This is a genomic window from Hungatella sp. L36 (assembly GCF_014288035.1).
The window spans coordinates 115,343-173,013 of record NZ_JACOPC010000008.1; the positions used below are offsets into that span (position 1 = coordinate 115,343).

The window sequence follows — 57,671 nt, forward strand, 5'->3', positions numbered from 1 at the left end:
GGTGCGCGGATCGATATACTTGCACGGATACGTGGTTTCCCGCTCAATCACCGGCATCCGTTTATTCGATTCAAAATAGTACCAGAAAAAACCGCGTCTCAGCCTCACCGCAAATCCTTCGAACTGAGGCAGTATCTCCTCCAGCGCACGCTGAAGCGTTCCCGGAACCACCTCTTCCTTTAGTGTTGCCGAAATCCTGTATACATTACTCAGATGTTCATTGGCAATGACCGGAAATATCTTCGCCGTATTATCAAGACGTCTCCATCTCTCCCCCTGTGGACTCTTCTTCATCGTTGAACCCCTATCCTTTCCAACTGTCAAACTTTCCTGAAATGTCAAAGGTAAATAGCCGTTACAGTTCACAGACCTGTCGATCTTTGCTTCCCGGTCTGCCCCGGCTGGCTTATGCGTGGTTTCCAGTTCAAGTTTCGGGGATAAGCACTTCTAAACGTGCAGAATTTTTCTAAAAACCAGGGAAAATTCCCAAACTCGCTGCGCTCAGACAGGTGGGAATTTCCCCTGAACGAAAAATCCTGCGCGTTAAGAATTGCTAATCCCCTGCAAAGTCACTGGAAACCACGCATAAGCCAGCCGGGGCAGACCGGGAAGCAAAGATCGACAGGGCTGTGAACTGTAACATATGGCTCTGTTTTTAAAACTCCAGAAGCATATCATACCAGACGGCTCCGCCGTGTACCGACCCGGATATCCCCAGACTGCGGTAGCCGAATTTCTCATAGTAGTGGATCAGACGGTCCTTGCAGGTCAGAATCATGCCCTTTTTTCCCCGCGCCTTCGCCGTTTGAATCAAGTGATTCATCAGATCGGCCGCGACGCCCTGCCTCCGGTATTCCGGAATCACGTCCAGCCCGAAAATGCTCTGATACATCCCGTCCGCCCGGTGGAGTCCGCTGTCCTCAAACATCTCATCCCGTATGGTTCTCTCATCCGTTACACAGCCGTTAATAAAGCCAATGATTTTCCCGCTCTCATTCTCTGCCACAAGAAAGCTTTCCGGAAATGTTTCGATCCGCTTCCGAAAAGACTCTCCCGTCGCGGCCTCTGCCGCCGGAAAGCATAAAGCTTCCACCTCTGTGACCTGATCCAGATCCTCTGCTTTCACGTTTCTGATTGTATATACCATCTCTCTGACCTCTTCTCATCCTTCACATTCCGCCGCCACACCCTCCCGGCGGATGAAAGAAAAGGCGGAATCTGCGGCGTCAGACCTGCAGATATCCTCCTCTTCCATCGTTTCTTCCATCATCTCTTCTTTACTGGGCGCGGAAATAGTATCCGACGCCCCATTTCGTATGAACATATTTGGGATCGCTGGGGCTTGGCTCGATCTTCTCACGGAGACGCCTTACATGGACGTCCACGGTTCTGACATCGCCGGAATCCATGGCCTTGTTGCCCCACACGTACGTAAGCAGCTGTTCCCGGCTGTAGACCTTGTTCGGATTACAGGCCAGAAGCTCCAGCAGATCGAACTCCTTGGCTGTTAAATTAATCTCTTTTTCACCAATAAAGACGCGGCGGCTGTCGCGGTCCAGCTTTAAATCACCGGAAGTCACCACATTGGACTCGGCCCGGCCTTCCCGTCTGCTTTTCTTCGTATTTCTCCGCATAATCGCCTTGATTCTGGCCTTTACCTCCAGAATATTAAACGGTTTCGTTATATAGTCATCGGCGCCGTACTCCAGCCCCAGAATCTTATCCATGTCGTTGCCCTTTGCCGTCAGCATGATGATCGGCATCTCGGAGAACTCCCGGATGGCCTGGCAGACCTCATAACCGTCAAACTTCGGCAGCATCACATCGAGGAGCACCACATCATATTCCTTCTGCTTCGCTAAATTAATGGCTTCCTCTCCGTCATAGGCGCAGTCCACTTCCATGTTGTCCTGCTCCAGACTGAACCGGATTCCCTTCACAATCAGTTTCTCATCATCCACTACTAAAATACGTGCCATGTCACACCTCTATCTTCCACTCACACTGTTATGTCATCTTTGATCTTTTCAAATGCCGCATCCTTGATACCGGATATCTTCTTGATATCCTCAATCTTCTGAAACCCGCCATGGCTCTCCCGGTAAGCGATGATATCGTCGGCCTTTGCTTCTCCGATCCCCTTTAAGGTCATCAGCTCTTCCCTGGCGGCCGTGTTCAAATTCACTTTCACTTTTTCTTTTGCCGTACTGCCGCCCGCGGTCTTCCCCTCCGGCATGATCACACCGGCGCCTGAGCTGCCCGCTCCATGATTCCCGCCTTCGGAATCAAGCCCGTAGCGTTCCGCCCCATCGAGCGATTCGCCATCCGGAACCACGATCTTCATACCGTCACAGACAACCTGAGCCATATTCAGATACTGCGCCGCCGCACGCTCCGTGAATCCGCCAGCGCGCTCCACTACCTGGAAAATCCTGCTCCCCTCTTCCATCTCATAAACACCCGGAAGCACAACTTCTCCGCAGATATGTACGTAACAGACAGAAACCGCCGTCTCTTCTAAAACCGGGATCTCCGTCTCATCTGATTCCTTCGCGTTCCCATAAGGATCAGAATCCCCCGCCTCCCCATTTCCTTCCGGCGCATCTTCCGCCCGACTCGTCCCCGCATCACCCGGGGCATTCATAACCGGCAGTTCCCCGGATTCCCATCCGTCCTGCCTTCCATCACAGCTGTAGCATACGCCTGCAGCCAACACGCATATGAGTATTACAGCCATTTTTACTGCCTGATATCTATATTTCATGATATCCCTCCTTTTTTCTCAGGGAAAGGATACCATCTTCAGCCTATGTTACTATTCTACAAAAAGATACCAGTAAATACAAGCACTATTTCCAAGTTTCAGGGAAAGGTTACTGTTCACAGCCGAAAAAACGTCGGACCTCCGGAGGCACAGGCTGGAACGGGATCTCCATGTTCCCCGCTCCTCCCCTGCTTTCGGATACCCAACGTTTTTTTTCATATTCCATCTAATTAAATATGATAATACCAATCACCGCCACAACAGCGCCAAGCAGTTTCTTCCATTCAAATCCGACCTTTTCCACTCCGAACAGACCGAACAGTTCGATTCCGTATGCCACGATAATCTGGGAAATGACGATGATGAGAGCCGCCTTTGCAGGTCCCAGCGAGCCCATACTACGCACTACGGTATATGTGATAAAGGCGCCGATAATTCCGCCCAGAAGCATGTACTTCGGTTCCACCTGCAGGATTCCCGAAATATTTTCTCTCCCTGAAAAATACCAGATGACAATACAGGTGATAAACGCTGTCAGCTGCACCCACCCGGCTGACACCCAGATGCTGGTCTGCTTCGTGACCCCTGTATTCAAAACTCCCTGGATGCTCATCAGCGCTCCTGAAATCAATGCTATGATAAAGCCTGTCATAGAATAACCTCCAAATCTGTCATACATTTCTAATCTTTCCTTTATCATGCGCAGAATTGGAACTTCTATTCATACACACATGATCTTGACAGCAGGCAGTTTTTGCGATATACTCACACACGTAAAATAAAACAGAAAAAGACACGCTAGGGGAGCCAATTGGCTGAGAATGGAATTTTTTACATGACCCTCACTACTTGAACCGGACAATGCCGGCGTAAGGAAGCAGTATGATTCATACTTCATCAAAAGTAGTCCCCTCCTGTGTGTAAACAAAGGAGGATTTTTTTATGTCATTTTTCTTAACCTACGCGGCAGACAGCGAAGAGTATCTGCTGAAGCCCGCCGGCTATGGCCTGCTCATCATTTTACTGGCCGCACTGTTATTCGTCATCTATAAGCTGGGAAAAGTATCCCTTAAGACGCAGAAGATGCAGACGAAACAGCTTGTTACCTGTTCCGCAGCCATGGCTCTCGCAGTCGTGACTTCCTACATTAAGGTGGCTTCCCTGCCCTTCGGCGGCTCCATCACCTTATTTTCCATGATGTTTATCTGCCTGATCGGTTACATCTACGGGGCCAAAACCGGCCTGATCACCGGAATGGCCTACGGAATCCTGCAGTTCCTCATCGAACCGTATATCTTTGCTCCGCTTCAGGTGCTTCTCGACTACCCGATGGCCTTCGCCGGACTGGGACTGGCCGGGCTTTTCAGTTCGAAAAAGCATGGTCTGATCACTGGCTATCTCTTCGGTATCTTCAGCCGTTATATCTGCCATGTGCTCTCCGGCTACATATTTTTTGCCGCTTATGCACCGGAAGGTATGAACCCATTTTTATACACGCTGGGATATAATGCCACCTACATCGTGCCGGAAGCAATCGCAACCGTTGTCATTCTCAGCCTGCCGCCAGTGGCAAAGGCAATCGCGCAGGTGAAAAAGCAGGCGATCAGTTCTTAAACCGGTTCTATTTATATTATTAAAAAAAGAAGGTAAGAGGGCTGCGTCGTGCGGCGCAGTCCTCTTGCCTTCTTTTATCTCATCTTTTCTTACTATGCTAATTACTGCAGCTTCTCACTATGTTTCGAAATCACCTTCTTCATGATTTCTACATCAGCCTCCAGAGCTGATATTTTTGCTGATTCGCTTTCATAACGTATAGCAGCAGGAACATAGTTTTCTGCTAACAGCCTTAGCTGTGGTTTGATATCATTCTCTATGTCCAGTTTAATATTCTGAATGTCATTTTATATTTTCCATTCACCCTTTTCCCGCTGCCGCCATCACCAGATGCTTCGCAAGCACGGCCGTCGTTACCGCGCCGATACCTCCCGGAACTGGCGTCGCCATGGAAGCGGTTCCCTCCAGCGTCTCGAAATCCACATCTCCGCAGAGTTTTCCGTTCTCATCCACATTGATGCCCACATCGATCACAACCGCGTCTTTTCCCACGCTCTCTTTATCAAGCATCTTTGCCCGGCCCGCTGCCGCCACCAGAATTTCAGCGTTCCGGCAGGTCTCTTTTAGATTCACGGTCCGCGTGTGGCAGATGGTAACCGTGGCGTTTTCTTTCAACAGAAGCATGGACAGCGGTTTCCCGACGACCATGCTGCGGCCCACGATCACCGCCCGCTTTCCGCTGATCGGGATCTCAAAGGCTTTTAATGTCTCCACCACCGCCTCTGCGGTACATGGCGCATACCCCGAGCTGTCCCCGGCAAACACCTTTGCTATATTTTCCGGTGATATTCCGTCTAAATCCTTTTCCGGATCGATCATGCGCTCAATATCTCTCTCGTGGATCTGCTTCGGCAGCGGACGGAGCAGGAGAATCCCATCGACCTCCGGATCCTCGTTGATCTTCTGAAACTCCGCCTTAAACGCCTCATCATCAATGTCCGCAGGATAGGCATAGACTTCAGCGGAAAGGCCAAATGCCGCCATCTTCTTCACCGCCCCCCGCTCATACGACAAGTCGTCCGGACTCTCACCCACACGGACGATGGCAAGCTTCGGTATCCTGCCGCCGCACTGTTTCAGCATCTCTGCTGTCTGTTCCTTTATCTTTGCAGAAACCTCTGCACCCTTTAATGTAATCATCCGTTCAATCCTCTCATTTCACGCTCTGTCAGTCTGTATCTTCCTCTTCTGGAGGCACGTCTCAGCGCAGCGCGTTTTCCACCTTCTGATAGACCGCATCCGCCGCCGCTGTCCCGGAACGCATCATCTCGTCTGCCTGCCGGTTCAGTTCCTCTGCCTTCTCCCTGTCTTTCATGGATTTCGTATTGATCCATACGTTCATGACCGCGCCGGTTAAGGCCGTTCGGATAAACTGTACGCCCACGCCCACGTCGCTGACCGCCATCCGGCTCCCCTTTTCCGCCAGAATGTCCATGATAACCAGAGCCTTCTGCGCATCTTCCATCACGTGGAGCGGAACGAGACTTGCCGTCAGGAGATGGCCCTCCAGCACCTCGGCCTTTCGCTTTTTTTCCTCATCCGTAGTACCTGGCAGACCGTAGGCTGCCGCCAGAGGTGCGAACACCCGCGCATCCTCGTCGGCCAGATGAAGAAACTCTGCTTTCAGAGTTTCCAGCTGCTCTAAAAGCTCCTTCATCTCCTCTTCCACGTCCGCATATTTTTTCTTGCCAAGAGTCAGATTAATCACCATCTGCCCCAAAGATACCCCTGCTGCACCGCCCAGTGCAGCCGCACCGCCGCCGCCGGGAGTCGGTTTCTTCGATGATAATTCCGCCAGAAATTCTTCTGTCACCATTTCCTTTATCATAATTTCCTCCATTCGTGAGTGCTTCACCAAGTGTTTCCAGTATACCATAATCAGGAAATTCGTGAAAGGCTATTTTTCCATGCTCTCATTCAGAGACGTAATCCATGCTTCGATCGCCTCCGCCAGGATATACTGCTGCTGCAAAACGGCCATGCCCGTTTCCGGTATCCCCGGCGCATTTCCCTTTCGGTCAATATTCTCTTCCAGATACGCCTTCAGAATCTTCACATTGCTCTCGATCCGGTTTAAGCACTCCTGCTGTTTTTCCTGAGGCAGGCTGGTTAAATTTACGATTACCGCATTGAAATCCAGAAATATATGGATCGGGCCGGACGCAATCTCCAGCATGAGCTTTTCAAATTCCTGCTCTCCGGCTTCGGTCAGGGTATAGACCGCCTTCTCCGCCATTTTCCCCTCTTTCACCATGCTGCTCTGGATATAGCCCTTCTCTTCCAACTGAATTACTTTTTTATAGATGGAAGGCGTACTGATTTTCACCCACCGTGAGATGTTGCGGTATTCCACCAGCTTCTGAATATCATAGGCACTTAAGGATTCCTTCTTCAGAATTCCCAATACGATCAGATCTATTGTCGCCATCATGTCCTCCTTATTTCCGCTTGACATATACTATAAAATATAGTACTATGGCTTCACGGCCGTATTTACTATACTTTATAGTACTATATTTTACATTTTGTGTCAACAGAAGGGAGAATGAATCATGAATGAACGTAACAGTAAAATGGAACTGCTTGGCAGCGCGCCAATACCGAAAGCGCTTTTAGCAATGGGGCTTCCCACCATGATCGGCATGATGATCAATGCGCTTTACAATCTGGTGGACGCCTACTTTGTCGGAGGGCTGGGAACCAGCCAGATGGGGGCGATCTCTGTCGCATTTCCCCTGGGACAGGTTGTCGTGGGACTGGGCCTGCTATTTGGAAATGGCGCCGCCTCCTATATCTCCCGATTGCTTGGTCACGGGGAAACAGAGACTGCGGACCGGGTTGCCAGCACGGCGCTTTACAGCAACATCTCCGTCGGCGCAGTCATAATTATCTGCACCATCCTCTTTCTAAGACCGATCCTGCGGCTCCTGGGCGCCACGGAAAGCATTCTTCCCTATGCGGAAATCTACGCGGGTATTTACGTCGTCTCGTCCATCTTCAATATTTTCAATGTCACTATGAACAATATCGTAACCAGCGAGGGGGCTGCAAAAACCACGATGTGTGCGCTTCTGACAGGCGCTGTGTTAAATATGGTTCTGGATCCGGTTTTCATCTACGTCTTACACCTGGGAGTCGCCGGCGCCGCAATTGCCACAGCCATCTCCCAGATCGTTTCCACGGCAGTTTATCTCTGCTATGTGTTCAGAAAAAAGAGTGTCTTCAGCTTCAGCATAAAAAAATGCTGCTTCTCATCAGAAATTATGTCCGAAATCCTTAAAATCGGAATTCCCACACTGGTTTTCCAGCTGCTGACCAGCCTCTCTGTCGCCCTGATCAACTTAAAGGCAAGACCATACGGCGATTCCGTGATTGCCGGTATGGGAGCTGTAACGAGAATTATATCCATGGGAAGCCTGATGGTATTCGGCTTTCTGAAAGGCTTTCAGCCGATCGCCGGATACAGCTATGGGGCAAAAAAATATGACCGTCTCCATGAGGCGATCAAAACTTCTATAATATGGTCAACCATCTTCTGCGCGGTCTTCGGGTTGGGAATGGCGCTCTGTTCCACGGCCGTCATCTCCCAGTTCACGAAAGGCGATGTACAGATGATCGAGATCGGCCGGCGTTCGCTGACGGCAAACGGTATTTCTTTTCTGCTTTTCGGTTTCTATACCGTCTATTCTTCCCTGTTCCTCTCTCTGGGAAAAGCGAAAGAAGGCTTTATACTCGGTGCCTGCAGACAGGGAATTTGCTTTGTGCCTGTCATACTGCTTCTCCCATCCCTCTGGGGAATAAACGGCATTCTCTACGCCCAGCCGGCTGCAGATGTTATCTCCGCCATGATCACCGTGTTTATGGCGGTGCGGCTCCACAGGGAACTGAACGGAGCAAGGTCGTAGCTTTTGTATCTTTACACAGAACAGAATGCCGGGAAGCCACAGAATTATTGGATTCCAGTGCTGCCGGCATTCTGCCCGTTCAAAATTCCTTGTCCTGCATGTGCATCAGAACGCTATTCCTTCAAATATCTTTCTGCCAGATCATCAAACTCCATCCGGCATTTTACCTTTCCGCACTCCGCCGCCATGGGGCCGAATACTTCCAGAGTCATTTTCGCCCGCTCCTTCCATGTGGCCGGATCGACGAAATCGATGGTCCTCATATTGTGAAGCCGGTCGGCCAGTGCGATTAAGACCACCCGCTCATCACAGCTTACGTATTTTTCAAATGCCCTGTATTCCCTCAGAATCTCATTCATGGCCGGTGTGACAGCCGGGTCAGACAGATACATTTCCGGCTCATCCGCCATTTCCCAGATATCATGAAGCAGACCGGCACAGACCGTGTCCTCATCGGCTCCCATATCTGCCAGAATCAGTGCAGTGTTAAGGGGATGCGTCACATAGTCGTCACCCGAACGGCGTTTTTTCCCTTTATAGACCCGTTCGGCCAGCCCGTAAACGGCCTCCAGATGTTTTTTCTTATACTCCGTTCCGGCTTCGTCTAACACCTTAAAAAGCAGTGCATAAATTTCGTTTGGCAGTGCGTGAACCGGCGTTTCTCTCAGATAAAGTCCCATATTCTCCCAGTCTCCTTTCTCGAAAGCCTCTCCGACATGAAATGCACGGAGGAGTGCGGGAGAATACCCAAATTGTGCACGAAAGGCCCTGGTGAAGCCGCTGTGAGTCTCATAACCGTAATCCAGCGCGGTATCCAGGATTTTTCGCCCTTCCCGTATTTCCCTGGCCGCTCCGAACAGGCGCTGCTGTTTTACGTAGTCCATCAGGGTGACCCCCATCTCCGCCCGGAACATCCGGGAAAAATGGCAGGCCGAATACCCGAACTGTTCTGCCAGCCCCTGTACCGACAGCGGCTCCTTCGCATGCGACCGGATATATAATGCGCACTCCATAAGGATATCTTTCTGTCCCAACACTCTCACTTCCTTTTCTCGTTTCCCACGTGGTAGCTTTATTATACCCGATCACTCCGGCCGGCGCTGTTCCGCGATTGCTGTATTTTTTTCAGTCCCTGTTCCTATTCCATTGATTTCCTGTTCTTCTTCTGATATACTCATCTCGGTTTCAGGAAGTTCTGCCTGGAAACCAAAAAACAAAGAGAATGGGACACGATTACAATGATTAAGAATTACGTATCACAACTAAAATCTGAATTTCAAAACTACACTGGTGCCGACTGCATGAAAGATCTGATGGCCGGGCTGACGGTTGCGGCGGTTGCACTGCCTCTGGCGCTTGCGTTCGGCGTGAGCAGCGGATCCACAGCCGCAGCCGGCCTCGTTACCGCCATTATTGCAGGTCTCGTCATCGGCGCACTTTCCGGTGGATATTACCAGATATCCGGTCCTACGGGCGCCATGGCCGCCATTTTAATTTCCATAATTGCCCGATACGGAATGCAGGGCGTTTTCACTGCGACACTGATCGCCGGGATTCTGCTGGTTCTGTGTGGGATCTTTCATATCGGCAGGCTGACAAGCTTCATTCCTGCACCTGTTATCACTGGCTTTACCTCCGGTATTGCCGTCATCATCGCACTGGGACAGATCGACAACTTCTTTGGAGTTACCTCCGAGGGCTCCAGCGCTGTCGTAAAACTCTTAAGCTATGGACATCTGGGCTTCCCTGTCAATATACAGGCGGCGGGCCTGGGACTCTTCGTTGTCCTGTTCATGGTTTTCTTTCCTAAGAAATGGAACGCGGTGGTTCCCGCCTCTTTTTTGAGCATTATTCTTGCGACCATTCTGTCCGTATGCCTGAAGCTTGATATCCAAACTGTCGGCGCCATCCCGAAAACACTTTTTCTGGATACCCGGTTAGATTTAGCCGCCATTACGCCTGCAAATCTCAGCGGATTAATCGGACCAGCCGTCAGTATCGCCATGCTGGGAATGATCGAAAGTCTGCTGTGCGGAGCCAGCGCCGGCAAAATGGCAAATGTCAGGCTGAACAGCGACCAGGAGCTGGTAGCCCAGGGGATCGGCAATATCATCCTTCCGTTTTTCGGAGGAATCCCCGCCACAGCGGCCATCGCTCGTACCAGCGTCGCATTAAAATCCGGCGCCCGCACAAGGCTTACCGGTATCTTCCATGCGCTGGGACTCCTGGCCTTCATGTTTATCCTCGGACCCGTGATGGCAAAAATCCCGCTGTCCGCCCTCGCCGGCGTGCTGATGGTCACCGCTTTCCGCATGAACGACTGGCAGGAAATCAAATATATTTTCTCCCATCATTTCAAGGGAGCCGCCGCCAAATACATCATTACCATGGCTGCCACAATCGTATTTGACTTGACAACCGCAATCCTGATCGGCGTCGTCACCGCATTGGTTCTCCTCGTCAGCCGGCTGGCAAACATCGAGATAAATTATGAAAAGGTAGACATGGACCGGGTCCGCAGCACAGATGCAGCACTTGCAAAGGAATACGACAACGCAGTCGTCGCCTATCTGACCGGCGCTGTCATCTTTGCCAATACTCAGGCAATCGAAGAGATAGAGGCCTGTACAAAGGACTTTGACACAGTGCTGCTGTCCATGCGCGGCGTTTCCTATATGGATATCTCAGGAGCAATTGCATTTATGCACGTCCTGTCAGATTTACAGGCAAAGGGAAAACGCATTCTTTTATGCGGCGTTCCAGGCAGCACAATGGCGATGCTGAAACGCTCTGATATCTATGATATGATTGGTGAAGAGAACTTTTACTGGAGCGTGGAAAAAGCGATTTTACATAGGGAAGGCTTACATTGAGCCTTCCTTGTCTTTATGCTATCTGTTCTCTCTGATTACTCCTTCCATTTCTCCTACCGCAAATAATGGAAGGTTAAGTTCTTCTTTCGCTTCCAACGGCACAACGGTTTCTCCATTATCAACGAGAAAATCGATTTCACAGGAACCACGATCATTTGTATAGAAGGAATGGATACTTACCATAAAAATGAAACGTGATTGGCGAACACATACGTTTTGTGTCCGGTAATCACGTTTCATTTTCTTCTATTCCAACACAGCCGTCAGCCGCCTGACCATCTCATCCACATGCTCTCTCTCTATAATAAGCGGCGGTACAAATCGAATAATATTGCTTCCCGCGCTGATTAACACCAGTTTTTCTTCGAGAAGCGCCTTCTGTACGATGGGGCCGACAGGCATTTGGAACTCCAGCCCCTGCATCAGCCCTCTGCCTCGGTGTCCGGTAATGCAGTCAAACTGTGAGGCCAGTTCTTCCAGCTTCTCCCACAGATAGCCGCCCACTATATTCACATGCTCCACAATCCCGCGTTCTTCGAAAATACTTAACACCGCACTGGCAGCCGCTGTTACCAGCGGATTTCCGCCGTAGGTGGTGCCGTGATCTCCCGGAACCATGGCTGAAGCCGCTTTTCCGGAAGCCAGGAATGCGCCCACCGGAACGCCGTTTCCCAGCGCCTTGGCCACCGTCATGACATCCGGCTTCACACCGTACTGCTGCCATGCGAACATGGAACCGGTACGTCCCATCCCGCACTGGATCTCGTCAAGGATCAGCAGCATGTCATGTTCATCACACAGTGCACGAACTCCCTTTAAGAATCCCTCTTCCGCGGGATAAATGCCTCCCTCACCCTGAACAGTCTCCATAATAACCGCGCACGTATTCTCATGAATCAGTGCCTTCACGCTGTCCAGATCATTGAAATCTGCGAATCTGATCCCCGGGATCAGCGGCTTAAACGGCTCCTGGTAATGGTCATTTCCTGTAACAGACAAGGCACCCATGCTTCTTCCGTGGAAGGAATGGCGCATGGCAATGATCTCGTGGACACAGCCCTCTCCCCGCTTCTCTTCGGCCGCCTTATTGTAGGCGTGCCTTCTGGCAATTTTCAGAGCGCCCTCAATGGCTTCGGTCCCGCTGTTGGTAAAGAACACCTTATCCATGCCGGAAGCCGTCAGGAGCTTTTCTCCCGCTTCGATGGAAGGCACATTGTAAAATAAATTAGAGGTGTGCAGAAGCTTATCTACCTGGGCCTTCACCGCCTCATTGTACTGTTTATCGTTATATCCCAGTCCCATAACCGCGATGCCCGCTCCGAAATCGAGATATTCTTCCCCTTCCATATCGTAAAGAGACACCCCGTCCCCATGATCAAAAATGACCGGATACCGGTTATACGTCTTATAAAATTCCTGTTCCGCCTTTTGAATATATTCCTGTTTATTCGGCATGGTAATACCTCTCATCTCCCGAATTGATAATCGCAGTTCCGATTCCTTTATTTGTAAAGATCTCCAGCAGAAGACAGTGCGGAATCCGTCCATCCATAATATGTACTCTGGAAACTCCCTGCTTCATGGCATCGATACAGTTCTGAAGCTTTGGAAGCATTCCTCCTCCAAGTGTTCCGCTGCTCACAAAATTCAACGCCTCATCAATAGTCATTTCCGAAATTAAAGATTCCTTGTCCTCAAAATCTCTGTAAACGCCTTCCACATCCGTTAAAAATGCCAGCTTCTCCGCCTTCATGGCCGTTGCAATGGCGCAGGCCGCGTCGTCCGCATTGATATTGTACGTCTTAAATTCTTCGTCAAATCCCACCGGACAGATGATCGGCAGGAAATCCTTTTCCAGAAGGTCATAGATAATCTGCGGGTCCACTCCGGTGATATCGCCCACATAACCGATATCCTCGCCGTCCGCGTATCTCTTTTTACACTGCAGCATCATGCCGTCCTTGCCGCTGATGCCGACCGCCTTCACGCCCAGCTCATTCACCAGCTGCACCAGGCTCTTGTTCACCCGGTTAAGCACCATCTCAGCGATTTCCATGGTCGGTTCGTCCGTCACACGCAGACCGTTAATAAACTGCGGCTCCATTCCCACTTTACCGACCCATTTGCTGATTTCCTTGCCGCCGCCATGGACGATAATCGGTTTAAAACCTACCAGCTTTAACAGAACGACGTCCTGAATCACATGCTTCTTCAGCTCTTCATCCACCATGGCGCTGCCGCCGTATTTTACGACGATAATTTTCCTGTTAAAACGCTGAATATATGGAAGCGCCTCTATCAGGACTTCCGCCTTCTGCATGATGCTTTGATCTAGATCCATTTTTCTGCTCCTCCCAAATCGACTCCAAATTCTTTACCCAGATTTCCCATTCCTTCATTGATCTCTTCTCTTGAATACTGGTGTGCATCCAGAAATCCATCGCTGTATTCATTCAAATGAAGATAAAATGATGCCGCCATCTCAAAATACTCCGAGCTCTTGTCTTCCAGTTCATTGAGCAGGATATTCTCTGCCTCGTTGATCTGTCCTGCATCCGCCATGGTGATCAGCTTCTTGTACAGATTATCAATTACTGTAAATTCCTCATCTTCCGGCAGAACGTAGTTGATATCGTCTTTTCCGAGAATAAGGCGGGCCAGAACTCTCGCCATATCCTTTATCATCCGCATTACGTAATCATCTTTTACAGCCATCGTTCGCTCTCTTTTCTATATTTTATCGATGCCTTTCTCTGGCGTCCCTTTTCCCACATTTTTTTCGTAACCGCTGTCACCGGCAGATTACCGCTGGTCAGGAACGGTAATCCGCATTTATTTTCACATAGTCAAAGGTCAGGTCACAGCCCCACGCCGTAGCCGAACACGGTCCCATCTTGATATCGGCCGTAGCCGTCACTTCCGGTTCGGAGAGGATCTTTGTGGCCTCCTCCTCACTGTAGGGAAGTGCGACTCCATTTTCAATGATCTGGAGTTTTCCCGCTGCGCTCTCGAAATATAGATCTACCTGCTCCGGGTCGAACTGGGCTCCGGAGTAGCCCATGGCGCAGAGGATCCGGCCCCAGTTTGCATCATGGCCGAAGATAGCGGCCTTTGTCAGGCTGGAGGTGATAACCGATTTAGCCAGCGTCACCGCCTGTTCCTTCGTCTCCGCCCCCACAATTTTCACTTCGAACAGGGCCGTACATCCTTCTCCGTCGCCGGCCATCTTTTTGGCGAGCGTCTCATTGATGATGTTTAATGCCTTTACAAATGCCTCATAGTCTTCATTTTTCTCTGTAATCTCCGGATTCTCCGCCATTCCGTTGGCCAGCAGAAGCACGGTATCGTTGGTGGAGGTATCTCCGTCCACTGAGATCATGTTGTACGTGTCCTTGATATCCTCGCGGAGCGCCTCCGTCAGAAGCTCCTTCGATATTGCCAGATCCGTGGTCACAAAGCTCAGCATGGTGCACATATTCGGGTGGATCATACCGGAGCCCTTACACATACCGCCGATGGTCACCGTCTTTCCTCCCACCGAAAACTCCACGGCCACCTCTTTATTCACCGTATCGGTGGTCATAATCGCCTTCGATGCAGCGGTTCCGCCCTCCAGGGTATCGGAAAGCTTCGGAGCCATAGCTCTGATTCCAGCCGTAATCCGATCCATGGGAAGCTGCATGCCGATCACACCGGTAGAAGCCACGAGAACTGCATTTTCCGGTATTTGTAAAGTCTCCGCGGCCGCCTTCGCCGTCTCCAGACAGTATCCGTACCCTTCCGCTCCGGTACACGCATTGGCGATTCCCGCATTTACCACGATGGCCTGCGCATACGGGGAACCGGCTACGACCTCCTGATCCCATTTTACGGGAGCCGCCTTTACGATGTTCGTCGTAAAGGTTCCCGCCGCCTTACACGGCTTCTCACTGTATATCATTGCCATATCCATGCGGTCTTTATACTTGATTCCCGCAGCCGTCGATGCGGCCGAAAATCCCTTTGCAGCAGTTACGCCGCCGTCTATCTTCTTCATCTCTTAAATTCTCCTCTCCTTCGTCTTATGGTTACTCAATAAATCTGGTAATATTTTCTTCATTCAATGTGAAATCAAAGTAATTCAAGTCTTCCCGGAAGGTCCAGCCGACTTTTCTCCAGAATTTATTTCCGATTGTATTGGATTTAAATGCAATCAGGCTCACCTTGTTGATTCCTTCCGCCTTCAGCGCCTCCATGGCCGCCAGCGCCATCTGGTGTCCGATTCCGTGTTTTCTGTATTTCTCAGCTACACAGACATGGTACATACAGCCTCTCCGCCCGTCATGGCCGCAGAGGATCGCTCCGATCACCATTCCGTCCTCTTCCGCCACCACGCTGGTAGATGGATTTCTCTTTAAAAACTTCTCCACGCCTTCTCTGGAGTCATCTAACGTCCTGATTCCAAAGCCTTTGATTTCAGACCATAAATGCCAGACCTGGTCGTAGTCGTCTATCGTCATTGTCCTGATTATCATACGCTCTTCCCTTACTCTTTCCTCCCATATTCGTAACTCGTACTGCATTGCGGGTACTCCCATAACCGTTACGGAAACATGGGAACCAGCTTAAGCCCCTGATTCTCCGGAAGGCCAAACATGATGTTCATATTCTGAATCGCCTGTCCCGCGGCGCCCTTCACCAGATTATCCATGGCTCCCATCATGACCACACGGTTCGTTCTCGGATCAATCTTGAAGTTCACATCCACAAAGTTGCTTCCTTCCACCCATTTCGTCTGAGGCGCCTCGTCGCGGCCGAGCACTCTCACGAAATACTCGTTCTCGTAATATTTATCGTAAATGGCCTTTACCTCTTCATATGTAACACTCTTAAGCAGCGTCCCGTAAGCCGTCACGAGAATGCCCCGGTTCATGGGAACGAGATGCGGTGTAAAGCTGATGGTCACAGGCTTTCCTGCCGCCAGCGAAAGCTGTTCCTCGATCTCCGGCGTGTGGCGGTGAACGCCGACACCGTAGGCCTTGATGCTCTCATTGACCTCGCAGTACAGGTTATCGACCTTGGCCCCGCGCCCCGCGCCGGAGGTTCCCGACTTTGCGTCAATAATCACCGTATTCGGATCGATCAGTCCCTCCTTCACCAGCGGATAGACCGACAGGAAGGAGCAGGTGGGATAACAGCCCGGATTGGCAATCAGGCGGGCATCTTTGATCTTTTCCCTGTTGATTTCCGGAAGTCCGTATACCGCTTCCTGAATATATTCCGGCGTCTTATGTTCTATATTATACCATTCCTCATACACCGCCACATCCTTGATCCGGTAGTCGGCGCTTAAATCAATCACCTTAGCTTTTGATAATACCGCTTCATTCATAAGAGACGCACAGAATCCCTGGGGCGTGGCCGTGAAAATGACATCGGCCTGTTCTGCCAGCGCTTCCATATTATCATCCATACACGCATCATCTACAAACTGCACCATATTTTTAAATACCGACGCGTATTTCTGGTCCACATAGCTTTTGGATCCGTACCATGTAATTTCCACATCGTCTCTCTGCAAAAGCAGCCTTGCAAGCTCACCGCCTGCGTATCCGGTTGCCCCCATGATTCCTGCTTTAATCATAATCATTCTCCTCTTTTATCGGTATTACCGTATTGATTTTCCGGCTTTCCATATTACCCTGCCCTGATTCGTTCTGCCTTGATTATAGTAACTTTCCTCTCGAAATAAAAGTACCTTTTTCTGTTTTCTGCATTCTTTTTTATACAGCCTCACCCGATGATCTGTTTTCTCCGGTGATGATAGTTCATAATTATACATTGCAAATGCATATTATGCAAGTTTTTTTTGATATTTTTTATTTTATACTTGCATTTTCCATAATAATGGTGTATATTTATGAAGGTTCAGGAAGCCAGGAAAAAGATCCGTAAGGCTTTCAGGAAATGTTCACGATCTATATTCAGGAGGAATCTTAATATGAAAGAGAAAGTTATTTTAGCCTATTCAGGCGGACTCGACACAACTGCTATTATTCCGTGGTTAAAGGAAAATTTTGATTATGAAGTTGTCTGCTGCTGCATCGACTGCGGTCAGGGCAACGAGCTGGATGGCCTCGAGGAAAGAGCCAAATTATCCGGCGCATCCAAATTATACATAGAAGATTTAGTTGATGATTTCTGCGACAACTACATCGTTCCATGCGTTCAGGCCAATTCCATATATGAGAATAAATATTTACTGGGCACCTCCATGGCTCGTCCGGCCATCGCCAAGAGGCTGGTTGAAATCGCCCGCAAGGAAGGCGCTACCGCCATCTGCCACGGCGCTACCGGAAAAGGAAACGACCAGATCCGTTTCGAGCTGGGCATCAAGGCTCTGGCTCCTGATTTAAAGATTATCGCTCCATGGCGTATGACCGATGTATGGACCATGCAGTCCCGTGAAGACGAGATTGAATACTGCAGGCAGCACGGTATCGACCTTCCGTTCTCCGCAGACAACAGCTACAGCCGTGACAGGAACTTATGGCATATCAGCCATGAAGGCCTGGAACTGGAAGACCCGGCCAATGAACCGAATTACGATCATTTACTGGTTCTCGGCGTTTCTCCCGAGAAGGCTCCGAATGAAGGCGAATACGTTACCATGACCTTTGAAAAAGGGGTACCGGTCAGCGTAAACGGCGAAGCAATGAAGGTTTCCGATATCATCCGGAAATTAAATGAACTGGGCGGCAAGCACGGCATCGGCATCGTTGATATCGTAGAAAACCGTGTAGTAGGCATGAAGTCCCGCGGCGTCTATGAGACTCCTGGCGGAACAATCCTGATGGAAGCTCATCAGCAGCTGGAAGAGCTGGTGTTAGACCGCGCCACCATGGAAGTAAAGAAAGACATGGGCAACAAATTTGCACAGATCGTATATGAAGGAAAATGGTTCACTCCTCTCCGTGAGGCGATCCAGGCTTTCGTGGAATCCACGCAGCAGTACGTAACCGGCGAAGTGAAATTCAAGCTTTACAAGGGCAACATCATCAAAGCCGGCACCACAAGCCCATACTCCTTATACAGCGAGTCCCTCGCTTCCTTCACCACCGGCGACTTATATGATCATCACGACGCCGACGGCTTCATCACCTTATTTGGCCTCCCATTAAAGGTCCGCGCCATGAAGATGCAGGAGCTGGAAAAGAAAAACAGTAAATAACAAAACAGGGATTCCGAAGGGGGCTGTTCGCCCATAGTCCCCCCCCTCGGAATCCCTGAACCTTTCCCTCCCTGCCGTTCGCGCTCCCTTTTCCTCAATCCCCCGCGCAAAGTCCGCGTATCTCCCTCCACAAAACCATCATTATCTTCCCAATGCCCTCTTAATTACCTTCATCTGTCTTTTCGTATAATGGTATCCATCTTCCATGCAGCTCTCCATATATTCAAATGTCAGAAGCCCCGCCCCCTTCTTTAACTCCGGCTTCAGCAGGAGAATCTCTCCGCTGGATCTGCATTCCTTCAAATCCCTGCTCATAATGGAAAAAGAGTGGGAGGCAATCTCCATAATAGACTTATCATGGGGCGTCCTGTAATCCGCGCCGATGTCCACTGCAACCACCCGTTTCACTCCGGCCGCAATCAGCAGATCGACCGGAAGGTTATTCGTAACACCGCCATCCACCATACAGTAGTTTCCGACTCTCCGCGGCTGGAATACGGCGGGCACCGAGGCGCTGGCCATCATAATCTCACAGAGCGGCCCGTTTTTTTCCCACTTCACATTCTCCTGATGCCTGGCGGCGTCCGTGATTCCATTTTCCATCAGATTAGTAAATGCAATGGTATCTCCGCTGTTTAAATCCACTGCAGGAATCAGCAGTTTCCGTTTTACTTCCTCGATCGCGGCGCCTTCTGTCAGCTGGCAAAGGAAATTCATCAGCCGGTTTCCCTTCAGCAGTCCCGTAAGTGAGACCTCCTGTCCAGTAAAAAGCTGCGGCAGAAATGTGAGGATTCCAATTATATCCGGATCCAGGAATCGATTTCCATGCCGGGACATCCACTGCACCACTTCTTTCATCATTCCCAGATCCACACCCGCCCCGTATATCCCGGCGACAATTCCCCCCGCGCTGGTTCCTGCCACATAATCCGGCAGCAACCCTTCCTCTTCCAGTGCCAGCAGGACGCCTACATGAGCCGCCCCCCTGGTCCCGCCTCCGGCAAACGCAATCCCATAATCCGGCATGTCTATCCCCTTTGTTACCCGTCCAGGTTTTCAAAATAATGTATGCTGTCATGGACCGTTTCATGATTCCACGTTATGGTTCCTCATTACAATTGTAACAGTTTGCAGAAATATGAGAATATCCTTGCATTTATTCCGGTCCTCTGGTATTCTAATTCTATCAGCCATATTCTGGCACATCTATAAATCTTCCGTTTTCTTAAACGGTCTAATATCATATCTGAAGGAGAATCCCTATGAACGAAGCTATGTTGAAAACATGTATGGAGCAATGCAATTCTACATCTGAAAATGTAGGCATTTTTGTCGACTTTGACAACATCTATTACAGTCTGAAGGAATACGGTGTCAATCCCGAAGCTCCTGAATACTGCGTCTTTTCGCTGATGGAGCGAATCTATTCCATTAACAAGATCCGAACCCTGCGGGCCTATGCCGATTATGACCAGGTAGGCGTATCCCTGAAACATCTCCAGGAAATGCGGGTACAGATTAAGAATGTCTATGGCAATGGTCTGGAAGAAGAGTACCGGAAGAATGCCTCCGACATTGAACTTTCCGTGGATGCCCTTGAAATCTACTACCGGTCTCCCGAGATCGATACCTTCGTCTTCCTCACCTCCGACAGCGATATGATTCCCATAATGAGCCGCCTCACTTATAAAGGAAAGCACATCCACTTATTCTGCATCGATGATCACACCTCCCATTATCAGGATATTTCCCGATTCTGCCATTTCAAATGCGATCTGCTTACCCTCTTTGAAATCGATCCCCAGCGAAAGAACCCGGAATTCTGGACAGACCGCGCTCTGACCGAGATTTCTGCCTGGTATTCCGTCAGAAAGAACAGCGACATGATGCTGGGCGGTAAATGGCTAAACCGGCTTTTGTGTGAGAAGCTTCAGATCTCATCCCGTGCCGCCAGCCGCATCATTACCTATTTAAAGGACAATAATCTAATCCGTGAAACCTCCAACTCCGCAGGCCACACCGGCTTTTTTCTCGCATCCTCCCTTTAAAATGGTGAGCATAGCTTGCAAATAAATTGCCATATAAGCCGTTTTACGAATCGAAATACAAAAAGGGGCAGCGAACAGACTGATATTTTAGTCTTTCATGATCCCTGTGTTTATGATAAAATAAAAGGAGACGTACAAATGGAGAAACGAATTGAGGACCTGAATCTGGAGGATGATTTCCTGTTTTCAAGAGTCATGAGCGATGAAGAGATCTGCCGCATTGTACTGGAGAAGCTCCTGAACATCTCCATCAAAAAGATCGTCCTTCCAGAACAGCAGAAAACCATCGATTTACTGCTGGACAGCAAGGGTGTGAGGCTTGATATTTATGTCAATGATGATGTCGGCACCATCTATAATTGTGAGATGCAGAGAGGAAAACGCGGACAGCTTCCCAAACGCAGCCGCTATTACCAGGGAAATATCGACCTGGATTCGATTTCTAAGGGCGAGCCCTATACCAGCCTGCGACGGAGCTACATTATTTTCATCTGTACCTTTGATCCATTTACAGAAGGCCGGCACATCTACACCTTTCAGAACACCTGCCTCGAGAGTCCCGGACTGCTTCTGGGAGATGAGGCAACAAAACTTTTTTTTAATACAAAGGGAACCATTGACGACATAGACGAAGAGATGAAAGAATTTCTGACCTACATAGAAAACACCACCGACACCTTCGCCCAGCAGGCTAAAAGTTCACTGGTTAAAAAGATACACCAGAGAGTCATTTATGTTAAGCAGAGTAAAGAAATGGAGGCGGAATATATGACATTGCTGCAGAGAGACAGGGAGAATATCGAACAGGGTGAACGTAAAATGGCCGCTCTCACCGAACTTCTCTTAGATCAAAAACGTACTGACGATTTAAAACGCGCCATCAGGGATACTGCCTATCGGGAGCAGCTTTATAAGCAATTTAACATCCTCTAACAGGATCAGCCCCAATAAAAAGAGGGGAAACCATGGCCTCCTGCTGCCGTTCCCCCTCTTCCAGTATCAAAATTTATAAAAATCCATACAGCATATCATTAGCACATCATATCATCGGCATATCGGAGCCATTTTCACGCTTCGATGCTTCAGCCGCGCAGCTGCCCCTACCAGTAAGGCTTCCAGTCTTTCATTCTCCTGGTCAGCGCCTCCATATAAAAGTAGTCGCCCCAGGTGCTGCATTCGTCCACGCCCCTGTTTATACACGTATTGTACGCGGAATCGCGCGCGTACGTTCCGTGGAGCAAAAGGCCGTTGGAACGGGTCTTATCCGTGTTGGCACAGTGATCCATCAGGGCACAGAGCATCTTGTCTGCGGCTGTTAAATACTTCTCCGCTTTCTCCTTGTCCAGATAGCTGCTCATCTCCAGAATTCCACAGATGGCGATGGCGGAAGCCGAGGAATCACGCGGTTCCGTGCTTCCCGTATCGAAGTCAAAATCCCAGTATGGGACCAGATCTTCCGGCAGGTGGGCGATAAAATAATCGGTGACCTGGCAGAACAGATCCAGGTATTCGGGTGTTTTTAAGTACCGATAGCTCAAGGCGATGCCGTATACTCCCCACGCCTGGCCTCTGGCCCAGGCGGAGCCGTCACGGTTTCCCTGATGGGTAACGCCGTGGTCCGGTTCTCCGGTCACGGTATTGATAAAATACGTGTGGTAGGTGGAGCAGTCCGGTCTCATCACACACTTCATCGCCGTCCGGATATGGTTTTCAGCTTTATCGGCGTAATCGGGATTTCCGGTAACCTCGCTGGCCCAGTAAAGCAGCGGCAGGTTCAGCAGACAGTCAATGATCAGACGGTATTCCGACGGTTCGTTGACGTTGCCCCAGGCCTGGATAAAGCGGCCATTCTCCCGGTAGCGGCCGGCCAGGTGATCCGCAGCTAAAAGTGCTGCTTCTCTGGCATGGCTGCTGCCGGTCAGCTTATAAGCTGCCACGCAGGAAAGGCTGTAGAGAAACCCCATATCATGGTGATTTACATCGATTTTCTCCCGGATTCGTTTCAGGAAGCTTTCGACCTGAGATTCCGCCGCCTCCTTAAAGCAGGCTTCCCCTGTATATTCATAAGCCAGCCAGATCACGCCGGTCCAGAATCCGGTTGTCCATTCTACGTTTTCTGTCGGCAGATAAAAGCCGCCCTCGCTGTTGGAACTCTCAAAAAATTCCGTGAATTCCGGCAGGTTGGACCGGACGATCTCCGTGGCTGCGTCCATGTACTTCTTTCTTTTCTCCGCATCCGTTCCCGGATACTGACGGATTCGTTTCATCGTCTGCGCCATATTCTGTCTCCTCTCTCACCGCTCCTCTTTTACAGAAGAAACGGGTCTCTCGTTTTCCTTAAATAGGATCTTATTACCGCGTCATAAGCTTCCGCTATGGCGTCCTGCTGATCCAGTTCAACAGGATTTAACTGCAGGGGATCTTTCTTATTATCGTAAAACAGCCGTCTCTGCGTTTCGGACGGAGACGTCCCGTTGTCAACGACATAGGTGATATCCTTCGTTCTGATTCCACGCCAGCCGAACGCCTTGTTGTTTAATCCCAGCTTCCGGTACTCTTCCACCAGTTCAGGCATGCCCGGTATCATACAGAGAAATGCGTGTTCCGGTTCCTCTTCCATGGAGGCCCCGCGGGCCAGGGACGCGAAGCTTTTTCCCTGAACCGTATCGGGAACCGCCGCATCCAGCAGTTCCAGAAGTGTCGGCATGTGGTCCTGGCTGGCGATCAGGGCATCACTGTGCCCCTTTACAACCTGTGGTCCCCTGATATAGAGAGGAATCCTGATGGACTCGTCGTACCAGATGTTCTTTCCCATCAGGCCATGAGAACCCATACAGTCCCCGTGATCGGCCGACAGCACTACGATCGTGTCCTCTGTCAGGCCTTCCCGGTCCAGATACTCCATGATCCGGCCAAAATTATCATCCAGTCCTTCTATGGCTCCGTAGTACTCTCCGAACTTCTTCCGGAACGCCTCATCGCTTCTCAGCTCATCCGGGACGTTTCCACGGAATACGAGTTCCTTTCCCCGGTAACGGTCCGCATACTTTTCCGGAAGCAGATCATAGGGAGGATGGGGCGGATTCCAGGAGAGGAACAGGCAGAATGGCTTTTCCTTATTCCGGCCGTCCAGATAATCCAGCACAACGTCCGTCTCATGCTCCGGAGACCATTTGGCGCCCTCCTCCTTTTTCGGTTCGTCCTTCCAGTAATGGGGCGACAGATGTTTATCCATCGCTCCGTAGGAATACCAGTAATCAAAGTGATGACGCCGTTCTCCCGGAGGAGTGAAGGCATCCCAGTTCACCGCACCGGATTCCGGCTTCTCGTGAAAGTTCATCTCACTCGCGTCGAGATGGTATTTGCCCACATAGGCAGTCTCGTAACCATTTTCATGGAGGACATCAGAAATGGTTACCTCCTGCGGCTTTAACATGACGGTCTCATCCAGGCCAATCTTGCAGTTGGTCCACATTCCGCAGCAGTACGGATACTTGCCCGTCAGCAGAGATGCCCGGTGGGGCGAGCACAGCGGGTACGTGCTGACCGCGTGGTCAAACGCCATGCTCTCCCCGGCAAAACGGTCCATATGAGGCGTACTCACATGGTCCTCTCCCGCCGCCCCAATGGCCTGGGCGCGCCATTGGTCGGCAAAGATGTATAACAGGTTTTTCTTTTTCATCTAGCGGTCTTCTCCCAGGAATGTATCATATGCTTTCTGGTTGATTTCCAGCGCACGGTCGATGCCTCTGGCCTTCAGCTCTTTGATAAAGATGTCATACTCAGAATCGAAATCATTGACACCGAGAATCCAGGACTGGAACTTTTCATCGACATAAGGCTTGATGCTTGCCATTATGTTCTTATACTCGGTCTCATCATCAGAGGTATACTTTAACGCCATTTTTCCATCTAGGTAAGGCGGAAGAGAATCGTCAAACCACTCATCATGGCCATTGTACAGCTTATTCGCCTCGATTCCGTCTTCCTTCATGGTCGCATACTCGTAGTCTCCATCCTGGCACATGCCGATCCGGTACTGGGCGCCGATGGAACGAAGATATCCGATTGGTGTCAGTTCAGACTGAAGTACCGTGTCTGTAAAGTGTTTGCTGCCATCCGCATCTCTTGTAAAGGTATCTCCCTCGATTCCCCAGTTCATTAAGTCGCTTCCTTCTTCTGTAAAGAAGTAATCCATAAATTTAATCACGGTTACAGGATCCTTGCACTGGGAGGATATTCCCCAGCCCACACCCGGATATCTGGATACACGTTCCTTTACAACACCGTTCTGATCCGCAGGCGGTACGATGGCTACCATCTGGAAGCCCGGAATGGTCTCCTGAAGCGTGGAGTTATAGTTTGCCGTACTCACCCAGTCATGGGTACAGCCGCCGAGATCGCCGCCCAGCAGGGTATCTCTGGAGGAAGCGCCTCTCGTGAAGATTTCAGGATCAATCAGTCCTTCCTGGTACCATTTGATCATGTTGGAAACGCCTGTCTTGAAGTTCTCTTCCAGTGGTTCGTATTTCATCTTTCCGTCTCTCGGATAGAATTCAAGGCTGGTATCCCAAAGATACAGATACTCATCCGGCTGCTTCCATCCGGCGCGGTCGAACAGCGGAATCTCGTCCTTTAATCCGTTTCCGTTGGGATCCTCGTTGCGGAACGCATACAGCACATCGTGGAGTTCATCGACGGTGGTCGGTGCCTTTAAGTTTAATTTATCCAGCCAGTCCTGTCTGATCCACCAGAACTCGGCAGCCTTGAGCTCCTGATTTTTCGGAATCTGGTAGATATTGCCGTCCAGAGAGTATGCCGTCTGGCGGAATCTGGCGTCCTCGTCCAGCACCTTCTGGATATTCGGCGCGTGTTCCTTGATCAGATCGTTTAACGGAATCATTCCGCCGTCGCGTCCCAGCTTCTCCAGGGAGGACGCGTCTACGTAGCCGATGATATCGGCCAGATTGCCGGAGCTCATCATCAGGTTAAACGCCTCTTCTTCGTTGGAATTGGAAAGGGAAATGGTTCCCTTCAGACTGATATTCGTTCTCTTCGCGGCTTCCTGCCATACCTGCCAGTTCGAGTCGAACGGCATGTTATTGAAGTTTAAAAATACGGTAAATTCTTTTGGTTCCTTGCTCACGAGAGGCTGCCCTCCAGCGTCTCCTCTGTCTGGGCCTGGCTGGTGCCAGCTTCCCCTTTTGCCGCCTCTGTGCCGCTTGTTTCGCTCTTTGCGGAACAACCCGCCAGAGTGCCGGTAAGCATTACTGCCGCCATTGCCGCCGCCATAAGTCTTCTTTTTTTCATTTTTGAAATACCTCCTTTTTGTTGTAACTGCTATGATAAGTTAACCCTTCACTCCTCCAACGGTGACGCCGGTCTTAAAGTATTTCTGTACAAACGGAAATACGATCAGCATCGGTACAATGGCTATGATTATCATAGCATAAATTACCGTGGTTGGAGAACTTAATGAATTCTGTGTTACGATTGCCGCCTCCGAAGCGTTGGCCACCCGGTCTACGATCATCTTCTTTAACAATACCTGAAGGGGCGCCTTCCTGTCATCATTTAACAGCTGCATGGCCCAGAAGTAACTGTTCCAGCGGTTGATCGCGTAAAACAGTCCCACCGTAGCCAGCGCGGGCTTGGAGAGCGGTAAATAAATCTTGAAAAATGTGATAATATGGTTGGCTCCATCGATAAACGCCGCTTCCTCCAGTGCCTCGGGAAGCTGTTCGAAGAAACTCTTCATAATAATCAAGTTGTATGTGTTGATCGCAAACCCAAGGATAATGGCCGTTCTGGTATTTAACAGGCTGAAATCCTTGAAGGTTAAGTACATGGGGATAATTCCCGCGTTAAACCACATGGTGAATATGGTAAATAAGGTAAAGAACTTGCGGAAAACCAGCTTCTTTTTACTGAGGGCGTAGGCCATGGTCGTCGTAAAGAGCATATTTACCACAACGCCGGCAACCGTGTAAAAAATGGTGTTTCCGTAGGCCAGCCAGATGCCGCTCTTCTTGATGGCTTCCTTATAGCTTGCCAATGTAAAATGCCTGATGGCAAACATGACATCGCCGTTCTCCACGTAATACGGCTGACTGAGCGATGCGATCAGCACGTAATAGATCGGATAGAGCACAACCAGGCTGATTACAATTCCGAGGATCGCCATGCCTGCATTGAATACCTTTTCACCTGTTCCAATTACCTGTCCCTGATGTATTCTTCTATTTTTCATCTCGCGCCTCCTTACCAAAGTGCCGTATCGGAAAGCTTACGGCTTAACCGGTTGGCCAACGTGACAAGTACCAGCGCGACAATTGCCTCAAACATACCGACCGCCGTAGCGAGACCGTAGTTCCCATTTTCAAATCCCAGACGGTAGGAATAGGTAGCGATAATATCTGCTTTGGCAAATGTAGATGGCTGATACAGAAGGAGGATGGCCTCATATCCTACCTTTACCATCTTTCCGATATTTAACACCAGCATGGTGACAATCGTCGGAAGAATCGCCGGAACGGTGATATTCTTAATCTTCTGCCATTTTCCGGCTCCGTCCACGGTGGCCGCTTCATATAACTGCGGATCGATTCCCATGATGGCCGCAATAAAGACGAGCGCATTGAAGCCTGCGTTCTGCCACAGGGTCATGATCGTGTAGATTCCTCTGAAATACTGGGGCTGTACCATAAAGTAGACCGGCTCCATTCCCAGCTTTTCCAGAATCATGTTGACGATACCGGTACTGGGAGACAGAAAGTTGACCACGATACCACAGACAACGACGACCGATACGAAGTGCGGAAGGAGTGTTGTCATCTGCGTCATCTTGCTGACAAACTTGTTCTTCATCTCCGTAACCGCGACCGCCAGAATTATCGGTATCGGGAAACAGACGACCAGCTGCCAGAAGGAGATCATCAGTGTATTTTTCAAAACCCTCAGAAAATCTCTTCCTGTTAAAAAGGTAATGAAATTGTCCAGTCCCACAAAGGTGCTTCCCGAGATTCCTTTAAAGATGTTGTAATCGTAAAAGGCAATCGCCAGACCGGCCATAGGCTTGTAGGCAAACGCCAGGAACCACAGCACCCCCGGAAGCAGAAGAAGATATAAATCCCAGTTCTTTCTGACTGAGTGCAGGCAGGATTCTTTATTTTTGTTGCCGCCCTGTTGCTTAAACATTTGTAACTCCCCTCTCATATTCAATTAGTGCAGGAATAAATTTTCTGACACGCTCTGGTTTTACAGAGCTCATTCCCGCTTCTGAAATCCACTTTAAACCCGTTCATCCGGAAAAGTAAATCACTGTTTTTCAGGTCATCTGCAATAGGATTGCTTTTTTATATTCATTTTTCAACTCATCACCAATTCACCCGATTCGCGCCATATGATTGATTTTTACAGCTCATTCCCTTATACTCGGATTACATGCTTTTAAGTAAGTAAACAAATGGGGGTATACACAATGCAGCAAAAAAATATTTTAATCATCATCTGCGATCAACTTTCCGCCACGGCATTAAGTGCCTACGGCAATACATATTCTTCCACGCCGAATCTCGACGGCCTGGCGGCCAGAAGCGCCGTCATGGAGTATGCCTATACTTCCTGTCCGCTCTGTCAGCCGGCCCGGGCCTCGTTCTGGACCTCGCGCTATCCGCACCAGACCGGCGTGCTCTCCAACCTGCCCGATCAAGGCTTTCCAGCGGTCTCCGACGATATTCCGACGCTGGGAGAACTGTTTTCCCATGCCGGTTATGATTGTGTGCATTTTGGCAAGACTCATGATTATGGGGCATTGAGAGGCTTTAAGGTCATCGAATCCGAGGAAATCCATGTCCCGCGGACGAATCCGGCCATCAAATTCGATTATGAGACGTATCTGGACATCGACACAACGGAAAAGTCCGTCCAGTACCTGTCTTCCCGGCCGGAAGGGCCGTTTCTCATGGTCTCGGACCTGCAGAATCCACACAACATCTGCGCCTACATCGGCGAACACAGCGAAGGATACGGCGATTTCCCGCTGGAGCGGGAGCTTCCTCCTCTGCCGGAAAACTTTGATTTCGACGATATTGCCAACCGGCCGGAATTCATCCAGTATCTCTGCTGCGCCCACAGAAGGCAGCGCCAGGCCAGCGGCTGGAAGGAAGATGATTTCCGCCACTACCTTTACGCCTATTATTACTACCTGTCCATGGTGGACAAACAGATTGGCCAGATTCTCGAAGCGCTTTTAAAAAGCGGTGCCGCGGATCAGACTATGGTCGTATTTCTGGCCGATCACGGTGAAGGGATGGCGTCTCACCACCTTGTGACAAAGTACGGCGCTTTTTACGAGGAAACGAACCGGGTACCTCTCTTTTTCGCGCTTCCGGGTGGGGATCAAGCGTCCCGCATCGGCGGCGTAACCTCTCTTCTGGATCTGGTTCCCACGCTTTTGGACTATGCGGAGCTCCCCTGTCCTGACGGACTGGAGGGGATATCCCTTATGCCTCAGATCACGGGAGCAAAAACACATTCCGACCGGACCGCCGCAGTGGCGGAATGGTACGATGAATTCCGCGATTATACCGTTCCCGGGCGCATGATCTGCGACGAGGATTATAAGTATATCTGTTATCTGGAGCCGGACAGCGAGGAGCTTTATGACATGAGAAATGACAGATATGAAAAAACCAACCTGGCAGGTAAACCGGAGTACTCCCCGATTCTGGAAAAGTACCGTTCCCTGCTTAAACATCATCTGGAAAAGAGCGATGATCCTTTCTTCACCCTGAAGACGGCAGGCACCGGGAGCTACCGCCGCCATCCGCTGGGATTTGAGCATCATCAGGGTCTCAGCGCCGTGGAGAAATACGCCCTGGAGATTAAACGAAAGTAGATGGTCTGACGTTATGTTTTCATCTGGTATCTATAAAAACCGTTTGTATAAAATCCTGATTTCTACCGGTACCATAGTGATTGTCCTGCTTGCGGTGCTGTCGGGCAGCTACCTTCACCTGCAGCAGAAAAGCAGCTATATCCACAACTTATCGAATTCCACGGCGGCGTTGGAGGCCAATTCCAACATCGCCATGAATCTGATCTCGCGGGCAGTCAATGACGTCAGCCGTGATAAGAGCATTACGAAATGGGTCAATTCATCCTCCGCCAACGATTTCTATTTCAATTCCATCACCGCCTTAAAGCAGCTGCGAATCATCACCACGGACTCTTCCATGCTCAATTATGAGCTGGCTGTGACGACGGTAGGTCCGCTGGAATTTGACGGAAAATCGTACGGTATGGTCCTGGACCAGTCGGGGACCGTGGACAGAGATAAATTTTTAGGGCATGTAAAGGGGCTGTCAAAAGAAGAAATGGAGTCCATGGATCAGCATTTTTCCGCTTCCAACCGGCCCTTTTGCCTGCCTCATTATGAGAATGACCGGCTAAAATCCGTTTACTATATCGTAAAGGATTACCGGTATTCTTCCAGCCTTCTGTGTTTTGTCACGATTCCGATCGAGACGCTTACAGGCTCTGCCAGGCCGGGTCAGTTTCTGCTTTACAGTGACGACCGGCTGCTGGCGGTCAGCCATCGGGAAGCCGATATGGATGAAGTTTTTTCAAATATGATGAGTATGGGTATGGAGGCAGCTGATTCCGGAATCGGACAGCAGGAATTCTTCAAGCTTGGAAAGGAGTACGTATTTCCTACAAGCCTTCCTGCCATTGGCTGGGAAATTGCCTATGTCTATGACAGCTACATGCTGGGTTCCGGCCAGATTGTATTCTTTCTTCTGATTCTGGTTACGGCAGCCTGCATTTTCACCTTTTTAATCGCGCTGCTGGTGGAGGCGCTCTATAAGCCAATCCGGGAAGTCGTGGAGGATTCCATGGATTCCCCTGAGGCTGGCAAACCCATCGATGAATTTAAGATTTTACGGCAGAATTCGGAAAAAATAAAAGCCTTAAGCAAGACACTGATGGAGGCCATGGACGAGAATGAACGCCTCGCCTCCCAGCAGCAATACCGCCGTCTGCTCTTCGCTCCCCAGCCGGGAGGCCTGGCAGAATGCGGAGAAGAGCCGGAAGAGGATTACAGCGTGGTGGTAGTGGAGTTCCAGCCTGTAAATGAGGGCTCCTCCCCCAGCTGTATCGTTATTTTAAAGCAGTATGTCCATGAGTTTACCATGAACGTGCCTGACATGACATTCGTGGACCTGGATTCCACACGGTGCGCCATGATCGTAAAAAGCAGTAACACAGACGAGATTCTCCTGCAGCTCTACGAGCTCCTCCGCTATCTGACACAGAAGCCCGAGGATGAGACAATCAACCAGTGGATTGCCTTAAGCAATCCCAGAAACGGCTTAAACCGGATCTGGCTGGCCTATCAGGAGACGCTGCGCATCCTGGAATACAAGCACGTATACGGCCATACCAATATCCTGACCTTCGAACAGATCCGTTCCGTGGACGCAGTCACGTATTCCTACCCGCTCTCCATGGAGAACCGGATGGTCCACTGTATCGTGGAAGGCAAAGAAGAGGCGCTCCAGATCTTCGATCAGCTGATCCGCACGAACCTGGTAGACAAAACGCTGTCGATCGAGTCGATTCAGAGCTTCGTCTATGTCCTGATCGGCACACTGGGCCGTGTCTTCCAGGAACTGAAGACATCGCCGGAAGCACTTTTAAAAGAAGATATTAATTTTATGTATCTGTATGAACACTGGAGTGATTCGGTCACCATCACCACCTTAAGACACGCAATTCAGGACATTCTGACCGCGGTAAGCTGCCGGGGCGAAAACAACGATGAGAAGCTTCTGAATGAGATGATCCGTTATATCCACACGAATTACACCGACGATATTATGTTAAACGACATGGCGGACCAGTTCAACATCTCCCCCAAGTACTGCGGAATCCTGTTCAAGCAGCTGAGCGGCCAGAACTTCAAAGACTACTTAAACCGCTACCGAATCGAAAAAGCCAAAGAACTCCTCCAGAAGGAACAGGGAATTAAAATCGCAGAATTAAGCCTGATGGTCGGTTTCAACAGCGCAAACAGTTTCATCCGCGTGTTTGGAAAATACACCGGTGTTACCCCAAAGGCCTACATGGAATCCTTAAAAAGCTCCAGTATTAGCTGATAAAACATGCAAAAATCCATTTCCTGAAAGCGAAGGCGGCTATGGAAATGGCGCCGGTCTGCGTATCGTATACCAGCTCATCCGTTGCAGCGATCATATGCTGGTTGCTGTAATCGGTGTCCGTGCAGATGGCGGGAATGAATTTTCAGACACGCTCTGGCACAAAAGCGTATACTGAAACATGATTTATAAACAAAAAGAAACGGCAGGCACCTGCCGTTTCTTTTTGTTTGTATAACTGTCTGCATCTTATAGGACATTTCCCAAAATCTTTAATTTCCAGCCGCATAATAAGCATCAATCCCATCCGCGATTCCCTTTGCGATCTTCGCGCGATACTCATCGGTGGCCATCTTTTTATCTTCCTCTGCATTGCTCATAAATCCCATCTCCACAATGGTAACCGGGATTTTGCACCAGTTGATTCCGCTCATGGTATCGGTCTCCTGGACTCCGCGGTTTTTAAAGCCTGTGGTGTCACAGATGCCCTTTACCACGGCCTTTGACAGTGCAGAGCTCTTGCTGTATAAATTTCCATTATAAGGGTTCTTCGATGTCTGGCACATAGTCAGCGCGCCGTGAACACTGGTATCGTTTAAAGAGTTGGCATGAACGCGTACGAAAATATCCGCACCGCTCTTGTTGGCCATCTCGGCCCGCTCTGCGTTGCTGATATTCACATCATCCGTTTCCCGGATCATATAAACCTGATATCCCCGGCCAAGCAGTTCTTCCTTAAGCTTTAAGGAGACCGCAAGCGTCAGCTTATATTCGGGGATCCCCGTCGCATTTCCCTGCGTTCCGGAGGCAACCTTGGCTTTCTTCTCCGATGCACCCGGTCCTATCGGTTCTTTTTCTGAATTGCCCTTCGCCTGGTGTCCCGGATCGATGGCAATGATCTTGCCGGAACCGGAGCCTGTGACTGCAGGAGCCGTTGTCTCCGGTTCCTGAGCCGGCTGTTCCTTTGACACAAAGCTGGAGGATATGTAACACTCCTGATCCTGATAGATGATACGGCTCCAGCTGTCGCTGTATCCGGTCCGTTTTAAAGCCGTTCCTCTGGATACCGTGGTGATCACCGCACCGCCCGTTCCCGCGCTCTTTCTGATATTAACCTGACTGCCGGTCACGTATACGGTTTCATCCACTGCAGTAAAGGCGGGAGCCGTCTCCGTAGTCACAGCGGCCTCGTGGGCGCTTGTCCCCGCCTGGCCCCCCGGCTTCTCTGTCCCGTTTTTTCCATTCCCGGTCTCATTCTCAATAGAAACCGCTGCCGTCTCTTCTCCATTTTCCAGTGTGATATCACCGGAAGCCTCTTCCAGCGTCGGCACCTCGACCGGTTCATACTTCCTGCCGCATCCGGCCAGTGTCAGGAGGCACACAAGCGCGGTTACGATATAAATTCCGGTTCTTCTCTTCTTATTCACAGTATCGTACCTCCTCCGGCAACGTAAGTATCTGTATAAAACACGACGGCCTGCCCCGGTGTAATCGCCCTCTGAGGCTCATCAAACCGGCATTCCACCAGATCCTCGCCCACTTCCCGGATGGTGCAGGGGGCGCCTTTGTGGCTGTAGCGGATTTTTGCGTTTACTCGCATCTCACCGCCGTGAAGTCCGTCGACCGCCATCCAGTTCAGGCGGTTACAGCGGAGCGTATCGGAAAAGACATCATCCGAATTTCCAATGACGACTTCGTTCGTCTCCGGCCTGATTTCCGTGACAAAGACGGGATGGCCCATGGACAGGTTTAGTCCCTTCCGCTGGCCAACCGTGTAGTGGGTGATTCCTTCATGCTGTCCCAGTACATTGCCATCCAGGTCCACAAAGTTGCCTGTCGGCAGCTCTTTTCCCGTGTTTTCTTCAATAAATTTGGCATAATCGTGATCGGGGATAAAACAGATCTCCTGGCTGTCCGGCTTATGGGCGACCTTTAAATTGATCCGGTCCGCTATTTCGCGGATCTGATCCTTGGAATAGGCGCCAACCGGCATCAGCGTATGAGCCAGCTGGTGCTGCGTCAGATTATAGAGCGCGTACGTCTGGTCTTTCGCCGCCGTTACGGACAGCCTCAGCGCGTACCGCCCGTTTTCCAGCTTCTCGATTCTGGCATAGTGGCCTGTGGCGATATAGTCCGCTCCAATATCCAGGCTCCGTTTTAACAGCGATTCCCATTTGACATACCGGTTGCAGGCGATACATGGATTCGGGGTGCGGCCGTTCCTGTATTCATCCACAAAATAGTCTATCACATGTTCTCTGAATTCCTCTTTGAAATTCATCACATAGTATGGAATCCCCAAATCCCAGGCCACGCGGCGGGCGTCGTCCACCGCGCTTAAGCCGCAGCAGCCTCCGCTCTCCTCCACGGCCTCTTTCTCTTCGTCCTGCCAGATCTGCATCGTGACGCCGATGACATCATAGCCCTGTTCCTTCAGCAGCCATGCTGCCACGGAGGAATCCACGCCGCCTGACATTCCTACTACTACTTTTGGTTTATTCATCGTTTCACATTCCGTTTCTTCTGCCGGCATCCGGTTCACCGCCGGCTTTAATATTCTTCTTCCACTTCTTCCTCACCGATATCTGACTTCGGTTTTTTCAGCCCCTGAATCTCGATTCCGTTCTTCTGGGCGTAATCCCATAAGGCCGCGTGAATGGCTTCTTCTGCCAGTAAGGAACAGTGTACCTTAACTGGCGGCAGTCCGTCAAGCGCCTCACACACCGCCTTGTTCGTTACTTCCATCGCTTCCTGGATTGATTTGCCTTTCACCATCTCGGTTGCCATGCTGCTGGTAGCCACCGCTGCGCCGCATCCAAATGTCTTAAACTTTACATCGTTGATGATTCCGTTCTCATCAATATCGAGATAAATTCTCATGATATCGCCGCATTTCGCATTTCCTACCGTACCCATGCCGCTGGCATTCTCTATTTCTCCTACATTTCTTGGATGCTCGAAATGATCCATAACTTTTTCTGTATACATTTTTTATTTTTCTCCTATTTTTAGTAATATATCGACAATTTACGTAAGCTTATTACCGATTCTGACGCTTTACGAAGTCCTCATATAAAGGTGACATGCTGCGCAGCTTCTCTACGATCTTTTTGATGGATTCGACCACATAATCCATCTCTTCCATGGTATTATCGGAATTCAGTGTCAGTCTTAAGGATCCGTGAGCAATCTCATGAGGCAGGCCGATGGCCAGCAGCACATGGGATGGGTCCAAAGATCCCGACGTACAGGCAGAACCGCTGGAACCACAGATTCCATCCATATCCAGCATGATGAGTAAGGACTCTCCCTCGATAAACTGGAAGGCAAAGTTCACATTGTTGGACAGCCGGCTGGTTCTGTGACCGTTGATTCTCACATAGGGAACCTCCGCCATCACGCGTTTCATCAAATAATCGCGCAGCTCAGACTCTTTCTTCGTGCGCTCTTCCAATGTGTTCATGGCGATCTCTACGGCCTTTCCAAAGCCAACGATCCCCGGAACGTTCTCGGTGCCGCCGCGGCGCTTCCGCTCCTGGGCGCCTCCATGCATAAAGGAACGCGTCTTGATTCCGGTACGGATATATAAAAATCCGATTCCCTTGGGGCCGTTTAACTTGTGGCCGCTGGCGCTCATCATATCAATATGATACTCATCTACATTGATCGGAACGTGGCCGAAGGCCTGAACCGCGTCTGTGTGGAAGATAATTCCGTGCTCTTTCGCGATCTCGCCGATCTCCTTCACCGGTTCGATCGTTCCGATTTCGTTGTTGGCAAACATAATGGAAATCAGGATGGTGGTGGGGCGGATTGCCTTCTTCAGTTCATCAATTTTGATGACACCATTCTCATCTACGTCTAAATAAGTCACCTCGAAACCGCGCTTCTCCAGATATTCGCATGTGTGAAGAACCGCATGGTGTTCAATTTTACTGGTAATAATGTGATTTCCCTTCGCCTGGTAAGCCTCAGCCGTCGCGGCCAGTGCCCAGTTATCGGACTCGGTGCCTCCCGCTGTAAAGTAAATCTCATTGGTTTTTGCTCCAATGGCGTCTGCAATCGTCTCTCTGGAACGGTTGATCGCCTTCTTGGATTCGTTGGAAAACTCGTACACGGAAGATGGATTGCCATAAAATTCCATAAAATACGGCAGCATCGCGTCCACAACCTCCAGCCGTGTCTTTGTCGTCGCTGCATTGTCAAGATAAATAAATCGTTTCATAATTGTTAGTTCCGCCTTTCTGTAGTCCTAAAGTTAAAAGCTTCATCTACATTTTCTATTATACACAGATTTCCTATAATTTCAATAGGAATAGTTATCGTTTTTGTTACAGTTTGGTCTTCCTTCTTTCTGAAAGCTAAGTGAAAAATGTCATGAAGGGGGCTCATTAGAAATATATTATAATAATTCCCATATCATGGAGTTTTCATGAAGGATTCTTTAAAGATTTCCCAAAAACTTTCGCCAAGAAAATATGCCCTGTTTACGGGCACTCTCCTCCTTACTTCTACAGGGCTCATTACCCGCGTGCTGGGGTTCTTTTACCGAATCTTTCTTTCCAGAACCATCGGTGCGGAGGGACTGGGGCTCTACAACATGGTCCATCCGGTATTCGGCATCTGCTTTGCCCTGTGCGCAGGGTCCATCCAGACGGCCATCTCCCAGTCCGTTGCCGCCAATGTAAGGAAAGGCCGTTCCATCTTCCGGACCGGCCTCGTCATTTCCATGTCAACCTCTTTCGTCCTGGCCTGGCTCATCATCCGGTTCCAGGATTTTCTGGCCGGCAGCATCCTGATGGAACCGCGCTGTGCACCGCTTCTCACCTACATAGCCGTCTCCGTCCCCTGCGCCGCCATCCATGCCTGCATCAACGGTTACTATTATGGTATGCAGCGTACCCGGGTTCCGGCATTCGCTCAGGTGATTGAACAGTCTGTCCGCATCGGCGCCGTGTTTCTGATTGCGGATATTATGCTGGAAGCCGGGATCGGGATCACCGTCCAGCTGGCTGTGGCCGGCCATCTGATCGGGGAGATCGCCTCGACCCTCTATACCGTCGCGGCCTGTCAGTTTTTCCCGCCGAAGCTGCCGGATGGCACCTACGCGAAGGATACGGATTCCGACGGCCGCCGTTTTTCGGCCGCGGCCGATTCCTTCCGCCGAACCGCACCCGCACTCATGACGCTGGCGCTGCCGCTCATGGGCAACCGCCTCATCCTGAATATTCTTTCCAGCGCGGAGGCAATCTGGATTCCCGGTTCCTTAAACCGGTTCGGCTTATCAAGCTCCGAGGCCTTCAGTATTTACGGTGTCCTTACGGGAATGGCTCTGCCATTTATCCTGTTTCCCTCCACGATCTTCAATTCGCTGGCCGTCCTGCTGCTTCCAACGGTAGCCGAGGCCCAGTCGGAAGGTAACGAACGGCGGATCGCAGGCACCATCTCCATGTCCCTGCGCTACTGCCTGTATGTGGGAATCCTGTGCATCGGAATCTTCACCCTGTTTGGCAACGATCTGGGCGTCAGTGTCTTTAAGGATGAAAATGCCGGCTCCTTTATCATGACCCTGGCATGGCTCTGTCCCTTCCTCTATCTGGTCACCACCATGGGAAGCATCTTAAACGGCCTCGGAAAGACCTCCACCACGTTTATTCAGAACGTGACGGCTCTTTTCGTCCGCCTGGCCTTCGTGCTGTTTGGCATCCCGAAATTCGGAATCATGGCGTATCTGATCGGTATGCTGGCCAGTGAGCTGCTTCTGGCCCTGATGCACATTTTCTCCCTGAAAAAGCAGGTCTCCTTCTCCTGGAATGCATGGGATATGATTGTGAAACCAGCCCTTCTGATGGTGATGGCGATCGGAATCTACTATGCGGCAAGCTCCGTCTGCGATCCGTTCGCGGCGCTTCCGCTGTTTATCAAAACCGGCTTCCACATCCTGATTCTGTCTCTCTGCTATCTTCTGCTTCTGGCCGGAGCCCATTTCTTTAAGAGGGAAATTCAGGCGGAGTAAACAAAGTATACAAAAAAGGCGGTTACTTCCATGAGAATTCCATCTCCTGGAGTAACCGCCTCTTTTCATCTACTCATCTTTTTATCTTTTCATTTTTTGGCCTTCCCACGCTCTCACATTCCCGGGCCAATCGACGTAATCATCCCGGTTCCGGCGCCACTGCTGCTTCCCGGTGCGGTCGATGAGCCTGGCCCTGCCGTGGAATTCGTGTTCTGCGTTCCCGCGGAGGGCGTCAGCGGCGACGGCTCCACGATCGGAATATTATCATTTCCGCCTGGCACCGAAGGGCCAGAGGGTGCAGATGGGTTCTGAGTATTCGAGGAATTCGAGCCGTTCTGTCCCGTGGGTGTGTTTTCAGGTGACGGCACCGATGCCGCCTCCTTAGTCTCGCTCTCGGTCTTTGAGCTGCTTAAATACTTCTTATATATATAAGCGTCCCCGCCCTTATAGGAGATCCGCATCCAGCCGTTGGCCGACTGGCCCGTAACACTGACCTTCTGGCCTGTTCCAAAGCTGGTGAGAACGTCGGACTTCGTCGTATAGCTGGCCCGTACATGGACGGGCTGAGTCACATACATGGTCTTCTGAACCGCGGTTACGGTGTAGACCGGCATAGCCTCTGTCTCCCTGGGCTTCGACTCCTGAGACGGAGCAGATGTTTCCGCCTCGGGCGATGTCTCCGTTTCGGAGGACGGTTCGGGATCCGTCTCATTCTCTATCTTTATCGCATCGGTCTGCGCTTCCGTCGTCACACTCTCACTGGCCGCGCCTTCCTCTGTACTCTTTGTGTCTCCTCCGTTCAAGACAGACGAGCAGGATGTGATCATCACAGCCGTTGTCATTGCCAGGATAATTCCCGGATACTTTTTCATGTCGGTCACCTCCGCCTGATTTTCAGAGTACTCTCCGAAACTCAGCCACAAAGAGGGGCGCAGGGGAGTTTCCGGGAGTTCTCATTCATCCTGGTTCAATACCAGATGCTCTCAGTATATCATCCCGGCCGACGGTGTGCAACATCCGGCGGGCCATCTTATTCTGCATCTTATTCTCCATCTTGTTCTGCATCTTATTCTGCATCTTATCTTACATCTTGTTTTTCACCTTATTTTGCAGTACGATGCCAGATTAAGAAAAATACGGCGCCAAGCGCGCACATTCCTGCCCCGCAGAACATAGCGGCCGGAAGGGCGGCCTGGGCCGCCGCGCCAAACAGCAGATTGGTGGCGATTCCCGTTCCCTCCGACAAAACTGCGTAAATGCTTAAAACGGTGGCGCGGTCTGCCGCCTTTACGTGGCGGTTCTGTATCTCCGTCTGAAGCGGCACGAAAAGGCTGGCCGACAGGCGAAGCAGCACAACGCCTCCCACCGCAAGCACACCGCTTCCGGTCAGGGCCAGTATCACACAGGAGACGGAGGCTGCACCAAATAAAAGAAGGGCAAACCGTTTCATACCGATTTTCCTCGTAAATCCGGCCGAGCAGACTCCGGCCATTCCGCTTACGGTTACAAGGATATAGATATATCCCATATTAGCCGGCGCTATCCCGCACGCCTCGTATTTCAGCTGGTTTAAAAACACCGTGATGGTCTGGTTCGTCTCCGCCAGAAATGCCATGCCCACCAGAAGGAGCAGGAAGCGTTTATCACTCACCACTTCCTTCAAACACGTCAGGAACCGGCCTTTCACCGGCTTTCTGTCCTCTTTTTCCTTTACTTCCTTTAGCCCGAAGGCCAGCGCCGCCGCCGCCGCATACGTCAGTACGGTCAAAAATCCGGCCATCCGGTAATCATCGCCGATAGCGACAGAAAAGATCAGAGCCGCAGCCAGCAGGCCTGCGGTATTTAAAAGGTTATAAACGCCGAACACCTGGTGGCTCTCTCCCTCGCGGCATGACAGATACAGCAGGCTCACGTCACAGCCCGACATGCCCGCCATCACAACGCTCAGCATCACCCGTTCCAGAAGAAATCCGCCGAAACCGTCGGCCTTCCAGAACACCACCTTGGATACCACATAGATCAGGGAACTGATCACCAGAGTGTTCTTATATCCGATCCTGTCGGCCACTACGCCCCACGGCATCTCCAGGGCGATGCACAGGGCAAGCGATATGCTCTCAATTAAAGTTATTTCAAACACGGTAACTCCCGCCGCCTGCCGGTAGAGCGTGGCGATCGGTCCGTAAAACACCATTCCCTGCAGGAGGGAAATCCCATACATCAGATAGATATTTCTTTTTATCTTCATACTTTCTGCTCCATTTTCATCGATTTCACTAATTTCATAACCCGGCGCCCGTTTTACGGTACGCAAAATAAGCCCTGTGATCTACAGTGCCAAAACGCATGGTAATTCTGAAATTGTTATTTTCTACGTGGGATTGTATGGATTAAAAAAAGAATGGGTTTTCATAAAGGACCTCCGTGGCAGGCCGTTCCTTCTGAATGATGATAAAACGGCTGCTGCAGGGTAATTATTATCAGCCTGCGTTTTTTTAGTATACCATATTTTTTAGATGCTGTAAAGGAACAGACCTCATACAAAAAGAGGATACGGAAAACCATAACGCTTTCCATACCATCTCTTTTGTCTGAGCCGTTTCGAGTAACAGCTCCTTACGACAGCTCTTCAAAATACGCTTCAATATATTTCATGGCTCCGCCCACTGCCGCGGCTTCCATGCCGTAGCGGCTGTTCTTTAAATAAACCGTGTCCTGCTCGAACATATTATAGCCGGCCATTTTCTGGCTTAAGTCAATCATATACGGTTTTAAATACTGGCCGATGTATCCTCCCAGTATGATGTCGCAGTCAAAGGCCATCCGCAGATTCGTCACCGATATTGCCAGATAGCTTAAATAGGAATCCCATATATCCCGTATGGCATCGTCGCCGTCTTCCAGTCTCTGGAAAAACAGCTCCAGGCTGTCATCCGTGTGATCTGACAGCACTCTGGCCGAGCAGTACGCATCCATGCAGCCCTTTTTTCCGCAGTAACACGTTTTTCCTTCCGGCGCTATGACCATATGGCCGAATTCCGCACTCTTAAAATTGTCCCCCGCATAGATTTCCCTGTTCACGTAAATCGCACCGCCTACGGAGTTGCTTAAGGACAGATAAACCGCGTCACGGTCCCGGTGGACAAATTCCGCCAGTGCCGCGCTGTTGGCGTCATTTTCAAAGGATACCGGATACCGGATAAACTGGCTGACCACCTGAAATTTCACGTTGTCCAGATGCAGTACGTGGGAGCGGACGATCAGTTCCCGGCTCTGGTCGATCACTCCCGGTATGGAGATGCCGACTCCCAGGATCTTATCCGGCGCGGCGCCCATGTCTTCCAGGAAACAATCCAGCTCCTCCGCCAATGCCTGGTAGTAATCGAACGAATTTTCAAAATTCTTCTTGATGCGTCTCTTCCCCGTTATGGCTCCCTTCAAATCCAGCGCGACCATGCTGATATGGTTTAACGTAATATCCAGCCCGACCGCCATTTTCCATGTGGCTGTGATAGAAAGCGTCTTTGCCTTTCGGCCTCCTGTAGACTCATACTCTCCGATCTCCCCGACAATTCCGGCTTCGGTCAGTTCTTTCACATTCTGTAAGACCGTGGGCATACTGATCCCCAGCTCCGCAGCGATCTCCGGTTTGGACGTGCTGCCTTTATAGCGGATAAATTTTGCGATCTTGACTTTATTCAGCTTCTTCTTTTCTATCATGGAATCGTCTCCGATAATCTTCTTTTATGAATCGTTTTATATAAGTATTATACAAGAGGGGGCAGGGAAAGGCAAGGCAAAAATACCGCAGCCGGACTTTCCGCAAAAAGTCCGGCCGCGGTATTACATACATACTTTTTAATCAGTCTTACTCTAATGCAAACATCGCCATTGCATTCAAAACATCTTCTTCCATCGCATCGATCGCTGCATTGGCTAACTCATGGAAATACTTCACGTTTTTCTCCTCCAGAAGCTTCTGCACGCCTTTTACGCCGGCGTTGGACATGTAGGAGAAGTAGTTGATTTTCCGGATTCCGCAGCGGATGGCTTTCTGGGTATCTTCCACGCTGATTCCGGAACCGCCGTGCATGACGAGCGGAACACCGGTCAGCTCTCTGATTTTCACAATGCGGTCAAAATCCAGTTTTGGCTGGGCGGCATAGAAGCCGTGTACAGTTCCCACCGATGCGGCCAGCGCATCAATGCCCGTTTCTTTCACATATTTTGCGGCCAGTTCCGGGTCCGTATAGGCGCCGCCCACGAATTCCTTTCCCTCATGGCCGGTCACGATCCCGATCTCCGCTTCCACGTTGGCGCCGTATTCCTGAGCCATGGCAACGGTCTCTCTTGTCAAGCGGACATTTTCCTCGTACGGCCTGGAGGAGCCGTCATACATGACCGCTGAGAAGCCCAGATCCAGGGCTTTCTTTACATAGTCCAGGTCCTCGCCGTGATCCAGCATCACACAGACCGGCACGGTCGATTCCTTCGCCATGCGGACCATGATCGGCCCGATCACGCGAAGCGCCATCTCCGGCTCATGAAGCTGGGCGTGCTGGATGATGACCGGCTCCTTCCGTTTTTCCGCGGCCCGGATAACGGCCATTAAAATCTCCAGATTGGGCGTATCGAACGCGCCCACACAGCAGCCTCGCGTCTGGACAGCTGCAAGTACCTCATTCATATTTACTAACATTCAGCCAGCTCCTTACTTTTCTTCATACAGTTCAATGATCGCGTCATCCCAGATGACAAAGGCCAGCCGTACTCCCGGACCCGCGTCGACCGGTCCGAAGATGATCCGGTCCGCCTGCTTCGCATAGCCGTCCAAATCATCTACCCGGTAAGCCACATGCGGCTGCTTGGAAAGGATCTCCGGAAACGGCGTCCCCTCCTCAAACTTTAAGTATTCGATCTTAAAATCATAGTCGTCCACATTGCTTACCCAGAACTTCATGGCCTCATTGTAAACCATTCCCTCTTTCCTGTTCAGCACAGGGATTCCAATATGCATATATTCTGCCGCCATAGGGACCTCCTCCTATTTTTTCAGATACGGGGTATTGCACGGTGCGTTCCAGTAGTGAAGCAGCTCGTCATCCATTCTTGCCATAAACATCTGGAATCCGCCCTGCTCCTGCACGGTCAGCAGCTCGCCCACGTAGTTTGCCACGATCTCGATGTTCTTCTCTTTTAAATAGGAAACGCATTTTCGGTAAATGATAAACAGCTCCATCAGCGTGGTGGCGCCTGTGCCGTTTAAAATCAGCATGATTTTCTCTCCCGACTTGATATCCAGATCGGAAATCAGGCCATCCAGCATAATTTTGGCCGTCTCATCGGCACATTTCAAAGGCTGGCGTCCGCCGCCGCCCTCTCCGTGCTGTCCCATGCCGATCTCCATCTCATCCTCGCCTAAATCGGCCAGAAGACTTCCCGTTGCCGGGTGGGTCGCTCCTGTCACGGCCACAGCGAGAGTCGCCATATTATCAGCAAAACGCTGTGCGATCTTTGCAACCTCTTCCAGGCTCTTTCCCTCCGCGGCCGCGGCACCTGCTATCTTATAGGTAGGAATACATCCCACCAGGCCCCGTCTGTCGTCTGCGTTGGATCTCGGTGCGTTGGCAATATCCTCCTGAGTCACCACCTTGACCACATGCAGGCCTTCCTTAGCACACCGCTTCATGGTCAGGTTGCCGGTCAGCATGTCGCCGGCGTGGTTGAGAACGATATAGAGAACGCCCTTTCCCTTATCTGCCATCCGGATCGCATCCACACACGCCTGCGGTCCCGGTGCCGCGAAGACATCTCCTACCACAGAGATATCCACCATTCCTTCTCCGACAAATCCGCTGATCGCCGGCTCATGGCCCGATCCGCCCTGTGTCACGATCGTTACGCGGTCCGCATCCGGAAGCTTCCTGTTTATGACCATGCGCTGGTCTCCCAGCTCCACCAGCTCCTTATGGGCTTCTGCAAATCCTTCCAGCAATTCAGGTGTCAGATTTTCCGGATCATTGATAAATTTTTTCATTCTCATCATTCATTTCTCCTGTTCTAAGAATTATCGTCCTGCTTCCATCAGACCGTCATACAATCCCCTGAAAAACAGCGACGTGCTGACTGCCCCCGCATCCGGGGTTCCTATGGTCTGCTCCTTGTAGCTCCTGGCCCTTCCATACTTCGATACGTACTGCTCGCTGTCTTTGGCGCCCTGCTCCGCCGCATCTGCCGCCGCTTTTAAGATATCCGGGATTCCTCCCTCCACGTCTCTGGCCGCCAAAACCGCCGGAATCAGGGCATCCATCATCGTCTTGTCCCCGGTCCGTGCCGTCGTAATGTCCTCCATAGCGGCCAGGCAGCCTTCCAGCATGGCCTTCAGCCCCTCGCTGTCGATGGCGTCGCTGCCTGACAGCGGATCTGACAGCCCTCCGATCATCGTTCCGTAGAGCGGTCCGGCGCTTCCGCCCCCAATCTCCATCGTATCGTCTCCCAGGGACTGGAGAAATTCCTCAATATCGTCGTCCTCCCATGTGTCCAGGTTTTTGGTGATGAGTCCGGCGATCTTGCCGATGGTGACTCCGTGATCCCCATCTCCGAAGCGTGAATCAATCTCGCTTAAGCGGTCTTTATTCGCGCACCAGAGCCGGGCCACACCACGAAACATGCTGGTTATCTCAGGTTTTGAAAGTAACATATGTAACCTCCTTTCTCTTGTTTTTATCGTTTGTCATAAATAAAGACTATCATTTTCACATATTATTGTCAATAAATGGATTTTATTTTGTTATTTTTTAACAGTTTTGCACAAAAATATGGTGTGTAAATGGCTTTAAAGGCCTTAACACACCATATCTCAGTTACATATGTAACTCATTATTCAGTTCTGCCGCCGCACTCACCACATTTTTCGGTGCGACTACATAGTTGACATATCCGGTCCTTAAGACACCCGCTAAGGCTTTCGGCTTCGTGTTGGCCGAACAGATTCCCACCACATAGCGGACCCGGCGCAAAAGTTCCAGGGGAATCTGGATAGCATAGTCCGTGTCCGAGCGGATCACCCATCCTTCCTCCGTCACAAAATAATTCAGTATCCGCCCCACCGCCTTCTGCTTCACCAGCAGGCTGCCATACCTCGCTTCCGACGCGAAGTCGGGCACCGATGGAAAATTCCCGATATTGACCAGGGCTACGTCGAGGCGCTCCCATGCCTGATAGATTTTATGATAATTCTCCAGGGCCATGGTCAGCTTCAGTTCCTGCTCGGAAAGCGCACAGGCCGGCGTATAGATAAATTCCGGCTCGGCTTCGCTGTGCTCGGCAATCACCCGCACCAGCTCGTTGGAATGGTAGTTTTTCAGCCCTACACCGCCGTTTCCGATCAACGGGCAGATGTGGCCGCCGATTCTGACCGGTCCCTGATTCCGCTCAATCCTGGCCGTCAGATCGCCGATGATATGGCCCCAGCCGATTCCCAGCCGGTCCTGTTTCAGCCCGGCAAGCAGCTTTAAAGCCGCGTTCGCCACCGCGTTGTTGGTTGCTAAATCATTGGGACCGTTTTCCACCACGGCCCCGCCCTGGATTCCAAAGCAATCCTGGAGACGGTCCAGCCATGGATCTCCCTGCCCCGGCCCTTCCGCCTCCCCCGGCGCCGCAATCGTGATTTTTACAATCCCCTCCTCCTTCGCCTCCTTTAGAAGCTTGCTGACCATGGGACGGGAAATTCCGTAAATCCCCGCGATCTCATTCTGAGTCCTGTCCTTCTCATAATACAGCCTGGCCACATCCACCAGGCGCTCTATCCTGCTGTCTCGATCCCTCATATCCGTGCTTCTTAAGAACGCCTGCCGTCAGGCCGACCGCAGACCGCTCTTCGCGCTCCTTCCATACCATTTCGGCCGCAGGCAGGCGGCCTCTACTCTGCTTCTATTATAACCGTCCGTCGAGTATCTGTCCACGAAGAGTCGGAAAGGTTTTATTCCTGCTGTATGTTCCGGTTACGGTTCCGCTATCCATCGGCACGGATCTGTGCTAAAATATACGGATAACAAAAAACAGGCGTGAATCGGCGCAATCATTTACAGGAGGGAATCGCTATGATAAGACTTGTATTACCAACGGAAGACTACGAGGAACAGGTACTGGATTACAAAGCATCATTTGAAAGAGACGGTGACAGCCTGGATGGAATTGCAGGATTACTGAATTTCCGCACCTTTAAAGAGTGGTACGAGGCACTCCTGGACAATTCCTGTGAGGCAACGGTGAGAGAAGGCCTTGTTCCCGCCACAACATTTCTGGCTGTCGATGAAAACGACAGACTGGTTGGAATGGTGGACCTCCGCCACCGCCTGAATGACGCCCTGGAAAAATGCGGCGGCCATATCGGGTACAGCGTAAGGAAAGACGAGAGGAGAAAGGGGTATGCCACCCAGATGCTGTCCCTGGCCTTAGAGGAATGCAGGAAAATGCATATCATGCGTGTTTTAATCACCTGTAATAAGCTAAACATCGCCTCGGCCAGAACGATAATGAACAACGGCGGGGTTCTGGAAGATGAGATCAGGACGGCTGAAAGAATTACACAGAGGTACTGGATTACCCTTTCTTAAAGGCAAAAAACGGACATCACAGCAAAACAGCGGAGAAAATTACACGATTGTAATTTTCTCCGCTGTTTCATTTGACATCCTCCGAAAAGAGGCGTAAGATAATCCCGGAATTATACATAATTATTCACTACTTTTACACAGGGGGACATCATGGAAAGCTATCAATTTTTACTGAATCTCGCAATTATTTTACTAAGCACAAAAGTACTCGGACTCGTAACCAGGAAATTTCACATGCCGCAGGTGGTCGGCGCGCTGCTGGCCGGCGTCATTCTCGGCCCTGCCGTGCTGGACATGCTGCACGAAACTGAATTTTTGGACAAACTGGCCGAAATCGGCGTCATCGTCCTGATGTTCTGTGCCGGTCTGGAAACGGATACAAGGGAGCTGAAAAAAAGCGGAAAATCGGCGTTTATCATCGCCCTGATCGGTGTAATCGTTCCGCTGGCCGGCGGATACGCGGTGGCAGCCTACTTTAACAGGCCGTCAGTCATCGCCTCCGACGCATCGGGAACCGCATTTCTTCAGAATATGTTCATCGGAGTCATCTTAACGGCAACCTCCGTGAGCATTACCGTCGAGACCTTAAAGGAGCTGGGAAAACTGAAGACCCACTCCGGCAACGCCATCCTGGGCGCGGCCATCATCGACGACGTGCTGGGCATCATCGCTCTGACGATCATCACCAGCATGGCAGACTCCAATGTGAATCTGGTTACGGTCCTGTTAAAGATCGCGGCGTTCTTCCTGTTGTCGGGAGTGGGCGGCGTCATCGTCTACCGTCTCTTTGCCAGATGGAGCAACAACGCCGAGCACGGACTGCAGCGTCATACCATCGCCGCCTTTGCCCTATGCCTGATTCTCTCCTTCGCCGCGGAAAAATTCTTCGGCGTGGCCGATATCACGGGCGCTTACATCGCGGGCGTTATTATTTCCAATACACAGAAGTCCCAGTATCTGACGTCCAAGTTTGATACACTGTCGTATTTACTCCTGTCGCCCGTATTCTTTGCAAGCATCGGACTTAAGGTGGAACTGCCCGCCATGACGACACAGATCATCCTGTTTGCCGTATTCCTGACGCTTGTGGCAATCTTTACAAAGGTCATCGGATGCGGCCTGGGCGCGAAGCTGTGCGGCTATAAGAATTACCAGAGCATCCGAATCGGTGTCGGCATGATCTCCCGTGGCGAGGTCGCCCTGATCGTCGCCAGCAAGGGCCAGCAGTTAGGTCTTCTCGGCTCCAACTTTTTAGGTCCGGTGGTCATCGTGGTCGTCATTACCACCATCATCACGCCGATCCTGTTAAAACCGGTATTCCGTCTCGGGCCGACACAGCCGTTCAACGAAGCGAGACTGGCCGAGAACTACGAGGAAGTCTCCAAATACCGTTAATTCGCCAGCTTACCGGCTTCCGGATTTAAGAATACTTCCTTTTTCACTGCTTTTTCCTGACAGGCCACGATCGTCGTGCACACGGCGTCACCGGTGACGTTGACGGCGGTCCGGCACATGTCCAGGATACGGTCAATTCCCATGATGAGCGCGATGGCTTCCACCGGAAGTCCCACGGATGTGAACACCATGGAAAGGGTGATCAGCCCTACGCCCGGCACGCCCGCCGTTCCGATCGAGGCCAGGGTAGCCGTCAGAATGACCGTCATATAATCGGCTGCAGACAGGCTGATCCCAAACGCCTGCGCGGCAAATACCACGGCAACGCCCTGCATGATGGCCGTTCCGTCCATATTAATGGTGGCTCCAAGAGGAATGGTAAAAGAAGAAATCCTCTTGGAGACCCCCATTTTTTGATGGAGCGTGTCGATGGACAGCGGGATTGTGGCATTGGAGGTCGCCGTGGAAAAGGCGAAGCCCATAACCGGCAGAAACTTCCTGATAAACAGAAACGGACTCAGTCCCGTAAAGCCTTTCAGCATCACCATGTAGACCACCAGGCACTGAACCGCCAGCGCCAGCAGCACGCCTGCCATATACTTGAGAAGCGGCAGAAACGCATCGAATCCAATTCCCGAAAATGTCTTCGCGATCAGGCAGAACACGCCGTAAGGCGCTAATTTCATGACCATGGTCGTCATTTCCATCATCACATCGTTAAACTGGCTGAAGAAATTGCCGACAGTTTCCACACTCTCGCCCAATTTTGCAAGAATTATCCCCACAATCAGCGCAAATAAGATGATTGGCAGCATATCTCCGCTTGCCAGCGCCCCCAGCGGGTTGGTCGGTATGATATTCAGCAGCGTATCCGGCAGACTCACCTTGCCTGCGATGGCTACCTCGCTTCGCTCGATGGAGGACATATCCAGCCCCACGCCCGGATTTATCACATTGGCCACCAGTATGGCGGCCGTAATGGCGAGAGCCGTCGTAAAAAGATAGAAGAACAGCGTCTTAACGCCGATGGTTCCCAGCTTCTTCGTATCTCCCATGGCCATGCTTCCGCAGACCAGCGAGCAGAACACCAGCGGAACCACGAGCATCTGCATCAGCCGCAAAAATCCGTTTCCGATGACATAGAATATGCCTCCGATCAGGAACTCATCCCGTATCACGCTCTCCGGTACGGCGTAATGAAGCAGGATTCCGGTCGCGGCGCCTGCCAGCAGCCCAATAAATATCTTTGTTGTCAATCCTGTCTTTTTTCTGTTTTTCATATACTGGTATAATCCTTCCTGTCTGCTATAAAACGTTCCAGCATGATTTTCCATTCCGGAAGCAGGGAGATTCCGGACATGCGCAGCATCATGTTGTCCAAAACGGAGTACGACGGGCGCATGGCGGTAAGCCTGTCATCCACAGCCGCTACCGGCACTACCTCCGTCTGTGATCCGGAGAGGCGCACGATCTCCTGCGCAAATTCATACCGGCTGCAGCTTCCCTGGCCGGTCACATGGTATAACCCATCCGGCGCAGACTCCATCAGTTCGATGATCTTTTCCGCCAGCTCCGAGGCTCCGGTCGGCACAGCGGTCTGATCGGCTGCCGCATAAATTGTCTGCCCCTCTCCCGCCAGCTTCATGATCTTCGAAAAATAGCTGCTGCCCTCTCCAAATATCCAGGAACTCCTGACGATAATGTGGCGGTTGCAGAATTCCTTCACGAAATTCTCCCCGGCAAGCTTCGATTTTCCGTAAATGGTCTGTGGATTCGGCGTATCAAACTCCGTATACGGCGTCTGTCCGCTTCCGTCAAACACATCATCCGTAGAGAGCTGTATCATCCTGGCTTTTCCCATCCGGGCTGCCACACTTAAATTTCTGGCTCCCAGGGCGTTGACCTTAAACGCTTCCTCTTTATTCTCCTCGCACGCGGCCACATCCGTAAGCCCCGCGCAGTTTACAATGAAATGCGGCCGGTTCATGCCTGCATAATCCCTGACTGCTTTCGAATCGGTGATATCGACAGCATCGATGTCCGTAAGCAGCAGCTCCACCGGCGTATTTTCCAAAAGTTCCGTCATTTTGCGGCCGACTCTGCCGTTTGCTCCGCAAATCCAAACCTTTTGCATATGATTCATTTGGTATCCTCCATTCTGAAATCGTGACAAGGTATTGTACCATAGATCGCAGGGGGCTGCCAAGGTGGGAAAGGGAAATTTTTGAAATTGTTGTAACATTTCAGCCTTCGCTTCCAGCTGCCGCTGCCCGGTCCGGCGCTTTTGTTTCCTGGACCTTTCCAGTTCCGGTTTCGGGCATAAGCAGTTCTAAATGTGCAGGATTTTTCTAAAAGCCAGTGAAAATCCCCAAACTCGCTGCGCTCAGACAGGTGGGGATTTCCGCTGAACGAAAAATTCTGCGCATTAAGAACTGCTAATGCCCTGCAAAGTCACAGGAAAGGTCCAGGAAACAAAAGCGCCGGACCGGGCAGCGGCAGCTGGAAGTGAAGGCTGAAAAGTTACAATTGTTGGATTCACAGAAGAAGAATAAGAAGGTATAATAAGGAAAGATCTTGATTCTATAGTAAGGAGGTTTTTGTATGTTAAAGGATTTAGTAGCCCGGTGCAGATCTTACCGGCGTTTTTATGAGGATGAGAAAATCCCGGCAGAAGCGCTTCGGGAATTGGTGGATTTGGCCAGGATGACCGCTTCCACCGCAAATTCCCAGGCGCTCAAGTTCCGGATCTGCAGCACGGACGAAGAAAATGAGCGGGTGTTCGGAACACTGAAATGGGCGGGCGCGCTGCCGGATTGGGACGGGCCCGTAAAGGGAGAACGGCCATCGGCCTATCTTATCATCCTCTGTGACCTTGCCCTTGGGAAGAATAAGCTTCAGGACAACGGGATCACCGCCCAGACCATCATGCTGGGGGCGGTGGAAATGGGGTACGGCGGCTGTATGCTCGGCAATGTGGAGAGGAAACGGCTGGCGGAGCTTCTGGATATCGATACCGCAAAGTACTCTATTGATCTCGTACTGGCGCTTGGAAAGCCAAAGGAAAAGGTCGTGGTGGTGCCGGTTGGGGCGGACGGAGACGTGCGCTATTACCGGGACACGGAGCAGGTCCATTATGTGCCGAAAAGAAGTCTTGATGAGATTATCCTGTGAGACGTTTCAGCTTTCCCACTGCTTAGCCCGCATAAGCCCCCGCTTTTGTAAACAGCTTATGATGTTTCATTGCCTCATTGGCCTCCGACAAAACCTTTTCCTCATCAATGGTCAGAAGCTTCCTGTCTTTCATGACCAGTTTCCCGTTGATGATGGAATGCTTTACGTCGGCTCCCGAGGCGCTCTCGATCATGGTATTGACGAGACTTCCGGTCGGCGTCAGATGGGGCTGGTCTAAGTTGACAGCGATCATATCGGCGAAGTTTCCGCGGCGGATGGCTCCCAGACTGCTGTTCATCAGGGCCTGTGCTCCGCCCTCCATGGCCATGGAAAGAAGGGTTCCAGCCGGCATAATCTCAGGATTTCCGGTGGTGATTCCGTAGGCCACGTTCATGATGCACCGGAACGCCCGCATCTCACGGAATAAATCCAGTCCGCCGTGGCCCGCGCCGTCGGAACCGAAGGCCACGGGAATCCCGGCTGCAAGGAGGCGCGGTGTCTGGGGAATGCCCTTGCCGCAGTTGCTGAACGGACAGTGCACCACCTTAATCCCCCGTTCCTGCACCGTCTGAATCTCGGATTCGGACAGCATGATGCAGTGGGCTGCTATAAAACGGTCCGACAGCGCGCCGATCCGGTCTAAGTAGGTGAAAGGCCGTTCTCCGTACCGTTCGATGAAATCAAGCACTTCGCTGGCGTATTCGTTCATATGGCATTCTGCCGTCACCTTCTGTTCTTTGGCCGCGAGAAATATGGTGCGGAACAGGTCTTCCGTGCAGGCCATCAAAGAGGTTACGGAATAGTACACCTGGAGCAGGCCGCCTTTCCCATGGTATTCCCTGTGGAATTTCTCCAGGCGCGGCAGCGCCTCCCTGGTGCCGACGCGCAGACCGTCCGGCACCTTCGCTCCATCGGTTGTCTGCCAGGTCAGGGCTCCCCGCATCCCCATTTTCAAATACTCTTCGGCCGCGGCTTCGATATGAGGCCCGCCGGCATCCACAAAGGATGTGGTCCCGCTCTTTATCATCTCCGCGCCGGCAAGCCTGGCGGACAGCGCCATGGTTTCCTCCGTCAGAGAGGCCTCGAACGGCACGTTGATCCGTTTCCAGATCACCGGCTTCTCATCCAGCAGACTTCCCCTTAAGAACTGCTGGCTGGTGTGAAGATGGCCGTCTGTGAGGCCCGGCATCCACAACAGATGCGGATCGTCGATCACCGTATCGGCATGGAAGCCGCCGGTCTGATCGGTGAGTTTTGTGTCTGCGATCTCCAGTATCCGGTTTTCGGAAATGGCGATGGTCTGATTTTTGGCAATGCTCTTATCGGGCATCAGAACTGCCGCATTTTTAATTAAAATATCACATGGTAACATAAAATAACGCCCCCTTCTCTTCTCCTGTAATGAATTCATATGCCGCAGCAGCAGGCGCATATCATCTGTATTCATTATAGAAAAAAAGAAGGGGGCGAAAAAGGACATATGGGATAAACCGGGGAATTATTCCCTGGTTTTCTGCCCGTGCTTTAGCAGGCGCGGATGGGAATTACATTGTGGTAATGAATATTTTCGTAGCAGTAGTCCGCTATTTTCACCTCCACGGAAAAAGCCTTTTTCATGTTCTCCTCGGTAATGGTCGCGCCGGCCTCTCCATAGAAGCTGGAGCCATCCCGTTTTAGAATCAGCGCCCGGTCCGCAATCTTTAAGGCGTGAGCCGGGTAATGGGTGTTGATAATGGCCGCGATCCCGCGTTCTCTGGAGAGCTGCTTTACAATGTCTAAAATGACCAGCTGGTTCTTGAAATCCAGATTGGACTCTGGTTCGTCTAAAATCAGCATTTCCGGCTGGGTACAGAGCGCCCGCGCGATGAGGACCATCTGAAGCTCTCCGCCGCTCATCCGGCTGCACTGCTTATCCTTTAAGAACGTGATTCCCACCTCCTCCATTGCCTTCTCCGCGATAGCCATGTCCTCTCTGGAGGGCTGGGCAAACAGGCCCAGACGGGCCGACCTTCCCATCAGCACCATCTCCAGCGCCGTGTAGGAAAGGGAGATTCCCTTGGACTGCGGCACATAGGCGATCCGCTTCCAGATCCGCGAATGGCTCATCGTATCCATGGCCAGACCGTCGATCCTCGTCTCCCCGCGGTTCCATTTTAACAAGCCCATCATACACTTGAGCAGCGTTGTTTTTCCCACGCCGTTCGGTCCCAGAACCGCCAAAACCTGGTTTCCTTCCAGCGAAAAGGAGACATCATGAAGGATTGCCGCGGAACCATAGCCAAAACTACCGTTTATTACTTCGAATTTCACAGCCTTGCACCTCCTGTCTTGCGCAAAAGGATGATAAAGAATGGTGCCCCGATAATGGCGGTCAGGATGGAGACAGGGATCTCCGCGGCTGTAGCCGCTCTGGAGGCCGTGTCGATGGCCACCATAAAAGCGGAGCCGAGACCGATACTGACCGGGATGATTTTCCGGTTGTCGCTCCCATAGAGCATCCGGGCGGCATGGGGGATTAGTAAGCCCACCCAGCCCACCTGGCCGCACAGTGATACGCAGGCGGCGGTCACCAGGGTCGCCGCTGCCATGACGATAAGCCGCAGCTTCTTTACATCGATTCCCAGCGCCTTCGTCTCGTCTTCCTGAAGAGAGAGGATGTTCAGCCTCCACCGCAGCAGAAAGAGTACCGCCACACCGAGCAGGATCAGCGGAATTCCCACCGCCAGCCCCTGATATGTGGCCCTCGACATGCTTCCCATGAGCCAGTACGTGATCGCCGGCAGATCTTCCTCCGGATCGGCCACGTATTTTGCCAGCGATACCAGCGCCTGAAACAGGGATGAGACTACCATTCCCCCCAGGACCACCATGAGAATACTGCTCTTACCATTGAGCCGGCTGATCAGGCACGTTCCGGCCAGCGCCGCCAGTCCCATGAGCAGGGCAGCCAGCTGAACAACGAGAATATTTCTGGTAAATAAAAGCGCCAGCACCGCTCCGAACGAGGCCCCTGTGGCAACTCCCAGAGTATCCGGTGTGGCCAGCGGATTGGAAAACAGGGACTGAAACGAGGCACCCGACACGGATAATCCCATACCGACCGCCAAGGCCAGCAGGATTCTGGGAAGTCTTACATGGTATATCACCGACCAGCCCTGGGGATCCACCTCCCGCCCCGTTAAGGGTGAGAGCAGGATTCCCAGCGACTCTGCCGGTGAGATATTATATCTGCCGATTCCGATACAGATCACAGCCGCTGCAAACGGCAGGAGAAAGATAAGGAGACTCATCATGCCCTGCTTCCTCTTTTGTTCCAAATGATTACGCTCCTGCACTTATTTTCCCGCCGCCTCTCTGGCCGGATTGAAGATCTGGGAGATGTCGTCATCCGTTAAATCCACCCCATAGAAACGGTTGTAATAGGTGCGCACTTCCGCTTCCATATCCACGTCGGCAAACAGCTCCGGCTGATTCTTCTGCGCCAGCCACTTTAATACCAATGGTGTATCGGATGCCGGCGGGAACCAGCGGTACATGCCCAGCGGGAACTTGTATACCTTTCCTTCCTTAACGGCCTTTACACTGCTCCAGTCATTTCCCTCAATGGTATTGTTATAAAGGTCTTCCGGCAGGTAGGGGCTGAAATTGGTAATGTAGATGATATCCGGATCCCACTCATAGATCTGCTCCATGTTGATCTCCGGCGTTCCGTTTAAGTCCGCGGCCACGTTGATGCCGCCGGTGGACTCGATCCAGTACTGGCCGAAGAAATTGCTGCCGGAGGTCTTAATCACACCGCCCGCATAGTTAAACAGAATCAGCACCCGGGGCTTTTCGATATCTCCTGCCTCTGTCAATACAGACTGCACCTCATCATATACCTGATGGCCGTATTCGGCGATTCCTGCCGCCTTGTCTTCCTGATTTAATACCTCACCCAGAAGCTTAACCCAGTTTTCGAAGGTGGCTACACAGTCGTAATCCCAGTTGGAAGTGGAGAAACCGATGGCAGGGATCCCCGCCGCGCTCAGCTTCTCATATTCGTCGGTATTATTGGCGCTGTAAAATACCACATCGGGCTTTAGATTCAGCAGTTCTTCCGTGTTCAGCTCTCCGCCCTGAAGGAAATCGGTATTGACCTCCAGAATATCCGGCACCACTTTCGGCAAAATGGAATTTTCCGCGGCTGCCATGGAAGACGGATGGATTCCCACCAGCTTCTCCGCCGAGCCCTCAAAGAGGCAGTACACGGATGGCAGCGGCAGAATAGAAGAAATTACCACTCGGTCAATTAAAGCCGGAAGCTCGACTTCTCTCCCCGTATGATCCACAACGATGCGGGTCTCTTTCTCTGTCTCTTTTCCAGCCGCAGCTGTGCTCTGTACGGTATCCTCCGGTGCGGCCGTGGCTGCCTCTTTGGAACCCGAACCGCAGCCCGCCAGTGACAGAATCATGCCTGCCGCTAAGATTGCGGCCGTTACTCTTTTTTTCATTTGCTTGTCCTCCTTTTAAACCATTCATTAAACTGAACTCCCGCAGCGCGGGCACTGTCTGCCTCTCCCAGTTTGCTGGAAACCGCGTACTGGGAAAACGGCAGGAATTTCTTTTCCGTATTTTCCGGAAGCAGAACCTTAAGAAACGGATCTGCAATAATCATCTGGTACTCCGGCCGGTTCATCGCCTGCCGGATCTTCTTCTCATCTGATAAATCCAGATCGCCGGGCAGCGTCAGAGCCGGCTCCGGGCCATAAAGGCAACCTACCGTCACACGGGTAATTCCCATTTCCCGGAAGAGGGCGTACCGGAGCGAATTGCTCATCACCTGTTCTCCCACAATCAGAACGGACATGTCCTCTGTACCATCTTTCTGTTCAACGGCATTGAGAATTTCTGAGTGTTTCGTCTCTCTGACCCGTTCCAGAGCCTCAAGCCAGGCCTTCTCCCCGCTTTCTCCTGCTGGAAACCCACAGAGATAGGGGATGCGAAATCTCTGTTCCATATATTGCGCCATCAGGAAACCAAACCGCGAGACTGCCAGATTGACCTGGGCTGACGCCGCCTCCTTTAAATCACTGAGACTGTAATCCATGGCCAGGCACAGGCCTGTTTCGTAGCCATTTTCCGCAAGGAACCGCTTGAAATCCCGGATCTCTTCGCCTTTCCCGAAATCCATGGGCAGGGCACCTAAAATATTGACCCGCCGTTCTATTGCCGCCTCCTTCGCCGCTTGTTTAGCGGTATATCGGTCCATCAACGCCTTAGCCGCCCGGAATGCCCCTCTGTCGTAGTAAGCGGTCCCGGTCGTATCAAATCCAAAGCTTGGGATGCCGGTTCTTTCCTCCAGCTCCACCGCGATCCCCTCTAAATCGGCTCCGATCACCATGGGCACAGGACTTCCCACAAGGGCCATGAGGTCCGGCTGTATGTCACGGGCCGCCGCTTCCATCTTTTTTATCAGCTTCTCGTCATCTCCCAGGACTGCGTCAATCTGCCGCAGGCCGGAGCAAAAGATGCCGGAATGGGAGCCATACCAGCGCGGGTCGTCATAACCCGTATAATTTCCCGTACACCCCGACGCGTCATGCATTGCCGTCACTGTCTTTAAATCAAACAGAACCGCGGATGCTCCCGAGTAATCAGGGGAAAAGGGCGGGAGCCATAAAGATAATCTTGCCATATCACACCACCAGTCCATAGCCGTTAATCAGCTGTCCTAAATCGGTTTCCTGTTCCGCGGCTTCCTCGATCAGCCTCATCAGCCTGCAGACCCCATCGAAGCCGAACATCCCGCTGTCGTTGAATAAGTCTGCCACATGTCTTGATCCGGCCAGATAAGCGCCTTCCACACCGATGGCGAGACTGTTTTCCATTCTCCGGTCAAACAGCACGGCACGGTGATGCTCCGGCTGATGCAGTTCCACCTCCGGGTGGTGCTCCCTCAGCCATTCCATATGAGGCTTATCAAATGCCATACAGTCCTGAGCCTCCACCCGGACCACAGAAAAGCCGTATGTAAGCAGAGCCTTCGCCATTCCAAAGGGCTGGGACGCGGCCGAGGCATCGATAATAATCGGAAATCTCCCCGCTTTCTTTACGGCCCTCCTGATCGCTTGAAGCGCCCGTTCTCTGGCAGGCCCCCAATCACAGGCTTCTTCCCTGTCCGGAAAAAGGAACGCTTTCAGCCGGCGGTAATTGTCTTCTATCTCTTCCATATCATAGGTAACCGGCATAAAGATCCATGGAATCCCCAGGCGCTCTTCCATCTGTCCCGCCGCCTGCCGTCCCGGTGCGCCGATCACGAGATTCGCGCGGCTCCCCGCCATTTCCTGGTACGCATTCAGGGTTTCGTACTGAGAAATGTGGCGCAGGCGGCTGACTCCATACGCGCTCAAAAAGTGATACAGTTCGCTTGTGACGGCCGTAGGTTCCAGATTGCCGATGGCATTGATGCCTTCATCCCGTTTTTCTGACGGAGCCAGAAGGCTGTAGAGATTATTCTGAATCGATACCGGCGGAGGCGTCCTGGACCCCAGGGAAATGGGATTCATGTGACACATTCGAAACGCAATCTCCGGGTGGCGCGCTCCCAGCGCGGACAGCAGCGCCTCGTGATCCGTTCCGATTAAATCATCCAGACAGCTGACGAACAGAAAGAATACCCGCGGCCGGGGCTCCAGCACCTCCAGAACCTCTTCCACCGCTTCGGGGATCAGGTCGTCATAGCCGTCGATAATATCGCTCTGACTCACATACAGGTAGAAGAGTCTGTCCTTAAGGCCCTGTTTCATGGCTCCGATGGCGCCATGGCGGCCACAGGCGCTGGGACAGATAAAGAGCTGAACGCTCTCCGGGGCCAGCATGCCGATCCGGACTACGCCCCAGTCGCCGTGACCCGGCG

At 51.3% G+C, this 57,671-nt stretch carries 56 protein-coding genes and 1 riboswitch (2 of these 57 running past the window's edge); of the genes, 13 read left to right on the forward strand and 43 right to left on the reverse strand.

Annotation, left to right across the window (positions count from 1 at the left end):
• From H8S80_RS19040 to H8S80_RS19060, 5 genes are all read right to left on the reverse strand, one after another.
• Window positions 1-294 carry the beginning of a DUF6320 domain-containing protein gene (locus H8S80_RS19040; protein WP_117621430.1) on the reverse strand. 1,563 nt of this gene lie to the left of the window's left edge, so only the first 294 of its 1,857 coding nucleotides appear in the window; the start codon lies at window positions 292-294; the stop codon falls past the left edge of the window.
• A 361-nt stretch (window positions 295-655) separates the two neighbouring features.
• Window positions 656-1,147 (reverse strand): GNAT family N-acetyltransferase, encoded by a 492-nt coding sequence (locus tag H8S80_RS19045; RefSeq protein WP_025531757.1) that lies wholly within the window; start codon window positions 1,145-1,147, stop codon window positions 656-658.
• 130 nt (window positions 1,148-1,277) lie between these two features.
• The gene (locus H8S80_RS19050; RefSeq protein ID WP_117621431.1) at window positions 1,278-1,979 is read right to left on the reverse strand and encodes a response regulator transcription factor; all 702 of its coding nucleotides are present in this window, start codon (window positions 1,977-1,979) and stop codon (window positions 1,278-1,280) included.
• Window positions 1,980-1,999: 20 nt separating this feature from the next.
• On the reverse strand, window positions 2,000-2,764 hold the full coding sequence (locus tag H8S80_RS19055; protein WP_117621432.1) for a helix-hairpin-helix domain-containing protein: 765 nt from the start codon (window positions 2,762-2,764) through the stop codon (window positions 2,000-2,002).
• Window positions 2,765-2,990: 226 nt separating this feature from the next.
• Window positions 2,991-3,416: a DMT family transporter gene (locus H8S80_RS19060; protein ID WP_002601147.1), complete on the reverse strand. Its 426-nt coding sequence runs from the start codon at window positions 3,414-3,416 to the stop codon at window positions 2,991-2,993.
• 138 nt (window positions 3,417-3,554) lie between these two features.
• Window positions 3,555-3,657, forward strand: a riboswitch (TPP riboswitch).
• A 49-nt stretch (window positions 3,658-3,706) separates the two neighbouring features.
• Between H8S80_RS19060 and thiT the strand changes: the two genes are divergently transcribed.
• Window positions 3,707-4,378, forward strand: coding sequence for an energy-coupled thiamine transporter ThiT (thiT, locus tag H8S80_RS19065; protein WP_002601148.1), 672 nt, complete (start codon window positions 3,707-3,709; stop codon window positions 4,376-4,378).
• 300 nt (window positions 4,379-4,678) lie between these two features.
• Here the strand turns inward: thiT and H8S80_RS19070 are convergent, their stop codons facing one another.
• The 3 genes from H8S80_RS19070 to H8S80_RS19080 form a co-directional block, all read right to left on the reverse strand.
• Window positions 4,679-5,518, reverse strand: a complete 840-nt coding sequence (locus tag H8S80_RS19070; RefSeq protein WP_117621433.1) for a bifunctional 5,10-methylenetetrahydrofolate dehydrogenase/5,10-methenyltetrahydrofolate cyclohydrolase — start codon at window positions 5,516-5,518, stop codon at window positions 4,679-4,681.
• Between the two features lie 61 nt (window positions 5,519-5,579).
• The gene (locus H8S80_RS19075) at window positions 5,580-6,206 is read right to left on the reverse strand and encodes a cyclodeaminase/cyclohydrolase family protein (protein ID WP_002601150.1); all 627 of its coding nucleotides are present in this window, start codon (window positions 6,204-6,206) and stop codon (window positions 5,580-5,582) included.
• 69 nt (window positions 6,207-6,275) lie between these two features.
• Window positions 6,276-6,806, reverse strand: a complete 531-nt coding sequence (locus H8S80_RS19080) for a PadR family transcriptional regulator (protein WP_025531754.1) — start codon at window positions 6,804-6,806, stop codon at window positions 6,276-6,278.
• A 124-nt stretch (window positions 6,807-6,930) separates the two neighbouring features.
• On the opposite strand from H8S80_RS19080, the gene H8S80_RS19085 reads away from it, so the two are divergent.
• Entirely contained in the window at window positions 6,931-8,283 is a 1,353-nt protein-coding gene (locus H8S80_RS19085) for an MATE family efflux transporter (protein ID WP_117621434.1), read from the forward strand.
• A 113-nt stretch (window positions 8,284-8,396) separates the two neighbouring features.
• Here the strand turns inward: H8S80_RS19085 and H8S80_RS19090 are convergent, their stop codons facing one another.
• Complete coding sequence (locus H8S80_RS19090) at window positions 8,397-9,317, reverse strand: helix-turn-helix domain-containing protein (RefSeq protein WP_117621435.1); 921 nt, start codon at window positions 9,315-9,317, stop codon at window positions 8,397-8,399.
• 204 nt (window positions 9,318-9,521) lie between these two features.
• Between H8S80_RS19090 and H8S80_RS19095 the strand changes: the two genes are divergently transcribed.
• On the forward strand, window positions 9,522-11,156 hold the full coding sequence (locus tag H8S80_RS19095) for a SulP family inorganic anion transporter (RefSeq protein ID WP_117621436.1): 1,635 nt from the start codon (window positions 9,522-9,524) through the stop codon (window positions 11,154-11,156).
• Between the two features lie 18 nt (window positions 11,157-11,174).
• On the opposite strand, the gene H8S80_RS19100 is transcribed toward H8S80_RS19095, so the two are convergent.
• The 7 genes from H8S80_RS19100 to argC form a co-directional block, all read right to left on the reverse strand.
• On the reverse strand, window positions 11,175-11,396 hold the full coding sequence (locus tag H8S80_RS19100) for a hypothetical protein (RefSeq protein ID WP_117621437.1): 222 nt from the start codon (window positions 11,394-11,396) through the stop codon (window positions 11,175-11,177).
• Between the two features lie 6 nt (window positions 11,397-11,402).
• Window positions 11,403-12,611, reverse strand: coding sequence for an aspartate aminotransferase family protein (locus H8S80_RS19105; RefSeq protein ID WP_117621438.1), 1,209 nt, complete (start codon window positions 12,609-12,611; stop codon window positions 11,403-11,405).
• Complete coding sequence (gene argB / locus H8S80_RS19110; RefSeq protein ID WP_002601157.1) at window positions 12,601-13,497, reverse strand: acetylglutamate kinase; 897 nt, start codon at window positions 13,495-13,497, stop codon at window positions 12,601-12,603. Before argB ends, H8S80_RS19105 begins: the two co-directional genes overlap by 11 nt.
• Entirely contained in the window at window positions 13,488-13,871 is a 384-nt protein-coding gene (locus H8S80_RS19115) for a DUF6483 family protein (protein WP_055657519.1), read from the reverse strand. Before H8S80_RS19115 ends, argB begins: the two co-directional genes overlap by 10 nt.
• A gap of 97 nt (window positions 13,872-13,968) precedes the next feature.
• Window positions 13,969-15,192 carry a bifunctional glutamate N-acetyltransferase/amino-acid acetyltransferase ArgJ gene (gene argJ / locus H8S80_RS19120; RefSeq protein WP_117621439.1) on the reverse strand — a complete coding sequence of 408 codons (1,224 nt, stop codon included), beginning with the start codon at window positions 15,190-15,192 and terminating at the stop codon, window positions 13,969-13,971.
• A gap of 31 nt (window positions 15,193-15,223) precedes the next feature.
• Window positions 15,224-15,670 (reverse strand): GNAT family N-acetyltransferase, encoded by a 447-nt coding sequence (locus H8S80_RS19125; RefSeq protein ID WP_117621548.1) that lies wholly within the window; start codon window positions 15,668-15,670, stop codon window positions 15,224-15,226.
• 68 nt (window positions 15,671-15,738) lie between these two features.
• Window positions 15,739-16,779: an N-acetyl-gamma-glutamyl-phosphate reductase gene (gene argC / locus H8S80_RS19130; RefSeq protein ID WP_117621440.1), complete on the reverse strand. Its 1,041-nt coding sequence runs from the start codon at window positions 16,777-16,779 to the stop codon at window positions 15,739-15,741.
• Window positions 16,780-17,136: 357 nt separating this feature from the next.
• Here argC and H8S80_RS19135 point away from each other — a divergent pair, with 357 nt between their 5' ends.
• The gene (locus H8S80_RS19135) at window positions 17,137-18,366 is read left to right on the forward strand and encodes an argininosuccinate synthase (protein ID WP_002601162.1); all 1,230 of its coding nucleotides are present in this window, start codon (window positions 17,137-17,139) and stop codon (window positions 18,364-18,366) included.
• A 141-nt stretch (window positions 18,367-18,507) separates the two neighbouring features.
• On the opposite strand, the gene H8S80_RS19140 is transcribed toward H8S80_RS19135, so the two are convergent.
• Complete coding sequence (locus H8S80_RS19140; protein ID WP_117621441.1) at window positions 18,508-19,392, reverse strand: patatin-like phospholipase family protein; 885 nt, start codon at window positions 19,390-19,392, stop codon at window positions 18,508-18,510.
• Window positions 19,393-19,628: 236 nt separating this feature from the next.
• Between H8S80_RS19140 and H8S80_RS19145 the strand changes: the two genes are divergently transcribed.
• On the forward strand, window positions 19,629-20,414 hold the full coding sequence (locus H8S80_RS19145) for an NYN domain-containing protein (protein WP_117621442.1): 786 nt from the start codon (window positions 19,629-19,631) through the stop codon (window positions 20,412-20,414).
• 138 nt (window positions 20,415-20,552) lie between these two features.
• Window positions 20,553-21,347, forward strand: a complete 795-nt coding sequence (locus H8S80_RS19150) for an Rpn family recombination-promoting nuclease/putative transposase (RefSeq protein WP_117621443.1) — start codon at window positions 20,553-20,555, stop codon at window positions 21,345-21,347.
• A 167-nt stretch (window positions 21,348-21,514) separates the two neighbouring features.
• Here the strand turns inward: H8S80_RS19150 and H8S80_RS19155 are convergent, their stop codons facing one another.
• The 6 genes from H8S80_RS19155 to H8S80_RS19175 are packed head-to-tail and all read right to left on the reverse strand — an operon-like array spanning window position 21,515 to window position 27,611.
• The gene (locus H8S80_RS19155) at window positions 21,515-22,693 is read right to left on the reverse strand and encodes a glycoside hydrolase family 88 protein (protein ID WP_002601166.1); all 1,179 of its coding nucleotides are present in this window, start codon (window positions 22,691-22,693) and stop codon (window positions 21,515-21,517) included.
• A gap of 29 nt (window positions 22,694-22,722) precedes the next feature.
• Window positions 22,723-24,096, reverse strand: a complete 1,374-nt coding sequence (locus H8S80_RS19160) for a sulfatase family protein (protein WP_117621444.1) — start codon at window positions 24,094-24,096, stop codon at window positions 22,723-22,725.
• On the reverse strand, window positions 24,097-25,560 hold the full coding sequence (locus tag H8S80_RS19165; protein WP_347565842.1) for an extracellular solute-binding protein: 1,464 nt from the start codon (window positions 25,558-25,560) through the stop codon (window positions 24,097-24,099).
• Window positions 25,557-25,724 carry a hypothetical protein gene (locus H8S80_RS34335; protein WP_243272831.1) on the reverse strand — a complete coding sequence of 56 codons (168 nt, stop codon included), beginning with the start codon at window positions 25,722-25,724 and terminating at the stop codon, window positions 25,557-25,559. Before H8S80_RS34335 ends, H8S80_RS19165 begins: the two co-directional genes overlap by 4 nt.
• Window positions 25,725-25,764: 40 nt before the next feature.
• Window positions 25,765-26,664: a carbohydrate ABC transporter permease gene (locus H8S80_RS19170; RefSeq protein ID WP_002601169.1), complete on the reverse strand. Its 900-nt coding sequence runs from the start codon at window positions 26,662-26,664 to the stop codon at window positions 25,765-25,767.
• Between the two features lie 11 nt (window positions 26,665-26,675).
• Complete coding sequence (locus H8S80_RS19175; protein WP_002601170.1) at window positions 26,676-27,611, reverse strand: ABC transporter permease; 936 nt, start codon at window positions 27,609-27,611, stop codon at window positions 26,676-26,678.
• Between the two features lie 283 nt (window positions 27,612-27,894).
• On the opposite strand from H8S80_RS19175, the gene H8S80_RS19180 reads away from it, so the two are divergent.
• The 3 genes from H8S80_RS19180 to H8S80_RS35130 all read left to right on the forward strand — a co-directional run bounded on the left by H8S80_RS19180 (window position 27,895) and on the right by H8S80_RS35130 (window position 31,758).
• Window positions 27,895-29,313 (forward strand): sulfatase family protein, encoded by a 1,419-nt coding sequence (locus H8S80_RS19180; protein ID WP_117621446.1) that lies wholly within the window; start codon window positions 27,895-27,897, stop codon window positions 29,311-29,313.
• A gap of 13 nt (window positions 29,314-29,326) precedes the next feature.
• Entirely contained in the window at window positions 29,327-31,573 is a 2,247-nt protein-coding gene (locus tag H8S80_RS19185; RefSeq protein WP_117621447.1) for a helix-turn-helix transcriptional regulator, read from the forward strand.
• 137 nt (window positions 31,574-31,710) lie between these two features.
• The gene (locus tag H8S80_RS35130) at window positions 31,711-31,758 is read left to right on the forward strand and encodes a hypothetical protein (RefSeq protein ID WP_412300016.1); all 48 of its coding nucleotides are present in this window, start codon (window positions 31,711-31,713) and stop codon (window positions 31,756-31,758) included.
• Between the two features lie 87 nt (window positions 31,759-31,845).
• Here H8S80_RS35130 and H8S80_RS19190 read toward each other — a convergent pair whose 3' ends face one another.
• Genes H8S80_RS19190 through nifS form a run of 4 tightly spaced genes read right to left on the reverse strand, consistent with a single transcriptional unit; the run spans window position 31,846 to window position 35,798 of the window.
• Window positions 31,846-33,000, reverse strand: coding sequence for an N-acetylmuramoyl-L-alanine amidase family protein (locus H8S80_RS19190; protein WP_117621448.1), 1,155 nt, complete (start codon window positions 32,998-33,000; stop codon window positions 31,846-31,848).
• Window positions 32,997-34,076, reverse strand: coding sequence for a tRNA 2-thiouridine(34) synthase MnmA (gene mnmA / locus H8S80_RS19195; RefSeq protein WP_025530238.1), 1,080 nt, complete (start codon window positions 34,074-34,076; stop codon window positions 32,997-32,999). Before mnmA ends, H8S80_RS19190 begins: the two co-directional genes overlap by 4 nt.
• A 47-nt stretch (window positions 34,077-34,123) precedes the next feature.
• Window positions 34,124-34,561, reverse strand: coding sequence for a Fe-S cluster assembly scaffold protein NifU (gene nifU / locus H8S80_RS19200; protein WP_002601175.1), 438 nt, complete (start codon window positions 34,559-34,561; stop codon window positions 34,124-34,126).
• Window positions 34,562-34,613: 52 nt separating this feature from the next.
• Window positions 34,614-35,798: a cysteine desulfurase NifS gene (nifS, locus tag H8S80_RS19205; protein WP_117631053.1), complete on the reverse strand. Its 1,185-nt coding sequence runs from the start codon at window positions 35,796-35,798 to the stop codon at window positions 34,614-34,616.
• Window positions 35,799-36,005: 207 nt separating this feature from the next.
• Between nifS and H8S80_RS19210 the strand changes: the two genes are divergently transcribed.
• On the forward strand, window positions 36,006-37,589 hold the full coding sequence (locus tag H8S80_RS19210) for a putative polysaccharide biosynthesis protein (RefSeq protein ID WP_117621450.1): 1,584 nt from the start codon (window positions 36,006-36,008) through the stop codon (window positions 37,587-37,589).
• 113 nt (window positions 37,590-37,702) lie between these two features.
• On the opposite strand, the gene H8S80_RS19215 is transcribed toward H8S80_RS19210, so the two are convergent.
• The 8 genes from H8S80_RS19215 to H8S80_RS19250 form a co-directional block, all read right to left on the reverse strand.
• Window positions 37,703-38,461 (reverse strand): SH3 domain-containing protein, encoded by a 759-nt coding sequence (locus H8S80_RS19215; RefSeq protein ID WP_002601178.1) that lies wholly within the window; start codon window positions 38,459-38,461, stop codon window positions 37,703-37,705.
• A 230-nt stretch (window positions 38,462-38,691) separates the two neighbouring features.
• A complete protein-coding gene (locus tag H8S80_RS19220; protein ID WP_002601179.1) occupies window positions 38,692-39,837 on the reverse strand; it encodes an MFS transporter in 1,146 nt (381 codons plus the stop codon).
• A gap of 368 nt (window positions 39,838-40,205) precedes the next feature.
• On the reverse strand, window positions 40,206-41,309 hold the full coding sequence (locus H8S80_RS19225; protein ID WP_002601180.1) for an ROK family transcriptional regulator: 1,104 nt from the start codon (window positions 41,307-41,309) through the stop codon (window positions 40,206-40,208).
• Window positions 41,310-41,457: 148 nt separating this feature from the next.
• A complete protein-coding gene (locus H8S80_RS19230; protein ID WP_055657564.1) occupies window positions 41,458-42,288 on the reverse strand; it encodes a class II fructose-bisphosphate aldolase in 831 nt (276 codons plus the stop codon).
• A gap of 12 nt (window positions 42,289-42,300) precedes the next feature.
• Window positions 42,301-42,621, reverse strand: coding sequence for a VOC family protein (locus H8S80_RS19235; protein WP_002601182.1), 321 nt, complete (start codon window positions 42,619-42,621; stop codon window positions 42,301-42,303).
• 12 nt (window positions 42,622-42,633) lie between these two features.
• On the reverse strand, window positions 42,634-43,632 hold the full coding sequence (locus H8S80_RS19240) for a dihydroxyacetone kinase subunit DhaK (protein WP_110325192.1): 999 nt from the start codon (window positions 43,630-43,632) through the stop codon (window positions 42,634-42,636).
• 24 nt (window positions 43,633-43,656) lie between these two features.
• The gene (locus H8S80_RS19245; RefSeq protein ID WP_055657574.1) at window positions 43,657-44,289 is read right to left on the reverse strand and encodes a dihydroxyacetone kinase subunit L; all 633 of its coding nucleotides are present in this window, start codon (window positions 44,287-44,289) and stop codon (window positions 43,657-43,659) included.
• Window positions 44,290-44,452: 163 nt separating this feature from the next.
• Complete coding sequence (locus H8S80_RS19250; RefSeq protein WP_117621451.1) at window positions 44,453-45,418, reverse strand: sugar-binding domain-containing protein; 966 nt, start codon at window positions 45,416-45,418, stop codon at window positions 44,453-44,455.
• A gap of 273 nt (window positions 45,419-45,691) precedes the next feature.
• Here H8S80_RS19250 and H8S80_RS19255 point away from each other — a divergent pair, with 273 nt between their 5' ends.
• Window positions 45,692-46,207: a GNAT family N-acetyltransferase gene (locus tag H8S80_RS19255; RefSeq protein ID WP_117621452.1), complete on the forward strand. Its 516-nt coding sequence runs from the start codon at window positions 45,692-45,694 to the stop codon at window positions 46,205-46,207.
• A 150-nt stretch (window positions 46,208-46,357) separates the two neighbouring features.
• A complete protein-coding gene (locus H8S80_RS19260; protein WP_117621453.1) occupies window positions 46,358-47,602 on the forward strand; it encodes a cation:proton antiporter in 1,245 nt (414 codons plus the stop codon).
• Here the strand turns inward: H8S80_RS19260 and H8S80_RS19265 are convergent.
• Window positions 47,599-48,882, reverse strand: coding sequence for a dicarboxylate/amino acid:cation symporter (locus H8S80_RS19265; RefSeq protein ID WP_002601188.1), 1,284 nt, complete (start codon window positions 48,880-48,882; stop codon window positions 47,599-47,601). The genes H8S80_RS19260 and H8S80_RS19265 overlap by 4 nt on opposite strands.
• On the reverse strand, window positions 48,879-49,736 hold the full coding sequence (rfbD, locus tag H8S80_RS19270; protein ID WP_034535227.1) for a dTDP-4-dehydrorhamnose reductase: 858 nt from the start codon (window positions 49,734-49,736) through the stop codon (window positions 48,879-48,881). Before rfbD ends, H8S80_RS19265 begins: the two co-directional genes overlap by 4 nt.
• Before the next feature lie 467 nt (window positions 49,737-50,203).
• Between rfbD and H8S80_RS19275 the strand changes: the two genes are divergently transcribed.
• Window positions 50,204-50,773 carry a nitroreductase family protein gene (locus tag H8S80_RS19275; protein ID WP_117621454.1) on the forward strand — a complete coding sequence of 190 codons (570 nt, stop codon included), beginning with the start codon at window positions 50,204-50,206 and terminating at the stop codon, window positions 50,771-50,773.
• 22 nt (window positions 50,774-50,795) lie between these two features.
• Here the strand turns inward: H8S80_RS19275 and H8S80_RS19280 are convergent, their stop codons facing one another.
• From H8S80_RS19280 to H8S80_RS19305, 6 genes are all read right to left on the reverse strand, one after another.
• Window positions 50,796-52,145 (reverse strand): amidohydrolase family protein, encoded by a 1,350-nt coding sequence (locus H8S80_RS19280; RefSeq protein WP_117621550.1) that lies wholly within the window; start codon window positions 52,143-52,145, stop codon window positions 50,796-50,798.
• Window positions 52,146-52,297: 152 nt separating this feature from the next.
• A complete protein-coding gene (locus H8S80_RS19285; RefSeq protein WP_117621455.1) occupies window positions 52,298-53,083 on the reverse strand; it encodes an ABC transporter ATP-binding protein in 786 nt (261 codons plus the stop codon).
• A complete protein-coding gene (locus H8S80_RS19290; RefSeq protein ID WP_181987908.1) occupies window positions 53,080-54,066 on the reverse strand; it encodes a FecCD family ABC transporter permease in 987 nt (328 codons plus the stop codon). The genes H8S80_RS19285 and H8S80_RS19290 overlap by 4 nt, the downstream gene beginning before the upstream one ends.
• Window positions 54,067-54,108: 42 nt before the next feature.
• Entirely contained in the window at window positions 54,109-55,266 is a 1,158-nt protein-coding gene (locus H8S80_RS19295; protein WP_117621456.1) for an ABC transporter substrate-binding protein, read from the reverse strand.
• On the reverse strand, window positions 55,263-56,450 hold the full coding sequence (locus tag H8S80_RS19300) for a nitrogenase component 1 (protein ID WP_181987902.1): 1,188 nt from the start codon (window positions 56,448-56,450) through the stop codon (window positions 55,263-55,265). Before H8S80_RS19300 ends, H8S80_RS19295 begins: the two co-directional genes overlap by 4 nt.
• A gap of 1 nt (window position 56,451) precedes the next feature.
• Window positions 56,452-57,671 carry the 3' portion of a nitrogenase component 1 gene (locus tag H8S80_RS19305; protein WP_117621458.1) on the reverse strand. 37 nt of this gene lie beyond the right edge of the window, so only the last 1,220 of its 1,257 coding nucleotides appear in the window; its start codon lies off the right edge, out of view — the gene reads right to left on this strand; its stop codon occupies window positions 56,452-56,454.

Coding starts and splice junctions, on each gene's coding strand:
- H8S80_RS19045 (WP_025531757.1), bottom strand. CDS start 1,147: ATGGTATATACAATCAGAAACGTGAAAGCAGAGGATCTGGATCAGGTC.
- H8S80_RS19050 (WP_117621431.1), bottom strand. CDS start 1,979: ATGGCACGTATTTTAGTAGTGGATGATGAGAAACTGATTGTGAAGGGA.
- H8S80_RS19055 (WP_117621432.1), bottom strand. CDS start 2,764: ATGAAATATAGATATCAGGCAGTAAAAATGGCTGTAATACTCATATGC.
- H8S80_RS19060 (WP_002601147.1), bottom strand. CDS start 3,416: ATGACAGGCTTTATCATAGCATTGATTTCAGGAGCGCTGATGAGCATC.
- thiT (WP_002601148.1), top strand. CDS start 3,707: ATGTCATTTTTCTTAACCTACGCGGCAGACAGCGAAGAGTATCTGCTG.
- H8S80_RS19070 (WP_117621433.1), bottom strand. CDS start 5,518: ATGATTACATTAAAGGGTGCAGAGGTTTCTGCAAAGATAAAGGAACAG.
- H8S80_RS19075 (WP_002601150.1), bottom strand. CDS start 6,206: ATGATAAAGGAAATGGTGACAGAAGAATTTCTGGCGGAATTATCATCG.
- H8S80_RS19080 (WP_025531754.1), bottom strand. CDS start 6,806: ATGGCGACAATAGATCTGATCGTATTGGGAATTCTGAAGAAGGAATCC.
- H8S80_RS19085 (WP_117621434.1), top strand. CDS start 6,931: ATGAATGAACGTAACAGTAAAATGGAACTGCTTGGCAGCGCGCCAATA.
- H8S80_RS19095 (WP_117621436.1), top strand. CDS start 9,522: ATGATTAAGAATTACGTATCACAACTAAAATCTGAATTTCAAAACTAC.
- H8S80_RS19100 (WP_117621437.1), bottom strand. CDS start 11,396: ATGAAACGTGATTACCGGACACAAAACGTATGTGTTCGCCAATCACGT.
- H8S80_RS19105 (WP_117621438.1), bottom strand. CDS start 12,611: ATGCCGAATAAACAGGAATATATTCAAAAGGCGGAACAGGAATTTTAT.
- argB (WP_002601157.1), bottom strand. CDS start 13,497: ATGGATCTAGATCAAAGCATCATGCAGAAGGCGGAAGTCCTGATAGAG.
- H8S80_RS19115 (WP_055657519.1), bottom strand. CDS start 13,871: ATGGCTGTAAAAGATGATTACGTAATGCGGATGATAAAGGATATGGCG.
- argJ (WP_117621439.1), bottom strand. CDS start 15,192: ATGAAGAAGATAGACGGCGGCGTAACTGCTGCAAAGGGATTTTCGGCC.
- H8S80_RS19125 (WP_117621548.1), bottom strand. CDS start 15,670: ATGATAATCAGGACAATGACGATAGACGACTACGACCAGGTCTGGCAT.
- argC (WP_117621440.1), bottom strand. CDS start 16,779: ATGATTAAAGCAGGAATCATGGGGGCAACCGGATACGCAGGCGGTGAG.
- H8S80_RS19135 (WP_002601162.1), top strand. CDS start 17,137: ATGAAAGAGAAAGTTATTTTAGCCTATTCAGGCGGACTCGACACAACT.
- H8S80_RS19140 (WP_117621441.1), bottom strand. CDS start 19,392: ATGCCGGATTATGGGATTGCGTTTGCCGGAGGCGGGACCAGGGGGGCG.
- H8S80_RS19145 (WP_117621442.1), top strand. CDS start 19,629: ATGAACGAAGCTATGTTGAAAACATGTATGGAGCAATGCAATTCTACA.
- H8S80_RS19150 (WP_117621443.1), top strand. CDS start 20,553: ATGGAGAAACGAATTGAGGACCTGAATCTGGAGGATGATTTCCTGTTT.
- H8S80_RS19155 (WP_002601166.1), bottom strand. CDS start 22,693: ATGGCGCAGACGATGAAACGAATCCGTCAGTATCCGGGAACGGATGCG.
- H8S80_RS19160 (WP_117621444.1), bottom strand. CDS start 24,096: ATGAAAAAGAAAAACCTGTTATACATCTTTGCCGACCAATGGCGCGCC.
- H8S80_RS34335 (WP_243272831.1), bottom strand. CDS start 25,724: ATGAAAAAAAGAAGACTTATGGCGGCGGCAATGGCGGCAGTAATGCTT.
- H8S80_RS19170 (WP_002601169.1), bottom strand. CDS start 26,664: ATGAAAAATAGAAGAATACATCAGGGACAGGTAATTGGAACAGGTGAA.
- H8S80_RS19175 (WP_002601170.1), bottom strand. CDS start 27,611: ATGTTTAAGCAACAGGGCGGCAACAAAAATAAAGAATCCTGCCTGCAC.
- H8S80_RS19180 (WP_117621446.1), top strand. CDS start 27,895: ATGCAGCAAAAAAATATTTTAATCATCATCTGCGATCAACTTTCCGCC.
- H8S80_RS19185 (WP_117621447.1), top strand. CDS start 29,327: ATGTTTTCATCTGGTATCTATAAAAACCGTTTGTATAAAATCCTGATT.
- mnmA (WP_025530238.1), bottom strand. CDS start 34,076: ATGAATAAACCAAAAGTAGTAGTAGGAATGTCAGGCGGCGTGGATTCC.
- nifU (WP_002601175.1), bottom strand. CDS start 34,561: ATGTATACAGAAAAAGTTATGGATCATTTCGAGCATCCAAGAAATGTA.
- nifS (WP_117631053.1), bottom strand. CDS start 35,798: ATGAAACGATTTATTTATCTTGACAATGCAGCGACGACAAAGACACGG.
- H8S80_RS19210 (WP_117621450.1), top strand. CDS start 36,006: ATGAAGGATTCTTTAAAGATTTCCCAAAAACTTTCGCCAAGAAAATAT.
- H8S80_RS19215 (WP_002601178.1), bottom strand. CDS start 38,461: ATGAAAAAGTATCCGGGAATTATCCTGGCAATGACAACGGCTGTGATG.
- H8S80_RS19220 (WP_002601179.1), bottom strand. CDS start 39,837: ATGAAGATAAAAAGAAATATCTATCTGATGTATGGGATTTCCCTCCTG.
- H8S80_RS19225 (WP_002601180.1), bottom strand. CDS start 41,309: ATGATAGAAAAGAAGAAGCTGAATAAAGTCAAGATCGCAAAATTTATC.
- H8S80_RS19230 (WP_055657564.1), bottom strand. CDS start 42,288: ATGTTAGTAAATATGAATGAGGTACTTGCAGCTGTCCAGACGCGAGGC.
- H8S80_RS19235 (WP_002601182.1), bottom strand. CDS start 42,621: ATGGCGGCAGAATATATGCATATTGGAATCCCTGTGCTGAACAGGAAA.
- H8S80_RS19240 (WP_110325192.1), bottom strand. CDS start 43,632: ATGAGAATGAAAAAATTTATCAATGATCCGGAAAATCTGACACCTGAA.
- H8S80_RS19245 (WP_055657574.1), bottom strand. CDS start 44,289: ATGTTACTTTCAAAACCTGAGATAACCAGCATGTTTCGTGGTGTGGCC.
- H8S80_RS19250 (WP_117621451.1), bottom strand. CDS start 45,418: ATGAGGGATCGAGACAGCAGGATAGAGCGCCTGGTGGATGTGGCCAGG.
- H8S80_RS19255 (WP_117621452.1), top strand. CDS start 45,692: ATGATAAGACTTGTATTACCAACGGAAGACTACGAGGAACAGGTACTG.
- H8S80_RS19260 (WP_117621453.1), top strand. CDS start 46,358: ATGGAAAGCTATCAATTTTTACTGAATCTCGCAATTATTTTACTAAGC.
- H8S80_RS19265 (WP_002601188.1), bottom strand. CDS start 48,882: ATGAAAAACAGAAAAAAGACAGGATTGACAACAAAGATATTTATTGGG.
- rfbD (WP_034535227.1), bottom strand. CDS start 49,736: ATGCAAAAGGTTTGGATTTGCGGAGCAAACGGCAGAGTCGGCCGCAAA.
- H8S80_RS19275 (WP_117621454.1), top strand. CDS start 50,204: ATGTTAAAGGATTTAGTAGCCCGGTGCAGATCTTACCGGCGTTTTTAT.
- H8S80_RS19280 (WP_117621550.1), bottom strand. CDS start 52,145: ATGTTACCATGTGATATTTTAATTAAAAATGCGGCAGTTCTGATGCCC.
- H8S80_RS19290 (WP_181987908.1), bottom strand. CDS start 54,066: ATGATGAGTCTCCTTATCTTTCTCCTGCCGTTTGCAGCGGCTGTGATC.
- H8S80_RS19295 (WP_117621456.1), bottom strand. CDS start 55,266: ATGAAAAAAAGAGTAACGGCCGCAATCTTAGCGGCAGGCATGATTCTG.
- H8S80_RS19300 (WP_181987902.1), bottom strand. CDS start 56,450: ATGGCAAGATTATCTTTATGGCTCCCGCCCTTTTCCCCTGATTACTCG.